Origin of the sequence: Pseudomonas sp. NFACC42-2, assembly GCF_900116055.1 — a bacterium.
Taxonomy (GTDB): Bacteria; Pseudomonadota; Gammaproteobacteria; order Pseudomonadales; family Pseudomonadaceae; genus Aquipseudomonas; species Aquipseudomonas marginalis.
Genome location: NZ_FOZO01000002.1, coordinates 686546 through 742963 on the forward strand (window position 1 = coordinate 686546; position 56418 = coordinate 742963).

The following is a 56418-nucleotide window of genomic DNA, read 5'->3' on the forward strand; positions in this document are numbered from 1 at the left end:
ACATGATCATCAGGAGCCAGGGCCTGCACCTGGACCACGCCGAGTTCCTGGGGGTACTGGCGATCCTGGCGGCCGCGATCATGCACGCCTTGTGCTACGTCATCACCAAGCAAAAAGGCAGCGCCATCAGCGTGATCACCTACAACACCCTGCCCATCGGGATTGCCGGGCTGATGCTGTTCGTGGCCGGGCTGTGGTTTGAAACGCCGACCTTCGAAGCCATCACCCTGCGCTCCTGGAGCGCGCTGTTCTACCTGGGGCTGGTGGCCTCGGTAGGTGGGTTCATCGTGTATTTCATGCTGCTCAAGCGCTTGAGCCCGATCATCCTGTCGTTCGTGTTCATAATCTTCCCGGTGTTCGCGGTGATCATCGGTGCCTGGTACGAAGGCGTGGCGATTTCCCGCGACCTGATGCTGTATTCGGCCATCCTGCTGGCCGGCTTTGCGATCACCAAGTTGCCGATTGAAAAACTCCTGGCCAAGAAAAATTGACCTTCCATCAACGCGAGAGAAACATGGACGTCCTCCGCCCAAAAGCCCTGGAACAGATCTACGCCCACGCCAGCCGCAGCTACCCCGAGGAATGCTGCGGCTTCGTCTTCGCCGACGGCAGCGTGTACCTGGGCAGCAACATCCAGAACGAACTGCACCGCAAAAACCCCGAGATGTACCCGCGCAGCGCGGCCAATGGCTACACCTTCTCGGTGGCCGACACCCTGCTGATGAACAAGGCGTTTCGCAGCGACAACCCGGTGGTGGTGATCTACCACTCCCACCCGGATGTCGGCGCCTATTTCAGCGATGAAGACCAGGACAAGGCCCTGTTCATGGGCGAGCCGATCTACCCCGTCAGTTACCTGGTGGTCGACGTTCGCCAGGGCCAGGCCCTGGGTTCAAAACTGTTTGCCTGGGATGGCGAGCATTTCACCCTTAACCCCTTCAACGACCTGCACACGGAGTTGTCCATGAACGCTGTCTCTTTCCCCGACATTCTGGTTCGCGTGGCCAAGCTGCCGGAATCGACCCTCGAGGGCGCCGGATCGACATTGCGCGAAGTCATTGAAAACCTCTGCAGCAGCCACCCACAGTTGCGCGCCCATCTGTTTCACGAAAGGAACAACCAGCTCAAGGAACACTTCCTGTTCACCGCCGAGGAAGAGCTGATCGGCGCCGATGACCGGCTGCCGGAAAAAGCCCGCATCGAAGTGCTGCTCGCCACCTCCGGCGGCATTGACGTCGACAGCCTCAGCAATGAGGAAGTGCAACGTTATGTGCGCCATATCACCCTGCCTGGCGTCGGTCGCGAAGGCCAGTTGAACCTCAAGAAAGCCAAGGTCCTGATCATCGGCACCGGTGGCCTGGGGTCGCCCATCAGCCTGTACCTGGCAGCGGCCGGTGTCGGTACCCTGGGGCTGGTGGATTTCGACGTGGTGGAAAGCAGCAACCTGCAACGCCAGATCGTCCACGGCAACAGCACCCTGGGCATGCCCAAGGTCGAGTCGGCCAAGCAACGCTTGCAGGACCTCAACCGCCATATCCAGATCAACGCCCACGACACCGCCCTGAACGCCGACAACGCCCTGGAACTGGTGGGCGCCTATGACCTGGTCATCGACGGCACCGACAATTTCGACACCCGCTACCTGGTCAACGACGCCTGCGTGCAACTGGGCAAACCCCTGGTGTACGGCGCCATCTACCGCTTCGACGGGCAGATCAGCGTGCTCAACTACCAAGGCGGGCCGTGCTACCGCTGCCTGTTCCCCAGCGCACCGCCCGCGGAACTGGCGCCCAATTGCAGCGCCGGAGGGGTGATCGGCGTGCTTCCCGGGGTGGTCGGGATGATCCAGGCCACCGAGGCGATCAAACTGTTGATCGGCATTGGCGAGCCCCTGTCCGGCCGCCTGATGCGCTTCGATGCACTGGCGATGAAGTTCAGCGAAATCCGCTTCAAGCGCCGTGCCGACTGTCCGTGCTGCTCCGACCTGCGCCACAGCGAAACCCTGGCGCCAGCCGTCTGTGCGGACGCCGTACCCAGCCAACCGTCCCTGGCCGAAGAGCGCTACATCAAGCCGCGCGGACTCAAGCAGGTACTCGAACACCCCAGCAGCGCCGACGTGCTGCTGGATGTGCGCGACGCCAGCGAACTGGAGGTGTGCAAATTACCGGGGGTGGTGCATATCCCCCTGGCCGAGCTGGATGGCCAACTCGGGCGCCTCAGCCGCGACAACACCCATTACCTGATCTGCTACGCCGGCACCCGCGCCGAGCAAGCGGCCAGCACCCTGTTGGCGGCGGGTTTCGCCAACACCAAAGTCCTGCAAGGTGGCATGAAACACTGGGTTCGCGACGTCGAACCCGACATGCCGTTGTACTGATCCGGGGGCTGACCGATGCTGCATAACTCTATCCTCGACGCCATCGGCCATACGCCGATCGTCCGCCTGGCGCAGTTTTCCGAAGACCTCGGCATCGAGGTCTACGCCAAGCTCGAATCCCTCAACCCGGGGGGTAGCCACAAGGCGCGCATCGCCCTGGGCATGATCCTCGACGCCGAGCGGCGCGGCGTGCTGATCCGTGACTCCGGGCAAACCATCATCGAACCCAGCGGTGGCAATACCGGCATCGGCCTGGTGATGGCCGGCAACGTGCTGGGCTACAAGGTGGTGCTGGTGATCCCGGACAACTACAGCCCCGAAAAACAAAAGCTGCTGCGCCTGTACGGCGCCAAGGTGGTGCTCTCGGACAGCCGCCTCGGCAATAATTCCCACGGTGAAAAATGCATGGAGTTGCAGCTGGAAAACCCCAGCTACGTGATGCTCAATCAGCAACGCAACGGCGCCAACCCGCAAACTCACCGTGACACCACCGCGCCGGAAATCCTTCGAGCCTTCGGTGATCGCCGCGTGGATTATTTTGTCAGCGGCATCGGCACCGGCGGCCATATCACCGGTATCGGCGAAACCCTCAAGGCCGCCTGGCCAGCCCTGCGCGTGTTGGGCGTGGAGCCCGAAGAATGCGACCTGCTGAAGAACCAGCACGCGCCGCACCATATCCAGGGCCTGTCGATCGGCCTGATCCCGAGCATCCTCAACCTGGAGGTGATCGACGGCATGCTCAAGGTCTCGCGCCAGGACTGCATCGACATGATCAAACGCATCATGCGCACCGATGCCATCAGCCTGGGCCTGTCCTCCGCCGCCAACATGGTGGCCATCGCCAGGCTCGCCCCCGAATTACCGCCCGAAACGGTGGTGTTGACCATGGTCTACGACAATGCCGACAGCTACCTGCCCAGTTTCGAATAACCGGTTTTCCAACCATCCAGAATGCGGGGATGCCTCCATGGGCGGCTTTATCGACATGCAACAGTTGCACGATGAGTTGCTCACCCAGCTCATCAAGACCCTCACCCCCATGCAGATGAAACAGCTGGAGCCGCACCTCGCGCCGCTGATCCAGAATGCCGCCCAGGCGGTGGCCGAAGACCTGATCGCCTATGCCTATCGCGATCCGGCATCCCGTGGCCGCGGCGAACTGATCCTGGAGTCCTACGCCTCGTTCAAGGCGGTGCTCTATTACCGGCTTGCACATCAGGTGTGGAATTTCCCCGACCAGACCAACGGCGTGTTTTCACGCATCGCCCTCAAGCTGAGCAACCAGGGCAAGGTCCTGTCCGGGGCCGAAATCCACCCGGCGGCGCGTATCGGCCGGCGCTTTGTGCTCGACCACGGCTACGGCACGGTAATCGGCGAGACCTGCGAGATCGGCAACGACTGCTACATCCTCTGCGGCGTAACCCTGGGTGCCCGCGGCATCGCCAACAACCCCGATGGCAAGCGTCATCCGCGCCTGGGCAACAACGTCGAGGTCGGTTCCGGCGCCCGCGTGCTGGGCTATGTGCTGATCGGCGACAACGTGTTTATCAGCCCCTCCTGTGTGATCACCCAGGACGTACCCGCCGGCACCAAGGTGAAGGTGGTGAACCAGATCCAACTGCAAAAAAACGATGAATCGGACCACAGCAACTACCTCGGGGCCTTCGCCCTGGATGAGCGCCTGCACGTGGTCGGCGAGGTCAATGCCAGCCACAAGGTCACGGTGCTGGACGCCGACTTTCATCCGTTGCAAGGCCTGATGCTGGAGCCAACGGTGAAGGAACGTCACCACCTGCAATTCAGGCTGCACCGCCTCGAATCCGGCAACTACCTGCCACGCCTGCCGCTGAACCTGAAAGTCTGCGGGCCGGAATTCGAAATCACCCTGCTCTCCCCCCCTGGCTTGAGCGCGATGGTGCGCCACCTGCTGCAAGCCAGCCCACTGATAGTCGGAGGTTGAACATGTCCGTGCACACCATGGAAACCCTGGCGCTGTTTGACAGCGCGCCCTACCAGAACGCATTCAGCGCCCGGGTGATTGCCGTCAGCGAACACGGCATCGCCCTGGAGCACACCCTGTTCTACCCCACCGGCGGCGGCCAACCCGGCGATACCGGCCACCTGACCCTGGCGGACGGTACCCGGGTCGACGTGACCGGCACGGTGCGCGACCCGGTGCTGCGTTCGATCATCTGGCACCAGGTGGAACACTGCCCGGAGCAGTTGATCGCCGGCGTGCTGGTGGACGCCGGCCTGGATTGGGAGCGGCGCTACCAGCACATGAAAATGCACACCTGCCTGCACCTGCTGTGCTCGCTCATCGACGCACCGGTGACCGGTTGCAGCATCAGTGCCGACAAAGGCCGCCTGGATTTCGACCTGCCGGAAATGACCCTCGACAAGGACAGCATCACCCGTGACCTCAATGCGCTGATCGAACAGGCCCACGAGGTGAAGACCCTGTCGATGCCGGCTTCGGAGTACGCCACCCTGCTGCAGATCACCCGCACCCAGGCGGTTGCGCCGCCGGTGATCCAGGGTTCGGTACGGGTGATTGAAATCGGCGGGATCGATATCCAGCCGTGCGGCGGTACCCATGTGCTCAACACCGAGGAAATCGGCCGGGTGTTCTGCGAGAAGATCGAGAAGAAGAGCAAGCACAACCGCCGGGTGATCCTGCGGTTTGAGTGAACACGATTCAACGTGTGGGAGGGGGCTTGCCCTAATGCCAGTCAGTTAAGAAGTAGAAAGGGTAAAAAAGTAACCTGTGGCGAGGGAGCTTGCTCCCGTTGGACTGCGCAGCAGTCCCGTTTTTTTAAACCAAGAGCTGGGGCCGCTTCGCGGCCCAACGGGAGCAAGCTCCCTCGCCACAGGTACGGTGTTCGCCCTTAACTGACTGGCATTAGGGCTCGCCCCCCCCCCCACATTTTTAGTTTTGCGTCGCCTGCTAGATGACGAACAGGTCCACGAAACGATTGACCGGCGTGGCCTCGAGCTTCGTCTGGTCCGTGCACAACGCAAAGATCTCGGCACTGCGCTGGGCGGTAAAGCGCGTGGCCAGGTTGGCCTTGAACTTGTCTTCCAGCAACGCAATGCCCTCCACTCGACGACGGCGATGGCCGATCGGGTATTCCACCGCCACTTGCTCGGTGCTGGAGCCATCCTTGAAGAACACCTGCACCGCATTGGCGATGGAACGCTTGTCGGCTTCCAGGTATTCACGGCTGTAGCGCGGGTCTTCGACGATGACCATCTTGTCGCGCAACTGATCAATGATCGGGTGAGCGGCGTGGAATGCATCCTCGTAGTGCTCGGCCACCAGGTTGCCGAATGCCAGGGGCACGGCGGTCATGTATTGCAGGCAATGGTCGCGGTCGGCGGCGTTGGCCAGTGGCCCGGCCTTGGAGATGATGCGAATCGCCGACTCATGGGTGGTGATCACGATACGCTCGATGTCGTGCAGGCGATCCTTGACCAACGGATGCAAGGTCACCGCGGCTTCACAGGCGGTCTGCGCGTGGAACTCGGCGGGGAAGCTGATCTTGAACAACACGTTTTCCATCACGTAGGTGCCATACGGCTGGGACAAGCTGAACGCACGCGTGTCCTCAGGCTTGAGCGCCAGGTCTTTGTTGGTGTGGCTGAACAGCACGTCGTAGAAGCCCCATTGCGGCGCGCTCAGCACACCGGGGATGCCCATTTCGCCGCGCAGGGCGATGTCCGCCAGGCGCACGCCGCGACTCGACGCATCCCCCGCCGCCCAGGATTTGCGCGAGCCGGCATTCGGCGCATGGCGATAAGTGCGCAAGGCCTGGCCATCGACGAAGGCGTGAGACAGCGCCGACAGCAATTGCTCGCGGTTGGCGCCCATCAGCTTGGCGGTAACCGCCGTGGAGGCGACTTTCACCAATAGCACATGGTCGAGGCCGACGCGGTTGAACGAGTTTTCCAGGGCAATCACACCCTGGATTTCGTGGGCCATGATCATCGCATCCAGCACCGCGCGCACGGTCAGCGGCGCGTCGCCATTGGCCACGCGCTGTTGCGACAGGTGATCCGCCACGGCAAGGATGCCGCCGAGGTTATCCGAGGGATGCCCCCATTCGGCGGCGAGCCAGGTGTCGTTGTAGTCGAGCCAGCGCACGATGCAGCCAATGTCCCAGGCCGCCTTGACCGGGTCCAGGCGAAACGAGGTGCCCGGCACCCGCGCGCCAAACGGCACCACCGTGCCTTCAACCATCGGCCCCAGGTGCTTGGTGCACTCGGGAAAACGCAGGGCCAGCAGGCCGCAACCGAGGGTGTCCATCAGGCAGTTACGGGCGGTGTCCAAGGCGGCCTGGGACTCGATCCGGTAGTTGAGGACATAGTCGGCAATGTCCTGCAAAACCGGGTCGTAGTCGGGGCGATTGTTCTGGTCGACGTTGGTGCTCATGGCAGATCTCCAAAGTGAGTTAGGGTTGTTGCATCCTCAGGGTCAGGGTTGATCGTTTCGCAGGTCTGAATGCCTGTTTATGACTGTGGGAGGGGCTTGCCCCTCCCACAGGGGATTGGTGTTGGACTTTAGAAAGAGTCGCCGGGTACGCGGACGAAACCTTCCATCAATACCCGCGCACTGCGGCTCATGATGGCTTTCTTCACCACCCACTCACCGTCCACCTGGGTGGCTTCAGCCCCCACCCGCAACGTGCCGGACGGATGCCCGAAGCGCACGGCATTACGCTCCACGCCGCCTGCAGCGAGGTTGACCAAGGTGCCGGAAATCGCCGCCGCCGTGCCGATCGCCACCGCCGCCGTGCCCATCATCGCGTGGTGCAGCTTGCCCATGGACAGGGCGCGCACCAGCAAATCCACATCGCTGGCCTTGATCGCCTTGCCGCTGGACGCTACGTAGTCGGCAGGCTTGGCCACGAACGCCACCTTCGGCGTGTGCTGGCGCTGGGCCGCTTCGTCGAGGTGTTTGATCAGCCCCATGCGCAACGCGCCATAGGCCCGTACGGTCTCGAACATCGCCAGGGCCTTGGGGTCACTGTTGATCGCGCCTTGCAGTTCGGTGCCGGTGTAGCCGAGGTCTTCGGCGTTGATGAAAATCGTCGGGATGCCGGCGTTGATCAGCGTGGCCTTGAAGGTGCCGACACCCGGCACTTCCAGGTCGTCGACCAGGTTGCCGGTGGGGAACATCGAGCCGCCGCCGCCCTCTTCTTCCGCCGCCGGGTCCATGAATTCCAGCTGCACTTCGGCCGCCGGGAAGGTCACGCCGTCCAGCTCGAAGTCGCCGGTTTCCTGCACCGCCCCATTGGTGATCGGCACGTGGGCGATGATGGTCTTGCCGATATTGGCCTGCCACACCCGCACCACGGCCACGCCGTTATGGGGCACGCGGGCCACGTCGACCAGCCCGGCGCTGATGGCGAACGAACCCACCGCCGCCGACAGGTTGCCGCAGTTGCCACTCCAATCGACAAAGGGCTTGTCGATGGAGACCTGGCCAAACAGATAGTCCACGTCATGATCGGCGCGGGTGCTTTTGGCGAGGATCACGGTTTTGCTGGTGCTCGATGTGGCCCCACCCATGCCGTCGATTTGCTTGTCGTAGGGATCGGGGCTGCCGATCACCCGTAGCAGCAAGGCATCCCGCGCCGCTCCCGGCACCTGTGCCGACTCGGGCAGGTCCTGGAGGCGGAAAAATACGCCCTTGCTGGTGCCGCCACGCATATAGGTGGCGGGGATCTTGATTTGCGCTGCGTGTGCCATGGTCGTCCTCTTCAGGCGGTGGTCGCCGATTCCAGGAAATCCTGGGCAAAACGTTGCAACACGCCGCCCGCCTCGTAGATCGACACTTCTTCAGCGGTGTCCAGGCGGCACGTCACCGGCACCTCGACACGTTCGCCATCCTTGCGATTGATCACCAGCGTCAGCTGCGCACGCGGGGTACGTTGGCCGATCACGTCGTAGGTTTCGCTGCCATCAATCTGCAAGGTGTGACGGTCGGTGCCCGGCAGGAACTCCAGGGGCAACACGCCCATGCCCACCAGGTTAGTGCGGTGGATGCGCTCGAAACCTTCGGCGGCAATCGCTTCCACTCCCGCCAGGCGCACGCCCTTGGCCGCCCAGTCGCGGGACGAGCCCTGGCCGTAGTCGGCGCCGGCAATGATGATCAGCGGCTGCTTGCGCTCCATGTAGGTTTCGATGGCCTCCCACATCCGCGTGACCTGGCCTTCCGGCTCGATCCGCGCCAGGGAGCCCTGCTTGACCTTGCCGTTCTCCCGCACCATTTCGTTGAACAGTTTCGGGTTGGCGAACGTCGCGCGCTGGGCGGTCAGGTGGTCGCCACGGTGGGTGGCGTAGGAGTTGAAGTCGACTTCCGGCAGGCCCATTTTCGCCAGGTATTCGCCGGCGGCGCTGTCGAGCATGATGGCGTTGGACGGCGACAGGTGATCGGTGGTGATGTTGTCCGGCAACACCGCCAGCGGGCGCATGCCCTTGAGCGGCCGCGCACCGGCCAGCGCACCTTCCCAGTACGGTGGGCGGCGGATATAGGTGCTCTGCGGGCGCCAGTCGTACAGCGGCGCGACTTTCGGGCCGGTGTCTTCGTGGATCGCGAACATCGGGATATACACCGCGCGGAACTGCTCCGGCTTGACCGAGGCCTTGACCACCGCGTCGATCTCTTCGTCGCTCGGCCAGATGTCCTGCAGGCGGATTTCCTTGCCGTCGGCGTCCAGGCCGAGCACGTCCTTCTCGATGTCGAAACGGATGGTGCCGGCAATCGCATAGGCCACCACCAGCGGCGGCGAAGCCAGGAACGCCTGCTTGGCGTACGGGTGGATACGCCCGTCGAAGTTGCGGTTGCCCGAGAGCACGGCGGTGGCGTACAGGTCGCGGTCGATGATCTCTTGCTGGATCGCCGGGTCGAGTGCACCGGACATACCGTTACAGGTGGTGCAGGCAAACGCCACCACGCCAAAGCCGAGCTTTTCCAGCTCATGGCCCAGGCCGGCGTCTTCCAGGTACATGGCCACGGTTTTCGAACCCGGCGCCAGGGACGACTTGACCCACGGCTTGCGCGTCAGCCCAAGCCTGTTGGCGTTGCGCGCCAGCAGCCCGGCGGCGATCACGTTGCGCGGGTTACTGGTGTTGGTGCAACTGGTGATGGCGGCGATGATCACCGCGCCGTCGGGCATTTGCCCCGGCACTTCATCCCACTGGCCGGAGATGCCCTTGGCGGCCAAGTCGCGGGTGGCGACGCGAGCGTGCGGGTTGCTCGGGCCAGCCATGTTGCGCACCACGCTGGACAGGTCGAAGGTGAGGCCACGCTCGTATTGCGCACCTTTGAGGTCATCCGCCCACAGGCCGGTATGACGGGCGTACTGCTCGACCAGGGCGACTTGCTCGTCTTCGCGGCCGGTGAGTTTCAGGTAGGCGATGGTCTGCTGGTCGATATAAAACATGGCCGCCGTGGCGCCGTATTCCGGGGCCATGTTGGAGATGGTCGCGCGGTCGCCGAGGGTCAGTTTGGACGCGCCTTCACCGAAGAATTCGAGCCAGGCGCCGACCACTTTCTGTTGGCGCAGAAACTCGGTCAGGGCCAGCACCATATCGGTGGCGGTGATGCCCGGCAGCAGCTGGCCGGTCAATTCGACACCGACGCTTTCCGGCAGGCGCATCCACGACGCGCGGCCAAGCATGACGCTTTCGGCTTCCAGGCCACCGACGCCAATGGCGATCACGCCCAACGCATCGACGTGAGGGGTGTGGCTGTCGGTGCCGACGCAGGTATCCGGGAAGGCCACACCGTCACGCACCTGGATCACCGGGGACATTTTCTCCAGGTTGATCTGGTGCATGATGCCGTTGCCCGGCGGGATCACGTCGACATTCTTGAAGGCCTTTTTGGTCCACTCGATAAAGTGGAAGCGGTCTTCGTTGCGACGGTCTTCGATGGCGCGGTTTTTCTCGAACGCGTCCGGGTCGAAACCACCGGCTTCGACGGCCAGGGAGTGGTCGACGATCAATTGGGTGGGGACCACCGGATTGACCTGGGCCGGGTCGCCGCCTTGCAGGGCGATGGCATCACGCAGGCCGGCGAGGTCGACCAGGGCGGTCTGGCCGAGAATGTCGTGGCACACCACGCGGGCCGGGAACCAGGGGAAGTCGAGGTCGCGCTTGCGTTCGATCAACTGGCTCAAGGATGCGTTGAGGGTGGCCGGGTCGCAGCGGCGCACCAGGTTCTCGGCGAGCACACGAGAGGTGTAGGGCAACGTGGCATAGGCGCCGGGGCTGATTGCATCGACAGCCGCGCGGGCGTCGAAGTAATCCAGGCGGCTGCCGGGGAGCGGTTTGCGAAATTCAGTGTTCATCGTCAGGACTCGGTCACGGTGATTGCAAAAGGAAGACCTGGGCCGATCCGGAATTGAAATGCGATCCAAATGTGGGAGGGGCGGTGCGACGTTTCGACTTGCCCCCGATGGCGGTGTATCAGTTGCTATAGGTTTGAATGACACACCGCTATCGGGGGCAAACCCCCTCCCACACTTTGACCTCATTCCAGTCCAGGGATCGTCGGTCTTCAGCGACGTTCGATTGGCACGAACTTGCGCTGTTCGACGCCGGTGTACTCGGCGCTTGGACGGATGATGCGGTTGTTGGCGCGCTGTTCGAACACATGCGCGGCCCAGCCGGTAAGTCGCGAGCAGACGAAGATCGGCGTGAACAGCTTGGTCGGGATGCCCATGAAGTGGTACGCCGAGGCATGGTAGAAATCGGCGTTGGGGAACAGTTTTTTCTGTTCCCACATGGTCTTGTCGATGGCTTCGGAGACCGGGAACAGCACGGTGTCGCCCACTTCGTCGGCGAGCTTTTTCGACCAACCCTTGATCACTTCATTACGCGGGTCGTTGTCTTTGTAGATCGCGTGGCCGAAGCCCATGATCTTGTCCTTGCGGGCCAGCATGCCGAGGGTGCCTTCGACGGCTTCCTCTGCCGAACCGAAACGCTCGATCATTTCCATCGCCGCTTCGTTGGCACCGCCGTGCAGCGGGCCGCGCAGGGAGCCGATGGCGGCGGTGACGCAGGAGTACAGGTCGGACAGGGTCGAGGCACACACCCGCGCGGTGAACGTCGAGGCGTTGAACTCGTGCTCGGCGTAGAGGATCAACGACACGTTCATGACTTTTTCATGCAGTTCGCTCGGCTTCTTGCCGTGCAGCAGGTGCAGGAAGTGGCCGCCGATGCTCGGCTCGTCGGTCACACAGTCGATGCGCTTGCCGTCGTGGCTGAAGCGGTACCAGTAGCACATGATCGCCGGGAACGCGGCGAGCAGGCGGTCGGTCACGTCGCGTTGCACGCTGAAGTCTTTTTCCGGCTCGATATTGCCGAGGAACGAGCAACCGGTGCGCATCACGTCCATCGGGTGGGCGTCGGCAGGGATGCGCTCGAGCACCTCTTTCAGCGCTTGCGGCAGGTCACGCAGCGTGCTCAGCCTGGCGCTGTAGGCGGCCAGTTCGGCCTGGGTCGGCAGTTCGCCGTACAGCAGCAGATAAGCGACCTCTTCAAACTGCGCATCGGCCGCCAGTTCGCGCACATCGTAGCCACGGTAGGTCAAGCCGGCACCGGCCTGGCCCACGGTGGACAGTGCGGTCTGCCCGGCGACCTGGCCACGCAGGCCGGCACCACTCAGTACTTTTGCTTCAGCCATGGTTTTTCTCCAATTTTGTCGTTATTCAGGGAGGCGTGTTCGTCACTTTTTCGCGGCGAACAGCGCGTCAAGCTTCTGCTCGAAGGTGTGGTAGTCGATGCGATCGTAAAGCTCCATGCGGGTTTGCATGGTGTCGATCACGTTCTGTTGCGTGCCGTCGCGACGGATCGCGGTGTAGACGTTCTCGGCGGCCTTGTTCATGGCACGGAAGGCCGACAGCGGGTACAGCACGATGGAAACATCGGCAGATTTCAACTGTTCGGTGGTGTACAGCGGCGTCGCGCCGAACTCGGTGATGTTGGCCAGGATCGGCGCCTTCACACGGGCGGCGAACAGTTTGTACATTTCCAGTTCAGTAATGGCTTCCGGGAACACCATGTCGGCGCCGGCCTCGATGCAGGCGGCGGCACGCTCCAGGGCGGACTCCAGGCCTTCCACGGCCAGCGCGTCGGTGCGCGCCATGATCACGAAGCTGTCATCGGTGCGCGCGTCCACGGCGGCCTTGATGCGGTCGACCATTTCCTGCTGGGACACGATCTCTTTGTTAGGACGATGGCCGCAGCGCTTGGCGCCGACCTGGTCCTCGATATGAATCGCGGCCGCGCCGAACTTGATCATCGATTTGACCGTGCGCGCGACGTTGAACGCCGAGGAGCCGAAGCCGGTGTCCACGTCCACCAGCAGCGGCAGGTCGCAGACGTCGGTGATACGGCGCACGTCGGTGAGTACGTCATCCAGGCCGGTGATGCCCAGGTCCGGCACGCCGAGGGAACCGGCCGCCACGCCGCCGCCCGACAGGTAGATCGCCTTGAAGCCGGCGCGCTTGGCCAGCAGCGCATGGTTGGCGTTGATCGCACCGACCACCTGCAAGGGGTGCTCGCTGGCGACCGCGTCACGGAAACGCTGGCCGGGTGTGCTTTTATTGTTCGAACTCATGACTCACCTCTATCAGGGGCGCCGCCTGGAAAATGACGGGCAATATTGCGTTTGGAAGCACCGATATGCCGGCGCATCAACAACTCGGCCAGTTCACCGTCGCGATCGGCAATCGCATCAAGAATGCGGTGATGCTCGGCAAAGGCCTGGCGTGGACGATTGGGGGTGGCGGAGAACTGGATGCGGTACATGCGCACCAGTTGGTACAGCTCGCCGCAGAGCATCTGGGTGAGCGTGCGGTTGCCCGCACCTTGAATGATCCGGTAATGAAAATCGAAGTCGCCTTCCTGCTGGTAATAGCCGACACCCGCCTGGAAGGCGGCGTCGCGCTCATGGGTGTGCAACACCTGGCGCAGCTCTTCGATTTCCGCGTCGGTCATGCGCTCGGCGGCCAGGCGACAGGCCATGCCTTCCAGGGATTCGCGGATTTCATACAGTTCAACCAGCTCGGCGTGGCTCAAGGACACGACCCGGGCGCCCACATGGGGCACGCGCACCAGCAGGCGCTGGCCTTCCAGGCGGTGGATCGCCTCGCGCAGCGGGCCACGGCTGATGCCGTAGGTGCGGGCCAGTTCCGGCTCGGAAATCTTGCTGCCGGGAGCGATCTCACCCTTGACGATGGCGGCCTGGATGCGTCGGAAGACGTTCTCGGACATCGTTTGGGATTCGTCCGACGCCATTATCGGAGCTTCTGATTGACCGAGCATATTGTCGACACCTTAGAAAGCAATGTGGCAAAAACTAGCCAATAAACCGCGACCAGTCAAAGAATAAATCGATATTGTCGACAATCGTCTAATAATCCCAGCTGTCCCCCCTTAGGACATGGCCGGCTGCCAGCGCTGGCGCCAAAAAAGCATCATGTTAGAATGCCCGCCGCATTTGCCTGACATCACTTGATGAAACGGCGCACGAAGGGAGCTTGCGCAGCAATGCCAGTCGCCTTGAATTGAACATCGCACTGCACCGCCTCAGGATCTATGAGACTCAAGCCCTTCCCCCTGTTGTTTTGCCTATTGTCCATGCCGAGCCTTGGCGCTGCCGCCGAGAAGACCGTGTATGGCCTCAATGAATACGCGCAATTGGCCGGCATCGACCTGGAAGTAGCCGCCAAGCTCGACACCGGCGCCAAGACCGCCTCCCTCAGCGCCCGTGATATCAAGCGTTTCAAGCGCAACGGCGAATCCTGGGTGCGCTTCTACCTGGCCATCGACACCGCCCATTCCCATCCCATCGAACGCCCCCTGGCCCGCGTCAGCAAGATCAAGCGGCGCGCCGGCGACTACGACCCCGATGAGGACAAGAACTACACCGCCCGTCCTGTGATTGCCCTGGATATCTGCATGGGCACCGCTTTACGCAGCATCGAAGTGAACTTGACTGACCGCAGCGCTTTCCAATACCCGCTGCTGATCGGCTCCGAAGCGCTCAAGCGCTTTGATGCGCTGGTCGACCCCAGTCTTAAATACGCAGCAGGCAAACCTGCCTGCGCCGCCGACGCTCATACCGCCGAGTAAACCGAATGCGCGCTCTAACCCTGCACCTGAGAATCCTGATCGCCATCCTGGTGGTGTTGGGTATTTCGGTCACCGCCTACCAGATCTTCGTGCTGGGCATTCCCGTCACCGAGGACGCCACCGACGACCTGTGGAACATCGACGCCAAGGTCGAGTTCGTCGCCAACCCCAAGGACCCGGTGAAGATCCAGATGTTCGTGCCGCCCTTGAGCCGCGACTTCGTCAGCCTCAATGAGAGCTTTATCTCGAATAACTACGGGGTGAGCGTCAACCGCATCGACGGCAACCGCAAGGTCACCTGGTCGGCACGCCGCGCCAAGGGCAACCAGACCCTGTATTACCGCCTGGTGCTGACCAAGCGCTACAGCGGCGAAAAAACCAAGATCAAGGGCCCGACCTTCCGCGACAGCATTGCCGTGGAAGGCCCGGAGAAAATCGCCGCCGAAGCCCTGCTGGCGCCGATCCGCCAGCATTCGGCCGACGTCGAGACCTTTATCACCGAAGCCATCAAGCGCACTAACAATCTCAACGACGACAACGTGAAGCTGTTGCTGGCCGGCGACCCGTCGACGCCGCACAAGGCCAAGATCGTCGAGCTGCTGCTGTCCATCGCCCACGTGCCGGTGGAAAAGGTCCACACCATCCGCCTGGTGGCCGACCAGCCGCAAACCCCGGAGCTGTGGCTGCGCAGCTTCAATGGCAACGACTGGCTGTACTTCAACCCGGAAACCGGCGAACCGGGCCTGCCCGCCGACCGCCTGCTGTGGTGGACCGGCGATGAAAACCTGATCACCGTCGATGGCGGCAAGAAAGCCATGGTCACCTTCAGCCTCAATAACAGCGAAATGAACGCGATTCGCCTGGCCAAGCTGACCGACGAGAACACCGACGCCAACTTCCTCGAATACTCGCTGTACGGCCTGCCGCTGCAAACCCAGCAGACCTTCATGATCATGGTGATGATCCCGATTGGGGTGCTGGTGATCCTGATCCTGCGCAACCTGATCGGCCTGCAGACCCTCGGCACCTTTACCCCGGTGCTGATTGCCCTGGCGTTCCGCGAGACGCAGCTGGGCTTCGGGATTGTGCTGTTCACGATTATCACGGCACTCGGCCTGTCCCTCAGGTCGTACCTGGAACACCTGAAGCTGCAGATGCTGCCGAGGTTGTCGGTGGTGCTGACCTTCGTGGTGGTATTGATCGCCGCCATCAGCCTGTTCAGCCACAAGCTGGGGCTGGAGCGCGGGCTGTCGGTGGCGCTGTTCCCGATGGTGATCCTGACCATGACCATCGAACGCCTGTCGATCACCTGGGAAGAGCGCGGCGCCAGCCATGCCATGAAAGTCGCAATTGGTACGCTGTTCGCCGCGTCCCTGGCGCACATCATCATGAGCGTGCCGGAGCTGATCTACTTCGTCTTCACCTTCCCGGCGATCCTGCTGATCCTGGTGGGCTTCATGCTGGCGATGGGGCGCTATCGTGGCTACCGCCTGACCGAGCTGGTGCGATTCAAGGCCTTCCTCAAGGCTGATTCGTAATGTTCGGCTTCTGGAAGACCTGGAAGGCCCTGGAAGCGCGGGGGATCATGGGCATCAACCGGCGCAATGCCGACTACGTGCTCAAGTACAACAAGCGCAGCCTGTACCCGATCGTGGATGACAAGATCATCACCAAGGAGCGGGCGATCGCCGCCGGCATCCATGTGCCGGAAATGTACGGGGTGATCTCCACCGAGAAGGAAATCGACAAGCTCGACGAGATCATTGGCGGGCGCAGCGACTTCGTGATCAAGCCGGCCCAGGGCGCCGGCGGCGACGGCATCCTGGTGGTGGCGGACCGTTTCGAGGGACGCTACCGCACAGTGTCGGGCAAGATCATCAGCCATGAAGAGATCGAGCACCAGATTTCCAGCATCCTCACCGGCCTGTACTCCCTCGGTGGCCACCGCGACCGTGCGCTGATCGAGTACCGCGTGGTGCCTGACCAGATCTTCAAGAGCATCAGCTACGAAGGCGTACCGGATATCCGCATCATCGTGCTGATGGGCTACCCGGTGATGGCGATGCTGCGCTTGCCGACCCGCCAGTCGGGCGGCAAGGCCAACCTGCACCAGGGCGCGATCGGCGTGGGCGTCGACCTCGCCACCGGCCTGACCCTGCGCGGTACCTGGCTGAACAACATCATCACCAAGCACCCCGACACCACCAACGCGGTGGATGGTGTGCAACTGCCCAACTGGGACGGGTTCATGAAGCTCGCGGCCGGCTGCTACGAGCTGTGCGGGCTGGGGTATATCGGCGTGGACATGGTGCTCGACCAGGAAAAGGGCCCGCTGATCCTGGAGCTGAATGCGCGGCCGGGGCTGAATATCCAGATCGCCAACGACTGCGGCCTGACCTTGCGCACCCATGCGGTGGAGGCGCGACTGGAAGAACTGAAAGCCGCCGGCGTGACGGAAACCCCGGAAGAGCGGGTGAAGTTCGTGCAGGAGATGTTCGGGCATATTCCGCCCGTGGAAGGCTGATCCGGTCTTCGAACTGTCTATCCCCGACATCCCCCCTAGGAGCAAATCCTACGGGGGACTACAATCCCTCTCCCCCCGCGCCATTGGCTGATCCAACCCCGCATGTCGACCTGCTCCGTACACCCATTGCCCTACCGGGCCAACCCCGCCGAGTATTTTGCGGCGATTCGCCACGCTCCCGGCGCGGTACTGCTCGACAGCGGCCGCCCGGCGGCCGAGCGTGGGCGTTACGATCTGCTCAGCGCCTGGCCTGAAGCGACGTTGACGGTAGCGCCTGACGAAAGCGGCGCTGCTTTCCTGCAACGCCTGCGAGAAAACCTGACGCGATTGGGTGAAGCCGCAATCCCCGCCGGTTTGCAGTTGCCGTTCGCCGGTGGCTTGATCGGCTACCTGAGCTACGACTTCGGTCGGCACCTGGAGCCCATGCCGCACCTGGCGGTGGATGACCTGCACCTGCCGGACGCGCGCTTCGGGCTGTACGCCTGGGCGCTGATCAGTGACCACCAGGCCCGGAGCAGCCAGTTGGTGTTTCATCCCTCGCTGGCAGATAGCGAACGGCAACGGCTGATCGCGTTGTTCAGCCATGGGGCGGTCGACACCTCTGCGACGTTCAAACTCCAGGGCGCGATGGCCCCCGACCTCAGCGCCGAGGCCTACCGCCTGGCCATCGTGCGGATCCAGGATTACATCCAGGCGGGCGACTGCTACCAGGTCAACTTCGCCCAGCGTTTCCGCGCGTCGTGCCTGGGTGATCCCTGGGCCGCCTACTGCGCGTTGCGCGAAGCCTGCCCGACGCCGTTTTCCGGGTTCCAGCGCCTGCCGGACGACGGCGCGGTGCTGAGCCTGTCGCCGGAGCGTTTCGTGCGCATCAGCGAGCGCCACGTCGAGACCCGCCCGATCAAAGGCACCCGCCCCCGCGGCCTTACGCCGGAAGAAGACGCGGCGAATGCCGCCGAACTGCTGGCCAGCCCCAAGGACCGCGCCGAGAACCTGATGATCGTCGACCTGCTGCGCAACGACCTCGGCCGCACGTGCCGCACCGGCTCGGTCAATGTGCCGGAATTGTTCAGCCTGGAAAGCTACCCCAATGTGCACCACCTGGTCAGCAGCGTGACCGGCCAGTTGGCCGACGATAAAGACGCCCTCGACCTGATCGCCGGCAGCTTCCCTGGTGGCTCGATCACCGGCGCGCCGAAGATCCGCGCGATGCAGATCATCGACGAACTGGAGCCCACACGCCGTGGGTTGTACTGCGGTTCGCTGGTGTACCTGGATGTGCGCGGCGAGATGGACAGCTCCATCGCCATCCGCAGTTTGCTGGTCAAGGATGGCCAGGTGTGCTGCTGGGGCGGCGGCGGGATTGTCGCGGATTCGCAGTGGGAGGCGGAGTACCAGGAATCGCTGACGAAGGTGCGGGTGTTGTTACAAACGCTGGAAAGCCTGTAGCGCACAGTGCCTTCCTGGCTCTCAGACGCAGCGCCGGGCAGTAGAAAAAACCTGAATCAGAACCGCAGTAGACGTAGTTGAACGTCGGAAGATAGCGTCCGGCTTCAACCGTCCACCCGCCGTCTGTGAAGGATCACATGAAGCGACTGCCTACCCGTCAGGAAATATTTCCGAGATTGCGCCCCCTCTCAACCGCGCCTATCATCTCCCAAATTGGGAGGTTGCAGCGATGCGGATAATCGCCCTATCGACCTTACGAATATTCTGGGAAAGCCAACCCGCCTATATCGATGCAAAGGCACCGCTTATTGAACTGTATCGCCATATGGAAAAGGCCATTTACCCGACGCCACAAGCACTCAAGGCAGCGCTCAGGACCGCGAGCATTCTCAAAGGTGGCAGGGTTGTATTCAACGTGGGCGGCGACAAATATCGAGTGATCATGGCGATCGATTACCAGCGACAGCTTGGGTTCATACGGTTCGTAGGGACTCATGCGCAGTACGACCAGATCAACGCGGAGACCGTGTAATGAACATCAAACCCATACACTCCCAGGAAGACCTCACTGCTGCACTCGCGCGGGTACAGCAGCTCTGGGGAGCGGACATCGGCTCGACTGAAGGCGATGAGCTGGAAATTCTTGCAGTACTCATTGAGAAGTACGAAGCCGAACATTACCCAATGCCACCCTCTGATCCGGTGGAAGCCATTAAATTTCGCATGGAGCAACTGGGCATGACTGCCCGCGACCTGGAGCCATTTATTGGCACCAGCGGACGGGTGTCAGAGGTGTTGAACCACAAGCGCAAGCTGAGCCTGTCGATGATCAAGCGGCTGCATGAAGGCTTGAGTATTCCTTATGAGCGGTTGCTTGCAGGGAGCTGACAGAAACATGGGTAGTGGTGCTCCCGATAGGGCCATCAGCCGGACCGAAAGAAATTACAGGCTCAACTGCCGATTCGACGCCCTGATGAACTCTTTCTTCAAATCCTCAAACGTATGCACCGCCGGAAATTGCGGGAACTCGCGGATCACATTGTCCGGCGCATGGAACAGAATCCCGCGGTCGGCCTCGCCCAACATGGTGGTGTCGTTGTAGGAATCGCCCGCGGCGATCACACGGTAGTAAAGGGTCTTGAACGCCAATACCGACTGGCGCTTGGGGTCTTTCTGGCGCAGTTGGTAGCTGACCACGCGGTCGTTTTCGTCGGTGATGAGACGGTGGCACAACAAGGTCGGGAAGCCCAACTGACGCATCAGCGGCTGGGAAAACTCGTAGAAGGTGTCGGACAGGATCACCACCTGGAAGCGCTCGCGCAGCCAGTTGACGAACTCGATGGCGCCGTCCAGCGGTTTGAGGGTGGCGATCACTTCCTGGATGTCGGCGAGCTTGAGCCCGTGTTCGTCGAGGATGCGCAGGCGCTGCTTCATCAGCACGTCGTAGTCGGGAATGTCCCGGGTGGTGGCCCGCAGGGATTCAATACCGGTTTTTTCGGCAAAGGCGATCCAGATTTCCGGCACCAGCACCCCTTCCAGATCGAGACAGGCAATTTCCACAAGACACTCCCATTGGATGTTGTTAGTTGAGCGAGCAAAAGGACTGCCGAACTCTAGCGATTCAAGCCCGCCACCGCAACGCAGGGCGGATTTTGATACCATCGCTCCCCTATAGAGCGCTCAGCGCCATTGACCTGTAGGAACCGTCCTGATGAACCAAACCTTCGACGTCGTTGAACTCGCCACGACTTATGCCAACAAGTCTGCCCAGGACATTCTCAAGCTGGCGTTCAGCCAGTTCGGTGACGACCTGTGGATTTCCTTCAGCGGCGCCGAGGATGTGGTGCTGGTGGACATGGCCTGGAAGCTGAACAAGAACGTCAAGGTGTTCAGCCTCGACACCGGCCGCCTGCACCCGGAGACCTACCGGTTTATCGAGCAGGTGCGCGAGTTCTACAAGATCGATATCGAACTGATCTCGCCGGACCAGAGCAAGCTGGAACCCTTCGTCAAGGAGAAAGGCCTGTTCAGCTTCTACAAGGACGGCCATGGCGAATGCTGCGGCGTGCGCAAGATCGAACCGCTGCGCCGCAAGCTTTCCGGCGTCAGCGCCTGGGCCACCGGCCAACGCCGCGACCAGAGCCCCGGCACCCGCAGCCAGGTGGCGGCGCTGGAAATCGACACGGCCTTCTCCACCCCGGAACGCACCCTGTACAAGTTCAACCCACTGGCGCAGATGACCAGCGAGGAGATCTGGGGTTACATCCGCATGCTGGAGCTGCCGTACAACAGCCTGCATGAGCGCGGCTTTATCAGCATCGGCTGTGAGCCGTGCACCCGGCCTGTGCTGCCGAACCAGCACGAGCGCGAAGGTCGCTGGTGGTGGGAAGAAGCCACGCAGAAGGAATGCGGGCTGCATGCCGGGAATATCATCAGCAAGGCTTGAAGTTGATGCTGTAAAAAATGTGGGAGGGGGCTTGCCCCCGATAGCGGTGGGTCAGCCAGTTCAATAGTTGCTGACACACCGCATCGGGGGCAAGCCCCCTCCCACATTTGTCTTGTGTTGAATGTTAGAGATGTACACATAGATGTAACCATCGGTGCCATTTATGTGTGCAATTTTTCTTCATTCGCACCATAACGTAACACCTCTCCTCTCCCCTCGGTTGGCCTGGTGAATCACAGGCTGACAACGCAAAAATAAATAGCTGTTCAATCGGTCAATTTATATCTCTTCAAATTCAGCCAGTTATTTAACCAACCGAAAAAAACGAAATTACCCAGGACTTTCATAGATCCAAAACTGGCACGCATGTGGCTTAAGGTGAAATACGCTTTGTATACAATAAATACAAAACATACATACACTTTGCCATCTGCAGCGCCCCGGCAGATGTGCTGGAGCCTGCCGGAATGCGTACAAGCCTCTCGAATAACATCGCACTGGATCTACCCTCCTCCGCCCTGAACCCGGACGCCGCGAGCCCCGGCCCCCTGGTGCTCAGCCCGCGCCTGCACAACAAGGACCTGGCGCCCACCAAGGTCGAAGGCCGCCGTTGGGGGCGCTACAGCATCTTCGCGCTATGGACCAATGACGTGCACAACATCGCCAACTATTCGTTCGCCATCGGCCTCTATGCGCTGGGCCTGGGCGGCTGGCAGATCCTGTTGTCCCTGGGCATCGGTGCGGCGCTGGTGTACTTCTTCATGAACCTGTCGGGGTATATGGGCCAGAAGACCGGCGTGCCGTTTCCGGTGATCAGCCGCATCAGCTTCGGCATTCACGGCGCGCAGATCCCGGCGTTGATCCGCGCCGTAATCGCGATTGCCTGGTTCGGTATCCAGACGTACCTGGCGTCGGTGGTTTTCCGCGTACTGCTGACGGCGATTCATCCGGGCTTTGCCGACTATGACCACAACTCGATCCTGGGATTATCGACCCTGGGTTGGGCCTGTTTCGTGGCGATCTGGTTCGTGCAACTGGTGATCCTGGCCTATGGCATGGAGATGGTGCGCCGCTATGAAGGCTTCGCCGGACCGGTGATTTTGCTGACGGTGGCGGCGCTGGCCGGCTGGATGTACTTCCAGGCCGGCGGCAACATTGCCTGGTCGATCCGCGAACCGCTGAGCGGCGGCGAGATGTGGCGCAATATCTTTGCCGGTGGTGCGTTGTGGCTGGCGATCTATGGCACGCTGATCCTCAACTTCTGCGACTTCGCGCGCTCTTCGCCGTGCCGCAAGACCATCCTCGTCGGCAACTTCTGGGGCCTGCCGGTGAATATCCTGGTGTTTGCCGCCATCACCGTGCTGCTGTGCGGCGGTCAATTCCAACTCAATGGCCGGGTGATCGAAAGCCCGACTGAAATCATCGCCGCCATCCCCAATACCTTCTTTCTCGTGCTGGGCTGCCTGGCGTTCCTGATCGTGACCGTGGCGGTGAACATCATGGCCAACTTCGTCGCGCCGGCCTTTGTGCTGAGCAACCTGGCGCCCAAGTACCTGAACTTCCGCCGCGCCGGCTTGATCAGCGCCACCGTGGCCGTACTGATCCTGCCATGGAACCTCTACAACAGCCCGTTGGTGATCGTGTATTTCCTCTCCGGCCTGGGCGCGCTGCTGGGGCCGCTGTACGGGGTGATCATGGTCGATTACTGGCTGATTCGTAAAAGCCAGGTAGACGTGCCGCAGCTGTATAGCGAAAACCCGAATGGCGTTTATTACTACAGCCGTGGGGTGAATATGCGTGCCGTGGCGGCGTTTATTCCTGCAGCCGTGATCGCCATCCTGCTGGCGCTGTTGCCCGGATTTTCCAGCGTCTCACCGTTTTCCTGGTTGTTTGGCGCCGGTATTGCAGGGTTGCTGTACCTGCTGATCGCCAAGCGCCAGCCGTTCTACGCCGATGTCAGCGGCGAAAGCATTGCCGTCGATAACGTCAGTCACTGAGTAAGGACCTTCCATGCGTATCCTCGTGGTCAACGTCAACACCACCGAATCCATCACTGAAACCATCGCTCAACAGGCGCGGTCCGTGGCCTCGCCGGGCACCGAGATTGTCGGGCTCACGCCCTACTTCGGCGCGGAATCGGTGGAGGGCAACTTTGAAAGCTACCTGGCCGCCATCGCCGTGATGGACCGGGTGATGGCCTACGACCAACCGTTCGATGCGGTGATCCAGGCCGGCTACGGCGAGCACGGCCGGGAAGGCTTGCAGGAGTTGCTGAATGTGCCGGTGGTGGACATCACCGAAGCGGCGGCCAGCATCGCAATGTTCCTGGGCCACGCCTACTCCGTGGTCACCACCCTGGACCGCACCGTGCCGCTGATCGAAGACCGCCTGAAACTCGCCGGCCTGTACCAGCGCTGCGCCTCGGTGCGCGCCAGCGGCATGGCGGTGCTGGAACTGGAAGAAGACCCGCTCGCCGCCATGGAAGCCATCGTGCGCCAGGCGGAACTGGCCATCCGCGAGGACAAGGCCGAGGTGATCTGCCTGGGTTGCGGCGGCATGGCCGGGCTGGATGAGCAGATTCGCCAGCGCACCGGCGTGCCGGTGGTGGATGGGGTGACGGCGGCGGTGACCATTGCCGAATCCCTGGTGCGGCTGGGGTTGTCGACGTCGAAGATCCGCACTTACGCGACGCCACGGCCGAAGCAGGTGATTGGCTGGCCGACTCGGTTCGGCCGCTGATCTGTACCTGCTTTCAGATTGCGCTGAACCTCTGGCCCAGCTTCTTCTCGGCAAACTGCTCGATGATGAAATCCACAAATGCCCGGGTCTTGCCGGGCAGCAGTTTGTGCTCCGCGTAGTAGATGGAAATATTGCCGTCGTCGACACACCAACCGGGCAACACGCGCACCACCGCACCACTGTCGAGGAACGGCACGGCCATGGGCATGCTCACCAGCGCAATCCCCAGGCCCTGGGCGCTGGCACAGCAGGCGGCTTCGGAGTCGCTCATGGTCATGCCGGGCTTGAGCACCAGCGGGCGGTGTTCGCGCGCGACACTGGTCAACTGCCAGGAACGGATACGCCCGGTTTGCGGTGAGCGGATCAGAATGCCCTTGCAGCGCGACAAGTCTTCGGGCTCGCGCACCGGCGGGCGTTGCGCCAGGTAACCCGGCGAGGCCACCAACACCCGATGCGCCGGCGCCAGCTTGCGCGCCACCACCCCTTGGGGCAGCTCAAAACCGCCACCGATGGCGGCATCGAAGCCCTGGCCGATCAGGTCCACCTGGCGGTTATCGAAATGCCAGTCCGGGCTGATATCCGGAAAGCGCGCCATGAACGCCCCCAGCAACGGCACCACGTAGCGATTGCCAAACACGGTGCCCATGCTGACCTTGAGCGTGCCCACCGGTCGCCCTTCGGCGCTGGCCAGGTTAGCCACGGCATTCTGGATGGTGGTGAGGCTGCCGCTGACTTCGGCCAGGAACAGCTTGCCGGCTTCGGTCAGGGCCAGGCGCCGGGTGCTGCGCTGGAACAGCCGCACGCCGAGGCGCGCTTCGAGCTTGGCGACGCTTTTGCCGACCGCCGCCGGGGTCAGGCTCAGGTGCCGGGCCGCCTCGGCAAAGCTGCCACCTTCGGCACTGCGCACAAAGCATTCGATACTGCCAAAGCTTTCCATAACGCCACACTCTAAACTTTTGGTTTACACAGACTATAGCAATCACGGTCTACCGGCAGCGGCGAGCGAGGTCGATACTCGGCTCCAACAACAGGGCATTGCGCCTTGAATGACCAGGAGATCGACATGACCACACACAACCTCAGCGGCAAAGTCGCCTTGATCCAAGGCGGTTCCCGCGGCATCGGCGCCGCCATCGTCAAGCGCCTGGCAGCACAGGGTGCAGCCGTTGCCTTTACCTACGTCAGCTCGGCCGCCAAGGCTGAAGCCCTCCAGCACAGCGTGATCAGCGAAGGCGGCAAAGCCCTGGCGATCCACGCCGACAGCGCCGATGCCACTGCGATCCGCAACGCGGTCAACGCCACCGTGGAAGCCTTTGGCCGCCTGGACATCCTGGTGAATAACGCCGGCGTGCTGGCCATTGCACCGCTGGAAGACTTCAAGCTGGAAGACTTCGACCAGACCCTGGCGATCAACGTGCGCAGCGTGTTTATCGCCACCCAGGAAGCCGCCAGGCATATGGGTGAAGGTGGCCGGGTGATCAACATCGGCAGCACCAATGCCGAACGCATGCCGTTTGGCGGTGGTGGCCCGTACGCAATGAGCAAGGCGGCGCTGGTCGGTTTGACCAAGGGTTTGGCGCGGGATCTTGGACCGCGAGGCATCACGATCAATAACGTGCAGCCTGGACCGGTGGACACGGACATGAACCCGGCCAACAGCGATTTTGCCGAGAGCCTGATCGGGTTGATGGCGGTGGGGCGTTACGGGCATGTGGAAGAGATTGCCAGTTTCGTGGCGTATCTGGCCGGGCCGGAAGCGGGGTATATCACCGGTGCCAGCCTGACTATCGATGGTGGGTTCAGCGCTTAAGCCAATGTGGGAGCGGCTTGCCCCCTCCCACAGGTTGACCTTGTTGGTTCAGGAGATGGGCGGCAGGCCATAGGCCGCCAGGTCGAAGTCCGCAAGCTTGCGGATGATCTGGTCGGCATGCTGGTACTTGCTGTCGGCCATGGCCTCATCGGGCACGGCGATGGCGGTCATACGGGCGGCCTTCGCCGCCGTCACACCAAACGGCGAATCCTCGAACACCAGGCAATCCTCAGGGGCAACGCCCAGGCGGCGCGCAGCGGTGAGGAAGATGTCCGGCGCAGGCTTGGCGGCGCCGACTTCCGGGTCGTCAGCGGTGACGATGGTGTCGAACAAACCAAACCACTCGCGGTGCAAGGTGGTCTTGTGGCCAAACGAATTGCGCGACGAACTGGTGCCCACCGCAATGGGAATGTTGTGCGCCTTCAAGTGCCGCACCAGCGCCTCCGCGCCGGGCATGCCCAAGGCCTTGGGAAAGCGCTCGCTCATCAGCGGTTCGCGAATTTCGAGGAATTCAGCCGGGGTAATCGGCAGGTCCAGCGCCTTGACCACATAGTCGGCCAAATCCTGCGCGCCGCGCCCGATGATGTGCTGCTTGATGCCCCAATCGTAGGTTCGGCCGTAGCGTTCGGCGATGATCTGCGTGACTTCGGTGTAGATGCCTTCCGTATCCAGCAACAACCCGTCCATATCGAAAATCACGGCCTTGATCGGACCGACTGCGGTACGCGGTGCATTCATCACTACACAACCCTGGAGGAAGGACTAAAAGGATTCAGCACAATAACGGCCTGGGTTGCCTGCAAGCAACCTTCGCGGCCGGGTATTGAGTCGGCACAGGACTGCAGTCTGTGTGCGATCAGTGATTCATATCGCGCAACAGTTTTACCCGCCCGCGTGCGATGCGGCCGCCTAGGGTTTGTGAGAACAGAGCGTCCGCTCGATAGCTCACCGCTGAAAAATACCCCTTGAAAACCTTATAAAAGACTTATTAACCTCTGATGAACTCAATCTACTGGACCCGAAAAGCCGTCAAGCAATTGCTTCGATTGCATTCGTATCATCAGCAACAAGTACGCGATGCCGTCTTCGCGCTTGAACGCATGCCCGAGGCAGTCAATGTCAAGGCGTTGGTCAACCACCCCACGGTTACCGATTAAGGGTGGGTCATTACCGAGTCCTTTTCGACTGGGACGGCAATATCCAGGTAGTCAGCATTCAAGAGGTCAAGAAACGTGACGAGCGAACCTACTGCCATACAGATCATCCACAATACGGAGGGCAAGCCAGCTTTCGTGGTGATCCCTTATGAACACTATCTGGCCCGGCAGAACGATCCAAACCTCATCCCCCACGCGGTCGTCAGCCGCCTGGTAGATGGAGCCACTCCGATCCGAGCCTGGCGCGAGCACCTGAACCTGACCCAGGAAGAAGTCGCCCAACGCCTGGGCATTTCCCAATCCGCATTTGCCCAGCAAGAGGCGGTGAACAAACCTCGCCGGACGACGCGGGAAAAGATTGCCAAGGCATTTGGCATCAACGCCGTTCAACTGGAGCTATAGCCTCAAACGGGACAGTCCGCGCCTTCAGTCACCTAAAAGCGAAACCAAACATGCTCTATCGTCTAGCCGCAGACAGCCTCGTGCTGTTCCACCTGTGTTTCATCCTGTTCGTACTGTTTGGTGGGCTGCTGGCCCTGAAATGGCGCCCGGTTATCTGGCTGCACCTGCCCGCCGCTGCGTGGGGCGTGGCGGTCGAAGTGTTCCACCTGCCCTGCCCGCTGACCCGCTGGGAAAACCTGTTCCGCCACCTCGCCGGGCAGGACGGTTATGGCGGTGGGTTTATCGAGCATTACATCCTTACGCTGATCTACCCGGCCGGGCTGACGCCACAGATCCAACTGGGCCTGGGCGCATTGGTGCTGGCTATCAATATTGCGGTGTATGTGCGCTTGATCCGGCGTTACGTACAGGCTTGAGACAGCTTCACTGGTGAAGAATCAGACTCCCTCAGTCCCTTCACCGGCGCCACCATGTCCGAAGCCTTCGAAGTCCCCAGCCCCCACGAAAAACACCTCGAACACACCACCGAACATGCCCACGCCCGTGGCGACAGTTTCGCCAGCCGCATCGCCGTCATGACCGCGCTGATGGCCACCCTTGGCGCCATGCTCAGCTACCAGGCCGGCTCCACCGAGAGCGAAGCGGCGATGGACAAGAACAACGCGGCCATCATCAAGACCGACGCCGCCAACCAGTGGAATTACTACCAGGCCAAGTCCAGCCGACAGAACCTGGCGGAACTCGCGACCCATATTCCCGGTGTGGATGCCGCCCATTACAAGGATGAGATCGAGCGCTACAAAAGCCAGAAGGAAGAGGTACGCAAGCAGGCGGAAAAACTGGAAGCGACCTCAAAGGAATGGGATGAAAAATCCGAGCAAGCCCTGCACCAGCATCATCGTTGGGCCCAGGCGATGACCGCGATTCAGATCGCGATTTCGCTGGCGGCGATTACGTTGTTGACGAGAAGGGAGTGGTTGAAGCGCATGTCCTATGCGGCGGCGGGTGTGGCGGTGGTGCTAGGTAGCCTGGCGTGGTTGCATATCTGACGGAAGAAGATTGATTTCAATCCCTTGCCGGGGCGATTAAAGTGCAGCCCCCGAGAATTGAATCTCGGGCTTTAGTCCATGGAGTTTTCCAGTGAAGTACGTCAGTAAAGTGGTTGCAGCAGCCGTTCTCGGTTTCACCCTCGCAGGCTGCACCGGCACCGCCATCAAATCCCCGCAATACGACAGCAGCCAATACACCGTGCTGGGCCACAGTGAAGCCAGCGCCACCGGCATCATGCTGTTCGGCGTGATCCCGATCGGCCAGAACAGCCGTTTCGTGCGCGCCCAGGACGCCGCCATCAAGGCAAAAGGCGGCGATGCGCTGATCAACACCCAAGTGCAGGAAAACTGGTTCTGGGCCTGGGTGCTGAGCGGTTACACCACCAAGATTTCCGGCGATGTGATCAAACTGAAAACCGTGCAGTAAAATCGCTCGGGCTTTCAACTGAGCCTGCGACGTATCATGGGCCGACCTTTCGAGGATGGCCCATGAACCTCAGTATCCTCTACGCACTCGCCGCCGCCGCCCTGTTCGGCGCCAGCACCCCACTCGCCAAACACCTCGGCCTGGGCCTCTCGCCCGTGCTGCTCGCCGGCCTGCTCTACCTCGGCAGCGGCGTCGGCCTCGCCGGCGTGCGCCTGATCCGTGATCGTGGCTGGAAACCCAGCGGACTGACCCCATCGGAATGGCCCTGGCTGCTCGGCGCCATCGCATTCGGCGGCATCCTCGGGCCCGTCGCGTTGATGTTCGGCCTGACCCGCACCGCTGGCGCCACCGCCTCCCTGATGCTCAACCTGGAATCGGTGCTGACCGCCGTTATCGCCTGGGTCGTATTCAGGGAAAACGCCGACCGTCGCATCGTCCTGGGGATGATCGCCATCGTGCTGGGCGGCGTGCTGTTGTCGTGGGTCGACGGCGGTGGCACCAGCCATGGCTGGACGGGGCCGCTGGCGGTTGCCGTGGCGTGCCTGTGCTGGGCGATTGATAACAATCTGACACGCAAGGTGTCTGCGTCGGACGCGCTGTTTATCGCCGGGGCCAAGGGGTTGATCGCGGGGCTGGTGAATGGCGGGTTGGCGCTTTATCTCGGGGCGCAGATCCCGGGCATGGCGCAGCTGGCGCCTATCTTGCTGGTGGGGTTTCTGGGCTATGGCATCAGCCTGGTGATGTTCGTGCTGGCGCTGCGCGGACTGGGCAGTGCACGCACGGGGGCGTATTTTTCGACCGCGCCGTTCCTGGGGGCCGCGATCGCAGTGCTGTTGTTGGGTGAGTCAGTGACGCTGGCGTTCTGGATTGCCTCAGCGCTGATGGCCGTGGGCGTTTGGCTGCACCTGACGGAACGGCATGCCCATGATCATCAGCATGACGCGACGGAACACGGGCATCGGCATGTGCATGATGAACACCATCAGCATGAGCACGGGTTTGAGTGGGATCCGGCGGAACCCCATAGCCATGTGCATGTGCACAGTCCGCTGAGGCACAGCCATGCGCATTTTCCGGATGTGCATCATCGGCATAGGCATTGAGGGGGGTGATCTATTGCGCAGCAACAATAGATTTGAGCAACTTCCTACAAGTCACTCAGAAGCGCCACTCTCCCACTTCAAAACCACCCAGCCTATAGTCCCTCGGTCGCTGACATGGCGATCGGGTTTGGCGACTCGAGGATAAATCGACAGATGCCTCCCGGCGATTTGCGGGATGCTTCTGCGCGCAATAAGCTGCTCGATGGTAGCTGTGCGTGGGAGACCTTCGGGTCTGCCGGTTTTTCCGATTGTCCCGGTTCGCCAACCTGCGTACAGCTGCCACCCTTTTGTTTGGCGACAAATGTGTGGTTGCTACCCTTCGACAACCGGAGCTCCACATATGAACCAATACATGGCCCTAACCAGCAATGACAGTGCCACACCTGCGCTTTTTGTCGATACAACCGCACCACTGGAAATCCTCCTCGACGCCGCGACCTATCGACTGCGTGCCGTGACACAGGTCCTAGAGAACCTTGCGCTGCGCGGTGAAATAAATAGCGATGCGGTCGTACTCAGCGATTTTGCCTTACTGTGCTCAATCCCGTTACGCGATGGGTGTGACTTGCTGGACGTCATAGGGCGAAGGATGGATACACCAAGCGAATGATTTGAATCAGGTTAGTGTTTCAAACCCCAGAAATCACAAAACCCCTGGGTTCTCTCGAAACCAGGGGTTTTGTTTACATCGAATTTGGCGGTGAAGGAGAGATTCGAACTCTCGATACAATTTCTTGTATACACACTTTCCAGGCGTGCTCCTTAAGCCACTCGGACACTTCACCGTATCTCGTCAAACCAGTTCAGTCTGTCGAGGCGCGCTAATGTAGTCGAAAGCCTTTCTGATGGCAAAGGTTTTTTTCAGAATTTTCATGCGGTTAGACGGCTATGCCGGGATGCGCCCGGCAAGGGGTGGTGATTCTGCCATTCTTGGGCATGGGCGGCCTGTGTCTGGGGTCGGTGTTGCGCCCTGCCCCAGGCCTTCCGGCGCTCTCCCTGCGGGGAAAGTCTGACTGGGCAGTCAGTCACGGCGCTTTACCGGGGCGGGCGTGGTGGGTAACGTCTGCGCATGCGCCTTTATAAACAGCCTCTCTATAACAAATCCTACAAGGAACCGCGTCATGAGTGAGTTGATTGCTTACCACCTCGAAGACGGTATCGCGACCCTGACCCTGAGTAACGGCAAGGTGAATGCCATTTCTCCGGATGTGGTCAGTGCGTTTAATACAGCGCTGGACCAGGCCGAGAAAGATCGGGCGGTGGTGATCATCACCGGCACGCCGGGGATCCTGTCGGGTGGGTATGATTTGAAGGTGATGACAGCCGGCCCCAAAGAAGCCATCGGCCTGGTGACGTCGGGCTCGACGTTGGCGCGTCGCCTGTTGTCCCACCCGTTCCCGGTGATTGTGGCGTGCCCTGGGCATGCGGTGGCCAAGGGGGCTTTCCTGTTGTTGTCGGCAGATTATCGGATCGGGGTGGAAGGCCCGTTCAGTATTGGCCTGAATGAGGTGGCGATCGGCATGACCATGCACCACGCCGGTATCGAGCTGGCGCGGGACCGTCTGCGTAAATCGGCGTTTCATCGCTCGGTGATCAATGCCGAGATGTTTGACCCGCAAGGCGCGTTGCAGGCCGGTTTCCTCGACAAGGTGGTGGCACCTGAAGAGCTGCAGGCGGCGGCGCTGGAAGCGGCACGCCAGTTGAAGAAGCTGAATATGAATGCCCATAAGCACACCAAGCTGAAGGTGCGTAAGGCGTTGCTGGAGGCGTTGGATGAGGCAATCATCCAGGATCAGGGGCATATCCTGAGTTAAGCCCTGCAACCGAAACATCGAAGCCCGACCTTGCGTCGGGCTTTTTCGTACAAATGAATCCGAAACATCTTTAGCCGCTCTAGCCTGCCTATATCGGCACATGATGAAACATGTGCTTAAACATCGCCCATCTCCTACCTCTTTACGGGTAATTGCCGAATTCAGTGCACATCCGTACACTGCGCCACCTTTTATCCCGATGGGCCGTGTCGATGCTTTTTCTGTTACGCATGTTATTGATGGGCCTGCACTTTATGGTGGCCGGTGTACTGGGCGTGCTGCTCGGGGCCTGCCGGCCGTTCAACCCGGACAACAGTCGCTTGTGCGCGCGTCTCTATGCGCTGCCAGCCATGTGGATCCTGCGGCTGAAGGTGAAGACCGATGTCGACTCCCTGCGCAACAAGCCTGGTACGTGCGTGATCATCGCCAACCACCAGTCCAACTATGACCTGTTTGTGCTGGGCACCGTGGTGCCCCATCGCACCGTGTGTATCGCCAAAAAGAGCCTGAAATGGGTGCCGCTGTTCGGCCAGTTGTTCTGGCTGGCGGGCAATGTGCTGATCGACCGCGGCAATGCGCACAAGGCACGTCGCGCGATGCTCACCACCACTCATACGTTGCAGCATCAGGACACGTCGATCTGGGTGTTTCCGGAAGGCACGCGCAACCTGGGCAAAAGCCTGTTGCCGTTCAAGAAAGGCGCGTTTCATATGGCCATCGCCGCTGGCGTGCCCATCGTGCCGGTGTGTGTCAGCAATTACGTCACCCATATGAAGCTCAATCGCTGGAACAGCGGTGATGTGCTCATACGTTCGTTGCCGCCGATTCCTACTGTGGGCCTGACTTCGGATGACATCCCGCAGTTGATGCAGACCTGTCAGGCGCAGATGGATGAGTGCATTGCAGCGATGGATCGCGAAGTGCAATCTGCCTGAACACCTTCCGGGGGGCCTGGCCCCCCCACGTAAACAAGCTTGCTCGTCACAAAAAGCGAGCACCTGCAAACGCCGCAACGGAACGTCATTCAAGCTAAGCTGCCCAACACCTGTCCTCCTAATAAGAAGTGATCAGCACCATGGGTAGAGTTGTTGCGGCCGCCGTGTACAGCGCCGGAAAGAAAGTCACTGATATCACCCTCGACGAAGGCGCGGCCTGGGCTGCCAAACCCGGGCACTTTGTGTGGATCGGCCTGGAAGAGCCCAACGCCCAGGAGTTGGCCAACCTGCAACGCCAGTTCAACCTGCATGAACTGGCCATCGAAGATGCCCTGGAAAAACACAGCCGCCCCAAGCTGGAAACCTTCGGCGACGCACTGTTTATCGTCACCTATTCACCGGTACGCGAGAACGGCAAGCTGGAGTTTATCGAGACCCATATCTTCGCTGGCAACGGCTACATCATCACTGCGCGCAATGGCCATTCGGCGTCCTACGGCTTTGTTCGGCAACGCTGTGAGGCGCGGCCGTTATTGCTGGAGCATGGGGAAGATTTCGTACTCTATGCCCTGCTGGATTTTGTCACCGAGAACTACCAGCCGGTCAGCGAGGCGATCCACGCCGAGATCGATGAACTGGAGCACAACGTGCTGTGCAGCTCGCTGAGCGAGCGCGATATCCAGAAGATCCATGGCCTGCGCCGCGACGTGCTGCGACTCAAGCGCTATGTGGCGCCGATGGTGGAGATCAGCCAGGAGCTGCAGAAGCTGAGCTTCCCGTTTATCGACAAGAACATGCGCCCGTATTTCCGGGACGTGCAGATCCACGTCACGCGGCAGATGGAAGACCTCACCACCCTGCGCGATATCGCCAGCCAGACCATCGAGATCGGTGTATTGCTTGAGGCCTCGCGCCAGAGCGTGGTGCAGCGCAAGTTTGCCGCGTGGGCGGCGATCCTGGCGTTCCCCACCGCGGTGGCGGGGATTTATGGGATGAACTTCCAGAACATGCCCGAGCTGCAATGGCACTACGGCTATTTTGCAGTGCTCGGGTTTATTGCGTTCGGTTGCACGGGCTTGTGGGCCAGTTTCAAGCGCTCGGGCTGGCTTTAAACCCGGGCCTCAGGCTTGTGCGCCACGAAGCGCATCATCCATTCCGCCACGGTGACGCCGTGGTGGTCGCGCGCCAGGCTGGCCACGCCGTTTGTGTAGACTTTTTCACCCAGGGTCGTCTGAAGAATCTCCAGCAACTCGCGGGAATAATCATGGATAAATTCCGGGTGCCCCTGGAAGCACAGCACCTGGTCGCCGATGTGATAGGCGGCGAACGGGCAAAACTCGCTGGAGGCGATGACCGTGGCATTGTCCGGCAAGGTGGTGACCTGGTCCTGGTGGCTGATCAATAGCGTCAGCTCTGGCACTTCGGGGCTCATCCACGGCGCCTTGGTATCCAGTTTGTAATCGTGAATGCCCATGCCCCAGCCCTGGCCGGCACGCTCGGCCTTGCCGCCCAGCAGCAGCGCGAGCAATTGATGGCCGAAGCAGATGCCCAGCAACTTGTCGCCGCGCTCATAGCGTTCGAGCAGGTAGGTCTTGAGGGTCTGGATCCAGGGGTCGGTGCCGAAGGAATCGGCCTTGCTGCCGGTCACCAGGTAGGCGTCGAACACTTCGTCGTCCAACGGGTATTCGCCCTGCACCACGTTGTACACAACGAATTCGGCGGCAATCGGCTGCTTGGAAAACAGGCGCTTGAACATCTGCCCGTAGCCTTGGTATTGATCGATCAAGCCTGGACGCAGGATATCGGTTTCCAGGATACAGACGCGTAGCGACATAAAAAATACCTGACACGGTGATGGGAATAATGCACACCCCAGAGCCTGCCTTGAAATACCCTGACAAGGCAAGCCCTGTACATGCCCAAAACCGTCAGAAGGTCGTGTTCTGCGCAGCTTTGTCGAGCAACAACGCCGGCGGCGAGAACCGCTCCCCGTACTGTTCCGCCAGGTAGCGGGCGCGGGCGATAAAGTCGTTGAGACCGTACTGGTTGATAAACTGCAACGCGCCACCACTCCAGGCGGCAAAACCAATCCCGAAGATCGATCCCACGTTGGCGTCCGCGGTGGACATCAACACGCCCTCCTCTACGCAGCGCACGGTCTCGATGGCCTGGATAAACAGCAAACGGTCGCGCACATCCTGCGCTGAAATGCGCTGGTCGGCTCGCTCAAAGCGCGCTTTCAATTCAGGCCACAAATGCTTCTGCCCGCCCGCCGGGTACTCGTAGAAACCTCCCCCCGCCGCCTTGCCCGCGCGTTTGTACTCGTTCACCAACAGATCAATTACCACCGTCGCCGGATGGCTTGGCACCGTTTTACCTTCAACCTGCAGATCCTTGGCAGCCTGCTGTCGGATATGGCTCATCAGGCTGAGGGACACTTCATCGGACACCGCCAGCGGCCCCACCGGCATACCCGCCTTGCGCGCCTCGGTCTCGATCATTGGCGCAGCCACGCCTTCGCCGAGCATGGCGATGCCTTCATGGGTGAAGGTGCCGAACACCCGCGAGGTGAAGAACCCGCGACTGTCGTTGACCACGATCGGAGTTTTCTTGATTTGCAGGACGAAATCGAACCCTCGGGCCAGGGTTTCGTCCGAAGTGCGGGCGCCCTTGATGATTTCCACCAGGGGCATCTTGTCCACCGGGCTGAAGAAATGCAGGCCGATGAACTTGCCTTGATCCGGCACCGCCGTGGCCAGGCCGCTGATGGGCAAGGTAGACGTGTTGGAGGCGATCACCGCGTCGGCGCCGACCACATTGTGTGCGGCAGCCGAGACCTTGGCCTTGAGTTCACGGTCTTCGAACACGGCTTCGATGATCAGGTCACAGCCGGCCAGATCAGCATCCGAAGCCGTAGGATGAATCCGCGCTAGGGTGGTTTCGCGCTGCTCGGCGGTCAATTGCCCACGGCTGACCTTCTTGTCCAACAGCGCCGTCGAATGCGCCTTGCCCTTCTCGGCGGCCGCCTGGTTGATGTCCTTGAGCACCACATCGATACCGGCGCAGGCGCTGACATAGGCGATGCCTGCGCCCATCATCCCGGCGCCGAGCACCCCGACCTTACGCGTCACGTAAGGCGCAAAGCCCTGAGGCCGCGAGCTGCCGGCGTTGATTTCATTGAGTTGGAACCAGAAGGTGCCCATCATGTTTTTCGCCACCTGCCCGGTGACCAATTCGGTGAAGTAGCGGGTTTCAATCACATGTGCGGTATCGAAATCCACCTGCGCGCCTTCCACGGCGGCGCAGAGAATTTTCTCCGGGGCCGGGAAGCAGCCGTTGGTTTTGCTGCGCAAAATCGACGGTGCGATGGCGAGCATTTGCGCCACTTTCGGGTGAGACGGCGTACCACCGGGAATCTGATAGGCCTTGTTGTCCCACGGCTGACTGGCCTGCGGATTGGCGAGAATCCATGCGCGGGATTTGGCCAGCAGCTCAGTGCGATCCGCCGCCAGCTCATCGACCAACCCGGCTTGCAGCGCTTGCTGGGGCCGGACTTTCTTGCCTTCGAGCAAATACGGCAAGGCCTTCTCCAGCCCCAGCATGCGCACCATCCTCACCACGCCACCGCCGCCTGGCAGCAGGCCAAGGGTGACCTCCGGCAAACCGAGCTGCACCGACTTGTCATCCAGCACGACGCGGTAGTGACACGCCAGGCAGATCTCCCAACCACCGCCGAGGGCTGCGCCATTGATGGCGGCCACCACCGGCCTGCCGAGAGTTTCCAGGCTGCGCAGTTGCGCCTTCAACACCAGGACGCTGTCGTAGAAATCCTGGGCGTGGGCCTTGTCAACCTTGATCAGTTCATTGAGGTCGCCGCCGGCGAAAAAAGTCTTCTTCGCCGAGGTGATAACCACGCCGGCAATGTCGTCCTTTTCCGCTTGCAGGCGTGCGACGGTGGCCGCCATTGCCTCACGGTACGCGGCGTTCATGGTGTTGGCGCTCTGGCCGGGCATGTCGAGGGTCAGCACCACGATCTGGTCCTGGCCTTTTTCGTAACGAATGGCATCGGTCATGACAAATTCCTTGGGCTCAGAAGCGTTCGATAATGGTGGCGATGCCCATGCCGCCGCCGACACACAGGGTGGCCAGGCCGTAGCGCTGTTGGCGCACCTCCAGTTCGTCGAGCAGGGTGCCAAGGATCGCGCAGCCCGTGGCCCCCAGCGGGTGGCCCATGGCGATGGAGCCACCGTTGACGTTGACGCGCGCGGCGTCGATGCCCATGTCCTTGATGAACTTGAGCACCACCGAGGCAAAGGCCTCGTTGACCTCGAACAGGTCGATGTCTTCCACATGCAAACCCGCCTTCGCCAGGGTCTTGCGCGTGGCCGGCGCCGGCCCGGTCAGCATGATGGTCGGGTCGGTACCGGTGACCGCCGTGGCGACGATGCGTGCCCGCGGTTGCAGGCCCAGCTCGCGGCCCTTCGCTTCGGAGCCGATCAACATCAATGCCGCACCGTCGACAATGCCGGAGCTGTTGCCTGGTGTGTGGACGTGGTGGATGCGTTCCACATGGCTGTAGACCCGCAACGCGGTAGCATCGAAGCCCATCTGCCCCATCATTTCGAAGCTGGGCTTGAGCTTGCCCAGGCCTTCGAGGGTGGAATCGGCGCGAATGAATTCATCATGGTCCAGCAGCACAATGCCGTTCTGGTCCTGCACCGCGATCAACGACTTGTTGAAGGAACCGTCTGCACGCGCCCTGGCGGCTTTCTGCTGGGACTGTAGGGCAAAGGTATCGACATCCTCGCGGGTGAAACCTTCCAGGGTGGCAATCAGGTCGGCGCCAATGCCCTGGGGCGTGAAGTGACTGTGCATGTTGGTCTGCGGGTCGAGCACCCAGGCCCCGCCATCGCTGCCCATGGGCACGCGGGACATGGACTCCACGCCGCCGACCACCACCAGGTCCTCAAAGCCGGAACGCACTTTCATCGCGCCGAGGTTAACCGCCTCCAGGCCCGAGGCGCAGAAGCGGTTGATCTGTACACCGGCGACGCTGACGGCCCAGTCCGCCACCAAGGCGGCGGTCTTGGCGATGTCGGCGCCCTGGTCGCCCACCGGGGTGACGCAGCCGAGCACGATGTCATCCACCTGTTGGGTGTCGAGGTCGTTACGTTGCCCCAGCGCGGTGAGCAGGCCGGCCACCAGGTTTACCGGCTTGACGCTGTGCAGGGCGCCGTCGGCCTTGCCTTTACCGCGGGGGGTACGTATCGCATCAAAGATCAAAGCTTGGGTCATGACGTCCTCGAACCATTGCGCAGTAGTGCCCTTACCTTAGGCCCGATTGACACGGTTTCAATGACGGATGCGCTCATTGCTTTTGACCGCCACGCTCGGACGAACGGTAGGCACCTAAGGTAATTGCTGGATTAATCGTTTTAGCTGTCTAGCCAAGGCATTGGCGCCAAGATGGCGTTATGCCTCATGCCTTTTTAAGCTGAAATTCTTATTAAGTGATATGAAATGAGTCTAAGTCGCGCAGGACGAGGGCTCTAAGGTTCAATCAGTAAGAAGTTGCTGCCGGGTTTTGCTGGAGCAGCTGTAAGAAAAGCGACACGTCACCTTGCGATACTCATATTCAACGGCACGCATTTGACGCTCAGGAATAACAACAAAAGGCAGTCAGCCATGTTCAAACATTCGAAAGTACGTCAGGCGGGACTTATTCTGTTCGCCACCACATTGATTCTGATCTTGCCCAACTTGACCAAGGTCATTGGGTGACCTCTTCTTGAGCCTGTTCTTACCTCAGGATTACCGCTTTTGGCAGCACCTGCCGGGACTTCGTGCATAGCGATCCTGTTGCAGGGGCTGCCTTTTTACCTGCACTTTTCCGCTATCGTGGGCCCTATCGCCACTTAACACGGGGCCGCCGTCTTGAAACCGTTCTTCGCATTCCTTGCCTTGTTGCTCGCCCTGCCCGCTTCGGCGGCGCAATTGACCGTCGAGTTGGATCACAGCCGCAAGATCTGGCAGACCGCCGACCTGCTCAAGCATCCGGGTGCGCAGACAGTGCAGGTCGTCGATGACGTTTCCTACAAGCGCAACATGACCTATCGCGCAGTACCGCTGGCAGTGCTTCTGCCGGGTCTCCAGCCCGATAACCATCTGCAAGCCGTTGCCCTGGATGGCTTCGCCGCCGAACTGACGGCTGCACCGTTGCTGCAAAAAAACGGCGCCCGCGCCTGGCTGGCCGTGGAAGACCCGGCCCACCCATGGCCCCCATTGGCAGACGGCAAGCCGAGTGCCGGGCCGTTCTACCTGGTGTGGACCGATCCGCAGGCCGGGCATATCAGCCCGGAGCAGTGGCCGTTCCAGATCTCCGCGATCAAGCAGTTGAAGACGGTGGCCGAACGTTTTCCGGCGTTGTTACCCGACCCGATGTTGGCGGCGGATGATCCGGTCAACCAGGGCTTTGCGCTGTTCCAGAAGAACTGCCTGGCCTGTCACCGCCTCAATGGCGCCGGCGATGCACAGGTGGGGCCGGACCTGAATGTTCCCTACAACCCTACGGAATATTTCAGCGGCGACTTCCTCAAGCGCTATATCCGCGACCCGCAGAGCCTGAGGCACTGGCCGCAGGCGAAGATGCCAGCGTTCGCCGCCAGCGTGTTGCCTGACAACGAGTTGGCGTTGCTGGTGGGGTACTTGAAGCATATGGCGGGGCGTAAACAACACCCCTGAACCCAGCCTGATCTCGGTGGCGAGCGGGTTATTGCTGCTGGACCAGGACCACCGGCGTCGGTGCCACGAACACCTTGGCATGCATCTGCTCATGCCCACCGCCACGGCGCATGCCGCGTACCGGGCAAGCGTCGAGGTAGTCCAGGCCCACGGCCAGTTTCAAATGCCGCTCCGGCCGGGCCAGTTGGTTGGTCACGTCAAAGCTGTACCAAGCGTCATCCAGCCAGGCTTCGGCCCAGGCGTGGCTGGCCAGGTGAGTGCTGTCTTCCGTGTACAAATACCCCGACACATACCGCGCAGGAATGCCCAGGCTGCGCGCGCAGGCCAGGAACGCATGGGTATGGTCCTGGCACACCCCCGCCCGCCCTGCGAAGGCCTGGGCGGCACAGGTGTCGACTTCGGTGGCACCCGGCGTGTAGATCATCGACTGGTTGAGGGCGTGCATCAGGTCGATCAACGCGGTGCGATCACGACGCTGGTGGCAATGCTGTTGCGCAAAGGCGCGCAGGGCTTCGTCGGGCTCGGTCAGGCGGGTGCAGCGCAGGAACGGAAAGGCTGACTGGCTCTCGTGTTCAGCCTCACGCAGCTCATCGATATCCACCTGGCCACGGGCGCCAATGATGATGGCGTCGTGGGGTTCGTCCAGGGTCAGCACGTGCAGGATATTGCCGAACGGGTCGATCTGCGCGCGCACCGGGCGCGGCAGGTCCAGTTGCCAACTGAGCACGTGCTGACGCTCGCTGTCGTGGGGCGTGAGGCGCAGGTACTGGATGCTGGCGCGTACCTGGTCGTCGTAGTGGTAGGTGGTTTCGTGGCTGATGGAGAGTCTCATGCGGCCTCCAGGTAGGAACTGTAGATGGCGTCGCCCAACTGGCGGACCAAGGGGATAAAGTCGGTCAGCCAGGCGTGCAGGCCTTCCTCGAGGATTTCATCGATCGCGGTAAACCGCAGGCGCGCGTCCATCTCGGCCGCCAGGCGCTGGGCCGGACGGCCGTTGATGCCGGGCAGGCTGGCGAGGATCTGGTCGATCTCTTCGCTGCAGGCCCGCAGGGAGCGCGGTACATCGGCGCGCAACAGCAACAGCTCCGCGACTTGCCGAGCACCTGGGGCGTCGCGGTAGATCTCGGTGTAGGCCTCGAACGACGATAACGCGCGCAGCAAGGCACTCCATTGATAGTAGGCGTGGGCAGTGCCATCGGTGACCGCTTCGGCCTGGTCGCCGGCCATTTCATAGCGCGCATCCAGCAGGCGCAGGGTGTTGTCGGCGCGCTCGATAAACGTACCCAGCCGAATAAAACGGAAGGCGTCATTGCGCATGATGGTGCCGTAGGTCGCCCCCCGGAACAGATGGGAACGCTCCTTGACCCACTCGCAGAACCGGCTCATGCCGTAGCGGCTGAGGCCCTGCTGTGAGATTTCGCGAATCTCCAGCCAGGTTGCGTTGATGTTTTCCCACATGTCGGCAGTGATTCGCCCACGCACAGCATGGGCACTGGCCCGCGCGGCACCGAGACAACTGTAGATGCTGGCCGGGTTGGCCGCATCCAGTGCGAAGAAATGCAGTAGGCGTTCGGCATGCAATTCACCATGGCGCTCGCGGTAATCATCCAGCGTGCCGGTGATCAACAGCGGCATGGCCAGTTCATGCAGGCCATCACCGCGCCCATCCTGGGGCATGAGCGACAGCGAATAACTGACATCGAGCATGCGCGCGAGGTTTTCCGCGCGTTCCAGGTAGCGCGACATCCAGTACAAATCCGAGGCAGTTCTACTCAACATGGCATCAGTCCTCGACCACCCAGGTGTCTTTGGTGCCGCCGCCCTGGGACGAATTGACCACCAGCGACCCTTCACGCAGCGCGACACGGGTCAAACCGCCGGGTACCACCCGGGTCTCCTTGCCGGATAACACGAACGGGCGCAGGTCGATATGGCGCGGCGCAATGCCGTTTTCGACAAAGGTCGGGCAGGTGGATAAACACAGGGTTGGCTGTGCGATATAGGCGTGGGGCTTGGCCTTGATACGCGCGCGGAAGGCTTCGATTTCCGCGGCAGTGGACGCTGGCCCCACCAGCATGCCGTAGCCGCCGGAGCCCTGGGTTTCCTTCACCACCAGGTCCGGCAGGTTGGCCAGCACGTGGGACAATTCGTCGGGCTTACGGCACTGGAAGGTGGGAACGTTCTGCAGGATCGGTTCTTCGTCCAGGTAAAAACGGATCATCTCGGTGACAAAGGGGTACACCGACTTGTCATCCGCCACCCCGGTGCCGATGGCATTGGCCAGCACCACATTGCCCGAGCGGTACGCCGCCAGCAGGCCGGGCACGCCGAGCATGGAATCGGGGTTGAAAGCCAGTGGGTCTAAGAATGCGTCGTCGAGGCGACGGTAGATCACGTCCACGGCTTTGGGGCCGTCGGTGGTGCGCATGAACACACGGTCATCGCGCACGAACAGGTCCGCGCCTTCCACCAACTCCACACCCATTTCCCGGGCTAAAAATGCATGCTCGAAAAACGCGCTGTTGAAGCGCCCAGGGGTCAGTACCACTACGCTGGGATTATCCAGGGGGCTGGCGCTTTTCAGGGTATCGAGCAGCAGGTTGGGGTAATGATCGATCGGCGCGATGCGCTGGGCCGCGAACAGCTCGGGGAACAGGCGCATCATCATCTTGCGGTCTTCGAGCATGTAGCTCACGCCGCTGGGTGTACGCAGATTGTCTTCCAGCACGTAGTAGGTGCCGTCGCCGTCGCGTACGAGGTCGACTCCGGAGATGTGGGAATATAGGTCGCGGTGCAGGTTCAGCCCCTGCATTGCCAACTGGTATTGCTCGTTGGCCAGTACCTGTTCGGCGGGAATGATCCCGGCCTTGATGATGCGTTGTTCGTGATAGAGGTCGGCGAGAAACATGTTCAGCGCCTTGACCCGCTGGATGCAGCCACGCTCGACCATCCGCCATTCGCTGGCGGGAATGCTGCGGGGGATGGTGTCGAACGGAATCAGGCGCTCGGTGCCCTGCTCGTCGCCGTAAAGCGTGAAGGTGATCCCGGCACGGTGAAACAGCAAGTCGGCTTCGCGCCGGCGCTGGGCCAGCAGTTCAGCGGGGGTATCGGCCAACCAGCGGGCGAACTCGCGGTAGTGAGGGCGAACCTGCCCAGCCCCATCGTACATTTCGTCGTAATAAGTGCGGATCATGCCGTACTCCTTGTCACCCGGACGCAAGAACCATCGCAAGGCCCGTGCCAGCGGCATAAACACTTAAAAATCAGTGAGTTGAATATAAGCAAAGACCTGATCGCACCGTCCTGGTGCGCGGAATCCCCACTGCACTGCCGCACGCTTCATGGCAATGCAGGCTTTGGCTATCAACAGCATAGTCAGAGTTGATTTCACTGCCCGTGCAAGCCTGCGGATAATTCTCCCCATCCGCTGAACAGGACACGTCCTACAGCCTTACCCATCCCGCACTCGGTACCTTGAAGCTCGTGTACTGACCGGCTCCTTCGGTCTTCCCTTTCAGCCACCCTTTTCGGGTGGCTTTTTTTTGTGCGGGAAAGGGCAACGGTAGTTCCGGAAATTTTCACACAGCACATACAAAATCGGCCGACCCCAGGGTCAGCCGATACGCTGTGTTGCTCATACAATGGCGCTACATGGGTAACCCACGCACCTCCTGCTTGACGCCCCAACCTTCGATGATTCCGCCCAGCGGCTCGACCACCGCTTCAAAGTCTTGCTCGAAGTCTCCTATGCCATCGTAGGTTGCAAACATGATCTTGCTCAGTTCCAGGTACCAGGCGCCATCGTCGCGCGCACTGACCTGGGCATTCAGGGACTCACCACGAAATTCACCCGCAGCCCTTCGCGCCCGTTCCTCATCCGGGAAAATGGCGTAGAACTCAATGGGGTGGAACCGTGAAAAGTCGAAGCCGCCTTCTTTCATGCGGCGCAGAACGTTGGTGCTGATGTCTTCTTGATAGGCTGTGCTCATGAAACGTCCTCCTCAAACCGATGGATAGACTTTCCGTGCTTCCCAAAGCCCGCGCGCTGACGGCGCGGGTACCACGGCAACAACATCACCACGGGAAAACAAGCATGTAGCTGACAAGACCAGACCTTAGCGATTCATTCGCTGATCTCACTTGCAGAGTAGCGCGAAGCTATCACCTCCACCAGAGGTGCTTGAATGGCATACAGGAAATGTTCAGGCGGCGGGAGAGATATCGAGGATCTGAATACTGTTCTGGTCTTTGAGGATCTTGACCGTTGGCTCGGGCTTGCGGCCCTCAAGGTCGTTGAGGTCCAGTTCGGCGGCCACGGGCACCAGCTTGTTGCGGATCATGTGTGCCGCATCTTCGAGGCTGGGCTTGTGCTCGCAGGTGAACTGCTCCACGGACTGTACGCCGTGATCATCAACGAAGGTAATCTGCCACTTTTGCATCGGTGCCTCCTCGATAAAACCCATGTGTGGGCTTACATCTATCTGGACCTTGAGGGCTCGGCAAACGTTCCACTCAAGTCAGGAAGCACCGGATCAAGCACAGTTATTTTTCAGCGTGTTCCTTCAAGGCTTTCAAGGTGTTGAACGGCGCTTCCACCACGAACTTGTTGGCCAGCCACGACGGCACGCTGCCGCCTGGCTCGGTGTGTACCTGGTACGTGACTTCGGTCTCATTGGCGCCTTTAGGGACCAGTTTCCAGAAGCCCTCGACCTGAGCGACACGCACGTAGCCTTTTTCTTCGGGCTTGTAGGTCGGCACGCCCTGCAGCTTGCGGGTTACGCTGCCGTCGGCGTCCTTGGTGGTGGTGACATGGATATATGAATCACGATCGGTCACCGGGAACGGCGCCTTGAACTGGGTGTAGGTCCAGGCCTCATCGCCTTTCTTGTCCACCAGCTTCTGGGATTTGCACTCATGAATCCACGAGCAGGCACCGGCCACATCTTCCTGCAGGGCCTGGATCCTGGCGACAGGCGCCTTGATCACGGTCACACCGCGATAGGCCTTGTATTTGGAACCGGCGACTTCGCTCAGGGACACCTTGATACCGTCTTCATCCTTGGCAACCTGCCAATCCTCAGCCTGGGCAGTGGCAGCAAATACCAGGGTAAAACCGCACAGCACAGCCATTCGTTTCAGCGAACCCATTGTTGTATTCCTTATTGTTGAAGTTCCGATAGTAAAGCCCCTCAAGCCGCCGTCATCTGCTCCCACCAGCCGATCAACCGGATCGCATCGGCCTGGTCGGTGCCGCAGACATCGATATCCGCCTTGAAATCACTGCACACCGCCGGGCGCTCCGGTCGGCCGAACAGTTGGCACAGCTGTTCGACCGACAGGTGCAGGCAGCGTTCGCCCGCCGGTTTGCCATTGGGCATCCCGGGTAAGGGCGAACTGATGGAGGGGGCGATGCAGCAGGCGCCACAGCCTTCACGGCAATTCATGACCAGCAGGTCCTCGACGACTCAATAGGGACGGCCGGGCTAGGGTACGCCCTTAAACAGCCGTTTTAAAATGGGTTAACAGGGGTTTTTCGCACAAAATAAAAGTGACCGACCAGTCTGCGACAGATGGTCGATGGCCTGCGTCACTTTGTAGGAAAAAGTTTACTGCTTGAACTCGAATTCCAACGCCGCACCTTCCACTTCACGGCGCTCTTCGTTGCGCAATTGCAGCTTCATCTCATTGCTGAGCAAACGGCCGTTGATCTGGAACGCACTGTTGTCGGTGGGCTTTTCACCGAACATCGGCGGCAACAACGGCACGCTCTTGGGCTTGGGCACGGTACCCAGGGGCTGCAGATGCCTGACCATGTCCGAAGGCAGGGACAAATCCAACTGTGCCGGTGGCAGTTTGGTCTGTGCCACTTCCTGGGCTGACTTGGATTTTTTCGCCGTCGACGCACGTTTTTTCGCCGTGGCGGTTGGCTTCTTCGCGACGGGGGCTTGCTTGGCGGGGGAAGGTTTTTTTGCCGGGGCATCCTGCCGGGTATTCGCAGCGGGCTTGTTTTCAGCCACGGGGGCCGCCGCCAGCGCTGTGCCGACGTTACACAGGCTTAACAGGCCAATCACCAAAGCAGCGCGAACAATCGAGGTCATATTGCCTACAGCATTAACGGCAGAGGGCCATATGCTCGCTTGTTGTGCGCGGCATGACAAGCGCGGTGATCATCCAGCTATCGGCGTTGTCCCTTTTTAACGCCTCAAAAGCTGGCTGCGGTTTCCTGGCATAACTGGCTGGCCAGCATCCCCAGGGTCATCAGCGCTCGCTCTGCTTCGCGGTTCCACGGTGTGCCGCAGTTAAGACGAATACAGTGGTTGAACTGCTCGGTATTGCTGAAGATCAACCCCGGCGCAATGCTGATGCCCTGTTGCAAGGCGCGCACGTGCAGTTCCTGGGTATTGACTCGCCCTGGCAAACTGACCCACAAGATAAAGCCGCCCGTCGGACGGGTCATCTGGGTACCTTCCGGGAAATACTGCTGCACCGCCAGTTGGAAGGCGCTGAGATTCTTGCGGTATTCCTGGCGGATGTAACGCAGGTGCCGGTCGTAGCCGCCGTTCTCCAGATACGCTGCCACGCCCATCTGGGTGACGCTGCAGGCCGAGTGGGTGCTGAACATTTGCAGGCGCTGGATTTCCTGCTGGTATTTGCCGGCGATCATCCAGCCGATGCGCACACCCGGCGACAAGGTCTTGGAAAAGCTCGAGCAATAGATGACCCGGTCCAGGCGGTCATAGGCCTTGAGGGCCTTGGTACGGCCGAGTTCGAACATCAGTTCGCCGTAGATATCGTCTTCGACAATCTGGATATCGAAATCCGAGGCCAGGCGCAGCAACTGTTTCTGCCGTTCCTCGGGCATGGTGCCGCCCAGGGGGTTGCTCAGGCGCGTGGTCAACACCAGGGCCTTGATCGACCATTGGTTGGCGGCCAGTTGCAGGGCTTCCAGGCTCATGCCGGTGGACGGGTCGCTGGGGATCTCGATGACCTTGAGGCCCAACAGGTCGGCCAGTTGCAGCAAGCCGTAATAGGTGGGCGATTCAGCCGCGATCAAGTCGCCGGGACGTGTCAGCACCCGCAGGGACATCTGCAAGGCGTCAACACAGCCGTGGGTGATCACCACTTCAGAGGGGTCCACCACCACGCCGGCGTCACGCATGCGAATCGCCACCTGGCGGCGCAGCGGCTCGAAACCGGGGCTGAACATGTAGCTGAAGGCGCGTGGGCTCTGGAAGCGCGTGACCTTGGCCAATTGCTGGTGCAGCGCCCGTACCGGCAGATAGTCGACGCTCGGCACGGCGGCGCCCAGGGGAAATACACCTTCGCGACGCGACTCGCCCAATACCTGCTGGATAATGCTGCTGCGGGTGACCAACCCCGGGCGCTCGACCCGCGCGATGTCCGGCGTGGGCGCCGTGAGTGCTGGCGTCTGGTGCACGTAGTAACCGGACTGCGGTCGTGCCCGGATCAACCCCTGGTCTTCCAGGTTGGCGTAGGCCTGCAATACCGTGGCGTGGCTGACATTGAGCTGGGAGCTCATCTTGCGCACCGAGGGCACGCGCTCGCCAGGTTGATAGACACCGCGACGGATGTCCTCAGCCAGTTGCTGGGCGATACGTTGGTAAAGCAACAGATTGGTCATGACGCAGCACTCGATTTCACGGGTATTTTATTTTTGTGTGAAACATACCGGCACAGTTTAGAAGTGTACGGGGACAGTTGCCACAATAGTCGAGCGCGGCTGGCAGTGATAGCAAAAACTGTAAGGGTGGCGGATAGAATTTTCAGGGGTGTGCAGAAAAATGTGGGAGGGGGCTTGCCCCCGATGACGGAGTGTCAGTCACCCAAAATAGTGACTGAACCACCGCTATCGGGGGCAAGCCCCCTCCCACACTTTCGATTTGCGCAAGGCTTCAGCGCGCGGCGCCCAGTTGGCCTTTCTCGTCGGAGAACACTATTTCCACGCGACGGTTCTGCGCGCGGCCACGCTCGGAGGCGTTGGCTTCCACCGGGTACTGGTCGCCGTAGCCTTCAACCTGGATGCGCTTCTCATCGATCCCCAGGTCCACCAGCACATCGGCCACCGATTGCGCACGATCACGGGACAGTTTGAGGTTTTCCTGCTGACCACCGGTATTGTCGGCGTACCCCTCGATGCGCACCACACGCTTGGGGTTCAGTTGCAGGAACTGCACGATTTTCAATACCGTGCGGTTGGCCGAATTTTTCAACTCCGCTTCACCGGTATCGAACAGCACGTCGCCCAGGGTCATCACCAGGCCGCGATCGGTCTGGGTGGTGGTCAGGCTGGCGATCTGTTCTTCGAGCCATTTACCCTGCTGCTGCACGCTGATCAGCTTGCTTTCGCGCAGGGCCAATTGCAGGCGCTGGCGTTCCAGTTCGAGCTTGGCGGCACGCTCTTCGTTAAGTGTCTGCTCGGTGTGTTCGCGGGCGATGGCACTGTAGCGCTGGCTCAGGTAGGCGTAATGCACCACGTCGGCACCGCTGCCCCAGTAGCTGGACAAGCGGTCGGCCCGCGCCAGGGATTCACCGGCGCGGATCACGTCCTTGGGTGCGATACGCAGCACGTTGGCATCTTCCTTGACCTTCTGGAAGTCGCTGCCCGCCTGTTGCAAGGCCTGTTCGCCATTGGGGTGGCTGGCACAACCGCCGAGTGCCGCACCGCCCAGCAGCACGGCACAGCCCAGACCACGGATCATCGGGTTCATTGGGCTTCTCCCAGCTGCAATTGCTTGCGCAGGCGCGTGATGCGGGTGTTGAGCACGTTCAGTTGTTCCTGGCTCTTGCGGGTCAGCACCTGGGCTTCGGCCAGGCGCGCATCCAGCTCGGCCTGTTCGGCCTGCATGCGCGCGTCCTTGTAGGATTGCTCGGCCATGTCGGCCTTGGCCTGGGCGAATTTGTCCTCGGCCAGTTTCAGTTCGGGTGATTCATCGGCGCTGGCGCCCACGGCGTTGGCTTGTTCCAGGGCTTGCTGGGTGAGGCGAATTTGTTCATTCGGCGCAGGATCGGCTGCACATCCCGCCAGAGCGACAACGGCGAGGGCCGCGAAAAAAGGTCGAAGAGTCACTGAAAATCCCTACTTTGTTGGGGTGCCGACGGGTTGTTGCAATTGCGCTTTCCAACGCTCCAGATTGCGCTGCAGCGCGGCTTCCGTCACACCAGACCCGGGCAATTCTGTCATCTTTTTGGCCAGCTGTCCGCGCAGCCACGGATCATTGCAGGCCGAGTTGTGGGAAATCGCCAGGTACAGGCCGGGCTGATCGACGGGCACGTCGCGGGCGACCAGGTCATTGCTCATCCCTAACGTCTGGGCCATGGCCATGCCGGAGTAACGCCCGGCCAGCACGTAGTCCACTTCCCCCAGCAGCAGTTTCTGGAAGGCCGGGGTCAACGTGGGCAGGCGTTGCAGGGTCAGTTGCTGGCCGGCGAAGGTTTCAAAGTCGCGGCTCAAGCGTGCTCGCTCCGACACTGCACCCTTGTGGCCATGCAGGTCGGCCGCCGTGGTATAGGCCAGCGCCGAATCCTTGCGGGTCCAGACCAGATAATCGAGCTGTACCAGCGCCGGGTGGATGTAGTCGAGGGTTTCCAGCTCGCCAAGGTTCAGCGGTGCATCGGCGAGGATGTCCATGCGCCCGCTGCGCACTTCGTCCAGGGCCAGGGAACGCTTGCCGCCGTAGAGCAGGTCGATTTTCAACCCAAGCTCCTTGGCTACCTGTTGCAAGACATCGGCGGTGGCGCCGATCAAATGCGTCGGGTCTTGGGGATCGCGCCACAGCAGTGGCGGTGCGTCCGGGCTGCCGGTGATCACCAGGCGATCACATTTGCCGGCTGCCTGGGTCAGGCTCGGCAGCAGCGTAAGTCCCAGCAGTACGGCCCAGGGGCGCAGTTCCATGGCGGTTTCTCCGGTGTTCAAAAAAGCCCGGGCCAAAAAAAGCCCGGTCACTAGACCGGGCTCTTTATAAGTGAAGCGGCTGGATTAGACCAGCTTCTCCAACTCAGGTACGGCTTCGAACAAGTCCGCCACCAGGCCGTAATCGGCCACCTGGAAGATCGGTGCTTCTTCGTCCTTGTTGATCGCGACGATCACCTTGGAGTCTTTCATGCCGGCCAAGTGCTGGATCGCGCCGGAGATACCGACAGCGATGTACAGCTGTGGCGCAACGATCTTACCGGTCTGGCCGACCTGCATGTCGTTGGGTACGAAGCCTGCGTCGACGGCCGCGCGGGAGGCGCCGACCGCAGCGCCGAGCTTATCGGCCAGGGCGTACAGGTGCTTGAAGTTGTCACCGTTCTGCATGCCGCGGCCGCCGGAAACGACAATCTTGGCAGCGGTCAGCTCTGGACGGTCCGACTTGGCCAGCTCTTCGCCGACAAAGCTGGACGTGCCAGCGTCGTGGGCCGCGGAGACAGCTTCAACGGCAGCCGAGCCACCTTCAGCGGCAACCGGATCGAAACCGGTGGCACGCACGGTGATGACTTTGACGGCAGCGGTCGATTGCACGGTGGCAATCGCGTTACCGGCATAGATCGGGCGCTTGAAGGTGTCGGCGCTTTCTACCGAAACGATCTCGGAGATCTGGTCAACGTCCAGCTGTGCGGCAACGCGCGGCAGGATGTTTTTGCCGTTGGAGGTGGCGGCAGCCAGGATGTGGCTGTAGCCAGCGCCCAGCTCTGCTACCAGAGGGGCAACGTTTTCCGGCAGTTGGTGAGCGTAAGCGGCGTTATCGGCCAGCAGTACTTTGCTCACGCCAGCCACTTTCGCTGCGGCTTCAGCCACGGCGCCAGCGCCTTGACCGGCGACCAGTACGTGAATATCGCCACCGATTTTAGCGGCAGCAGCAACAGTGTTCAGGGTGGCCGGGGCCAGCACCTTGTTGTCGTGTTCAGCGATTACCAAGATAGTCATGATTAGATTACCTTCGCTTCGTTTTTCAGTTTCTCGACCAGTTCAGCCACCGACTTGACCTTGATGCCCGCGCTGCGTGCAGCCGGCGCTTCGACTTTTACGGTCTTGTTGGTGGAGGCGGTGGAAACGCCCAAAGCATCCGGAGTCAGCACTTCGAGAGGCTTCTTCTTGGCTTTCATGATGTTTGGCAGGGACGCGTAGCGCGGCTCGTTCAAACGCAGGTCGGTGGTGACGATGGCCGGCAGTTTCAGGGAAACGGTCTGCGCGCCGCCGTCGATTTCACGGGTCACGGCAACGTTGTCGCCGCTCACTTCGACTTTCGAAGCGAAGGTGCCCTGGCCGTAACCGGTCAGTGCAGCCAGCATCTGGCCAGTCTGGTTGTTGTCGCTGTCGATCGCCTGTTTGCCGAGGATCACCAGCTGAGGCTGTTCCTTGTCGACAACGGCCTTGAGCAACTTGGCCACGGCCAGGGAGGTCAGCTCTTCAGCGGACTCGACCAGGATAGCGCGGTCGGCACCCAGTGCCAGGGCGGTACGCAGCTGCTCTTGAGCAGTGGTCGGGCCGATGGAAACCACAACGATTTCAGTCGCCACGCCTTTCTCTTTCAGGCGTACGGCTTCTTCCACGGCGATTTCACAGAAAGGGTTCATCGACATCTTGACGTTAGCAAGGTCGACGCCGGAATTGTCCGCCTTGACGCGAACTTTCACGTTGTAATCGACAACGCGTTTGACAGCTACAAGAACCTTCATGGATTCCTCGTTACTCTCCGGTGAAAAGAAAGTCGCCTAGGCGAACCTGGCGGTTGATGCTCATCGGCACACAAGGGCACCTCCAAAAACGGCGGCGAAGGACCTTGCTCACGGGAAGTGATGACCGTTCGTCAGTGGTGACTGGGAGGTCATTCTTTATCGCGGCGTGTAAACTGCGCGCCATCAATTAAACGCGCGTCACCTGTTTTACCGTTGCCGTGCTTTTGGACGTGCTCTTGAAACCTACAGTCTGCCTACGGTCTGTGCAAAACCGACCGTATATTGACCGGAACGCCTATTCTGGTCAATACGGCAAAATGGTCAGTCATAAGCCGCGTTGCTTTGATTTACCTAGCCTGCGGGCAATTCAAACAAACGTTTGTATTGGACGCTGACAGTGGTCTATATATAATGCGCCACCTAGAGAGACAGGTGGGTCATCCCCTGCCGTTGCGCACGGCGATGACGGACACGACACCGAACCTCCACCCATTAGAAAAAAAGCCTGTTGAGCCTTGAGTAGGAGATAGCCTGTGGAACGCGAATACATGGAATTCGACGTGGTCATCGTCGGCGCTGGCCCGGCGGGCCTGTCTGCCGCCTGCCGACTGAAGCAGAAGGCCGCCGAAGCCGGTAAGGAAATCAGCGTCTGCGTGGTCGAGAAAGGCTCCGAAGTGGGCGCCCACATCCTTTCCGGTGCCGTGTTCGAACCCCGCGCCCTGAACGAACTGTTCCCGGACTGGAAGGAACTTGGCGCCCCGCTCAACACCCCCGTGGTGCGCGATGACATCTATGTACTGCGCAGCGCCGACACCTCCACCAAGGTGCCTGACTTCTTCGTGCCCAAGACCATGCACAACGAAGGCAACTACATCATCTCCCTCGGCAACCTGTGCCGCTGGCTGGCCCAGCAGGCCGAGAACCTGGGCGTGGAAGTCTACCCAGGCTTCGCCGCCCAGGAAGCACTGTTCGATGAAAACGGCGTGGTGCGCGGGATCATCACCGGCGACCTCGGCGTCGACCGTGAAGGCCAGCCCAAAGAAGGCGTCTACACCCCCGGCATGGAACTGCGGGGCAAGTACACGTTGTTCGCCGAAGGCTGCCGTGGGCATATCGGCAAGCAGTTGATCCAGCGTTTCAACCTGGACAGCGACGCCGACGCCCAGCACTACGGCATCGGCCTCAAGGAAATCTGGGAAATCGACCCGGCCAGGCATCAGCCAGGCCTGGTGGTGCACACCGCCGGTTGGCCGCTGGACATCATGAGCAACGAGAACACCGGTGGCTCGTTCCTCTATCACCTGGAAAACAACCAGGTGGTGGTTGGCCTGATCGTCGACCTGTCCTACAGCAACACCTTCCTGTCGCCCTTCGATGAGTTCCAGCGTCTCAAGCACCACCCGGTGCTGGCCCAGTACCTGGAAGGCGGCAAGCGCATCAGCTACGGCGCACGCGCCATCTGCAAAGGCGGCTTGAATTCGCTGCCGAAGATGGTCTTCAAGGGCGGCGCGCTGATCGGCTGCGACCTGGGCACCCTCAACTTCGCCAAGATCAAGGGCAGCCACACCGCCATGAAGTCCGGCATGCTCGCCGCCGACGCCGTGGCCGACCGCCTGTTTGCCGAGTCCGAAGGGGGTGATGAGCTGACCGCTTACGTTGACAGCTTCAAATCCAGCTGGCTCTACGAAGAACTGTTCGCCAGCCGCAACTTCGGCCCGGCCATGCACAAGTTCGGCCCGATCATCGGCGCCGGCTTCAACTGGTTGGACCAGAACATCCTCGGCGGCAAGATGCCGTTCACCCTGCACGACACCAAGCCGGACTACGCCTGCCTGAAGCTGGCCAAGGACAGCAAGAAGATCGACTACCCGAAACCCGACGGCAAGTTGAGCTTCGACAAGTTGAGCTCGGTGTTCATCTCCGGTACCAACCACGAAGAAGAGCAGCCGTGCCACTTGAAGTTGAAAGATCCAAGCATCCCGATCGGCACCAACCTGCCGCTCTACGATGAACCGGCGCAGCGTTACTGCCCGGCCGGCGTGTATGAAGTGATCACCCAGGAAGACGGCGAGAAGCGCTTCCAGATCAACGCCCAGAACTGCGTGCACTGCAAGACCTGTGACATCAAGGACCCTTCGCAGAACATCACGTGGGTCACACCGGAAGGTGCGGGCGGGCCGACTTACCCGAATATGTAACGCAAACGAGGCTCCCAAATGGGAGCCTTTTTTATGGCCCATATTTGGATTGTGCTTTTGCCTGAAATGACTATGCAGCCCGCTCTTCGCCAGGGTTGCGCTCGAAGTAGCGCTTGTACTCGCGACTGAACTGCGACGTACTCTGGTACCCCACGCTGTGCGCCGCCTGCGCCACGCCCATGCCCTCCACCAGCAGCAACTGCTGAGCCTTGAGCAAGCGCAAACGCTTCAAGTACTGCACCGGCGACAACAATGTGCAGCGTTTGAAATGCTCGTGAAACGTCGACGCACTCATATGCGCATACCCCGCCAACGTCTCGATATTCAGCGGCTCGGCGTAATGGGCATGCAGGTGATTCAACGAGGTGGCGATTCGAGAGAACTGCCCTTGCTGTTCCACCAACGCGCGCAGCACATCGGCCTGGGGGCCGCGCAAGGCGGTGAACAATAATTCCCGCACCCGCGCCGGGCCCATGATCCGGCTTTCCAGTGGATCGTGCAGGCACTGCAGCAGCCGCTCGACGCAGCCGCGCATGGTGTCATCCAGGACCACCGAACTCATCGACTCCAGGGTTTGCGCGGTCGGCGGCGGCCCGGCCTGCATGCCCATGGCGATCACCAATTCACCCAGCACCACGCGGTCAATGCCCACGGTCACCCCCAGCAGCGGCGCACCGGGCGCCATGGCGAATGTCTCGCACTCGAACGGCACCGGCATCGCCTGGATCAAGTAGTGCCCGGCGCCATACTCCAGCGTACGCGGGCCCAGGTAGGCGACCTTGCTGCCTTGGGCCACGAACATCAGGCTCGGCTCGTAGATCTGCGGGCCGCGCGCTACGTCGCAACTGGCGCGCAGTACTTGCACACCCGGCAGGTGGGTCGGGGAGAAACCGTCGCGGGACGTCAGCCCCTCGATCAGGGCAACCAGCGTGGCGTTGGCATCAACATGGCGGGTCAACAGCATGGCAAAAAACTTCGCGAATAAGGGATGAGAGCATCATCGCAGGTCTGGCCGCCGATGAATCCAAACAGGGGGCACTCCCGGACGAATAGGCATGAGACTCGGAGCAATCGCCATGGCCGCATCAGGGGGTGACGCGGAAAATGGCCCGCCTCATCTGTCCCTGCTTTTGCGAGGTTTTCGCCATGTATACCGCCATCGGTTACGCCGCCCAGTCGGCCACCACTCCCCTCGCCCCCATGTCGTTTGAACGCCGCAGCCCGCGCGCCGATGACGTGGCCATCGAGATTCTCTACTGCGGCGTGTGCCACTCCGACATCCACCAGGCGCGCAACGAATGGGGCATCGCCGTGTACCCGCTGATGCCGGGCCACGAGATCGTCGGCAAGGTCACCGCCGTCGGCGCCAGCGTGACCGCGCATAAAGTCGGCGACCTCGTCGGCGTCGGCTGCATGGTCGATTCTTGCCGCCACTGCGAAGCGTGCAAATCGGACCTCGAGCAATATTGCCTCGAAGGCCCGACCATGACCTACGCCACACCGGACCGCGTCGACGGCAGCAACACCATGGGCGGTTACTCCGACAGCATCGTGGTCAGCGAGCACTTCGTGGTGAAGATCCCGGCCAAGCTCGACCTGGCCAGCGCCGCGCCGATCCTGTGCGCGGGCATCACCACCTATTCGCCGCTCAAGCACTACGGCGTCAAGGCTGGCGACAAAGTCGGGATTCTCGGCATGGGTGGCCTGGGCCACATGGGCATCAAGTTCGCCAAGGCCATGGGCGCGGAAGTGACACTGTTCACCCGCTCGGCGAGCAAGGCTGAAGAAGGCCGCCGCCAGGGTGCCGACCATGTGATCGTGTCCACCGATGCCGAACAGATGCAAGCCGCCGCCGGCAGCTTCGACTTCCTGCTCGACACCATCCCGGTGCAGCACGACCTGAACCCCTACCTCGACGTATTACGCTTTGATGGCGTGCACATCCTGGTTGGCCTGATCGAGCCCGTGGACCCACCGGTCAACGCCGCCAAACTGGTATTGGGGCGTAAAGTGCTGGCCGGTTCGCTGATCGGTGGCATTGCCGAAACCCAGGAAGTCCTGGATTTCTGCGCCGAACATGGCATCACCTGCGACATCGAAATGCTCGACATCCGCCAGATCAACGAGGCCTATACCCGCATGATCGCCGGTGATGTGAAGTACCGCTTTGTCATCGACATGGCAACCTTGAAGGCCTGATCAGGCCTTCGCACCCAACTCCGCCGACAGCCGCGCTGCGACCTGTTTGATCACAGGGATCAGCTCGGCCATTTTCTCCAGCGGCATGTAGGGCACGGTACTGGCGATGCTGATGCCGGCGACGATTCGCCGGCTGGCATCGCGCACCGGTGCCGCTACGCAACGGATCGACGGTTCGTTGTCTTCCAGGTCGAACGCATACCCGCCCACCACATACTCACGCATGCGCTGCTCGAACTGCGCCCAGGACTGTTCTGGATGCTGCGGCCATTGCAGGTTTTTCCCACCCGCCGGCAGGCTGGTCTCGTACAAGCGCTGCCACTCTTGCACCGAGTCATCCAGCAGCATCGCCTTGCCCACGCCCGTGCGCGCCAACGGCATGCGATGGCCGACCCGCGAGCGCATTTCCGGACCGTTGCGGCCAGGGTTCTTGTGCAGGTAAAGCACGTCGTCGTATTCGCGAATGGCCAGGTGGATGGTGTCGCCGGTCAATGCCGACAGCTCATCCAGGTACGGCACCGCCAGGGTCACCAGCGGCAGCTCTTCGCGGGCCTGAAACCCCAGTTCGATCAACTTCGGCCCCAACAGGTAGCCGACTTGCGGCACCACGCGCAGGTAACGCTCTTCCACCAGGCAACTGGCCAGGCGGTGGGTGGTGCTGCGGGTGGTGCCGATGCGCCTGGCGATCTCTTTCAGATCCCGCGCACCGGCCGCCACCGCCTGCACGACGCCCAGGCCACGCAGCAGGGTCTGGGTGCCGGTGGGGGCAGCGTCTTTGACGGGGGTGTGGGCGTTTTCCTGCATATCGGGCCTATAGGTATGAAAGCGGGGGCATTATGGCAAATACCGTCCCTCAATACAGTGGCGATCCAAAGGTGGGAGGTGTTCGATCTAGCGCTGCTTCATGCGGTCGATGATGACCGCCAGCAACAGGATCGAGCCGCGGATCACGTACTGGTAGAAGGTGTCGATATTCTTCAGGTTCATCGCGTTCTCGATGATCGCCAGGATCAGCACACCCGCAATCACATGGCGGATCATGCCGATGCCGCCGCTCAACGACACCCCTCCCAGCACGCAGGCGGAAATCACCGTCAGCTCGAACCCCTGGCCGATCATCGGCTGGCCAGAGGTCATGCGCGAGGCGAGGATCACCCCGGCCAAGGCTCCGATCAGACCGTGTACGGCAAAGATGATGATTTTGGTGCGATCAACGTTCACCCCG

General features: G+C 61.0%; 56 protein-coding genes, 1 tRNA gene and 1 pseudogene (2 of these 58 only partly in view). 28 read left to right on the forward strand and 30 right to left on the reverse strand.

Annotation, left to right across the window (positions count from 1 at the left end; all coding sequences use genetic code 11):
* The 5 genes in view from BM416_RS06990 to BM416_RS07010 are tightly spaced (at most 37 nt apart) and all read left to right on the forward strand, a layout consistent with a single transcriptional unit that may run on beyond the window.
* Window positions 1–491 carry the 3' portion of a DMT family transporter gene (locus tag BM416_RS06990; RefSeq protein WP_161985727.1) on the forward strand. 403 nt of this gene lie to the left of the window's left edge, so 491 of the gene's 894 nt are visible here — the last part of the coding sequence; the start codon falls outside the window, past its left edge; its stop codon occupies window positions 489–491.
* A 23-nt stretch (window positions 492–514) separates the two neighbouring features.
* Entirely contained in the window at window positions 515–2377 is a 1863-nt protein-coding gene (moeB, locus tag BM416_RS06995) for a molybdopterin-synthase adenylyltransferase MoeB (protein WP_092486802.1), read from the forward strand.
* 15 nt (window positions 2378–2392) lie between these two features.
* The gene (locus BM416_RS07000) at window positions 2393–3307 is read left to right on the forward strand and encodes a PLP-dependent cysteine synthase family protein (protein ID WP_092486804.1); all 915 of its coding nucleotides are present in this window, start codon (window positions 2393–2395) and stop codon (window positions 3305–3307) included.
* A gap of 37 nt (window positions 3308–3344) precedes the next feature.
* Window positions 3345–4337 carry a serine O-acetyltransferase gene (locus BM416_RS07005; RefSeq protein ID WP_065940684.1) on the forward strand — a complete coding sequence of 331 codons (993 nt, stop codon included), beginning with the start codon at window positions 3345–3347 and terminating at the stop codon, window positions 4335–4337.
* A 2-nt stretch (window positions 4338–4339) separates the two neighbouring features.
* Window positions 4340–5068 carry an alanyl-tRNA editing protein gene (locus BM416_RS07010; protein ID WP_027603675.1) on the forward strand — a complete coding sequence of 243 codons (729 nt, stop codon included), beginning with the start codon at window positions 4340–4342 and terminating at the stop codon, window positions 5066–5068.
* Between the two features lie 256 nt (window positions 5069–5324).
* On the opposite strand, the gene prpD is transcribed toward BM416_RS07010, so the two are convergent.
* The 6 genes from prpD to BM416_RS07040 all read right to left on the reverse strand — a co-directional run bounded on the left by prpD (window position 5325) and on the right by BM416_RS07040 (window position 13714).
* Window positions 5325–6809, reverse strand: coding sequence for a 2-methylcitrate dehydratase (gene prpD / locus BM416_RS07015; RefSeq protein ID WP_092486807.1), 1485 nt, complete (start codon window positions 6807–6809; stop codon window positions 5325–5327).
* A 128-nt stretch (window positions 6810–6937) separates the two neighbouring features.
* Window positions 6938–8128: a 2-methylaconitate cis-trans isomerase PrpF gene (gene prpF, locus BM416_RS07020; protein WP_092486810.1), complete on the reverse strand. Its 1191-nt coding sequence runs from the start codon at window positions 8126–8128 to the stop codon at window positions 6938–6940.
* Between the two features lie 11 nt (window positions 8129–8139).
* On the reverse strand, window positions 8140–10734 hold the full coding sequence (gene acnD / locus BM416_RS07025) for a Fe/S-dependent 2-methylisocitrate dehydratase AcnD (RefSeq protein ID WP_092486813.1): 2595 nt from the start codon (window positions 10732–10734) through the stop codon (window positions 8140–8142).
* Window positions 10735–10943: 209 nt separating this feature from the next.
* Window positions 10944–12071 (reverse strand): bifunctional 2-methylcitrate synthase/citrate synthase, encoded by a 1128-nt coding sequence (prpC, locus tag BM416_RS07030; RefSeq protein ID WP_065940688.1) that lies wholly within the window; start codon window positions 12069–12071, stop codon window positions 10944–10946.
* A 42-nt stretch (window positions 12072–12113) separates the two neighbouring features.
* Window positions 12114–13007: a methylisocitrate lyase gene (gene prpB / locus BM416_RS07035; protein ID WP_027603670.1), complete on the reverse strand. Its 894-nt coding sequence runs from the start codon at window positions 13005–13007 to the stop codon at window positions 12114–12116.
* Window positions 13004–13714: a GntR family transcriptional regulator gene (locus BM416_RS07040; protein WP_027603669.1), complete on the reverse strand. Its 711-nt coding sequence runs from the start codon at window positions 13712–13714 to the stop codon at window positions 13004–13006. The genes prpB and BM416_RS07040 overlap by 4 nt, the downstream gene beginning before the upstream one ends.
* A 273-nt stretch (window positions 13715–13987) precedes the next feature.
* Here BM416_RS07040 and BM416_RS07045 point away from each other — a divergent pair, with 273 nt between their 5' ends.
* From BM416_RS07045 to BM416_RS07070, 6 genes are all read left to right on the forward strand, one after another.
* Window positions 13988–14524 carry a retropepsin-like aspartic peptidase RloA gene (locus BM416_RS07045; protein WP_065924789.1) on the forward strand — a complete coding sequence of 179 codons (537 nt, stop codon included), beginning with the start codon at window positions 13988–13990 and terminating at the stop codon, window positions 14522–14524.
* 5 nt (window positions 14525–14529) lie between these two features.
* Window positions 14530–16062 (forward strand): osmotic stress tolerance membrane protein RloB, encoded by a 1533-nt coding sequence (locus BM416_RS07050; RefSeq protein ID WP_065924790.1) that lies wholly within the window; start codon window positions 14530–14532, stop codon window positions 16060–16062.
* Window positions 16062–17048: an alpha-L-glutamate ligase-like protein gene (locus BM416_RS07055; protein WP_027603666.1), complete on the forward strand. Its 987-nt coding sequence runs from the start codon at window positions 16062–16064 to the stop codon at window positions 17046–17048. The genes BM416_RS07050 and BM416_RS07055 overlap by 1 nt, the downstream gene beginning before the upstream one ends.
* A gap of 102 nt (window positions 17049–17150) precedes the next feature.
* On the forward strand, window positions 17151–18494 hold the full coding sequence (pabB, locus tag BM416_RS07060; protein ID WP_092486816.1) for an aminodeoxychorismate synthase component I: 1344 nt from the start codon (window positions 17151–17153) through the stop codon (window positions 18492–18494).
* A gap of 229 nt (window positions 18495–18723) precedes the next feature.
* On the forward strand, window positions 18724–19026 hold the full coding sequence (locus tag BM416_RS07065) for a type II toxin-antitoxin system HigB family toxin (protein ID WP_092486818.1): 303 nt from the start codon (window positions 18724–18726) through the stop codon (window positions 19024–19026).
* Entirely contained in the window at window positions 19026–19382 is a 357-nt protein-coding gene (locus BM416_RS07070) for a helix-turn-helix domain-containing protein (RefSeq protein WP_092486821.1), read from the forward strand. Before BM416_RS07065 ends, BM416_RS07070 begins: the two co-directional genes overlap by 1 nt.
* A 54-nt stretch (window positions 19383–19436) precedes the next feature.
* Here the strand turns inward: BM416_RS07070 and thrH are convergent, their stop codons facing one another.
* Window positions 19437–20054, reverse strand: coding sequence for a bifunctional phosphoserine phosphatase/homoserine phosphotransferase ThrH (gene thrH / locus BM416_RS07075; protein ID WP_065940695.1), 618 nt, complete (start codon window positions 20052–20054; stop codon window positions 19437–19439).
* 151 nt (window positions 20055–20205) lie between these two features.
* Here thrH and BM416_RS07080 point away from each other — a divergent pair, with 151 nt between their 5' ends.
* The 3 genes from BM416_RS07080 (at window position 20206) to BM416_RS07090 (ending at window position 23679) form a co-directional block, all read left to right on the forward strand.
* Window positions 20206–20940 carry a phosphoadenylyl-sulfate reductase gene (locus BM416_RS07080; RefSeq protein ID WP_092486824.1) on the forward strand — a complete coding sequence of 245 codons (735 nt, stop codon included), beginning with the start codon at window positions 20206–20208 and terminating at the stop codon, window positions 20938–20940.
* A gap of 467 nt (window positions 20941–21407) precedes the next feature.
* On the forward strand, window positions 21408–22937 hold the full coding sequence (locus tag BM416_RS07085) for an NCS1 family nucleobase:cation symporter-1 (protein ID WP_092486827.1): 1530 nt from the start codon (window positions 21408–21410) through the stop codon (window positions 22935–22937).
* A gap of 13 nt (window positions 22938–22950) precedes the next feature.
* Window positions 22951–23679 (forward strand): aspartate/glutamate racemase family protein, encoded by a 729-nt coding sequence (locus tag BM416_RS07090; RefSeq protein WP_092486830.1) that lies wholly within the window; start codon window positions 22951–22953, stop codon window positions 23677–23679.
* 13 nt (window positions 23680–23692) lie between these two features.
* On the opposite strand, the gene BM416_RS07095 is transcribed toward BM416_RS07090, so the two are convergent.
* A complete protein-coding gene (locus tag BM416_RS07095; RefSeq protein WP_092486833.1) occupies window positions 23693–24616 on the reverse strand; it encodes a LysR family transcriptional regulator in 924 nt (307 codons plus the stop codon).
* A gap of 126 nt (window positions 24617–24742) precedes the next feature.
* Here BM416_RS07095 and BM416_RS07100 point away from each other — a divergent pair, with 126 nt between their 5' ends.
* On the forward strand, window positions 24743–25489 hold the full coding sequence (locus tag BM416_RS07100) for a 3-oxoacyl-ACP reductase family protein (protein ID WP_027603657.1): 747 nt from the start codon (window positions 24743–24745) through the stop codon (window positions 25487–25489).
* Window positions 25490–25537: 48 nt separating this feature from the next.
* Here BM416_RS07100 and BM416_RS07105 read toward each other — a convergent pair whose 3' ends face one another.
* On the reverse strand, window positions 25538–26227 hold the full coding sequence (locus BM416_RS07105; protein WP_092486836.1) for an HAD-IA family hydrolase: 690 nt from the start codon (window positions 26225–26227) through the stop codon (window positions 25538–25540).
* Window positions 26228–26487: 260 nt separating this feature from the next.
* On the opposite strand from BM416_RS07105, the pseudogene BM416_RS30795 reads away from it, so the two are divergent.
* From BM416_RS30795 to BM416_RS07140, 7 genes and pseudogenes are all read left to right on the forward strand, one after another.
* Window positions 26488–26738: pseudogene (locus tag BM416_RS30795) on the forward strand (type II toxin-antitoxin system RelE/ParE family toxin); the annotation flags it as partial.
* Window positions 26722–27048: a helix-turn-helix domain-containing protein gene (locus tag BM416_RS07115; protein ID WP_065946900.1), complete on the forward strand. Its 327-nt coding sequence runs from the start codon at window positions 26722–26724 to the stop codon at window positions 27046–27048. The pseudogene BM416_RS30795 and the gene BM416_RS07115, both read left to right, overlap by 17 nt.
* Window positions 27049–27098: 50 nt before the next feature.
* Window positions 27099–27464 carry a DUF2784 domain-containing protein gene (locus tag BM416_RS07120; RefSeq protein WP_065924798.1) on the forward strand — a complete coding sequence of 122 codons (366 nt, stop codon included), beginning with the start codon at window positions 27099–27101 and terminating at the stop codon, window positions 27462–27464.
* Between the two features lie 54 nt (window positions 27465–27518).
* Window positions 27519–28097: a DUF4337 domain-containing protein gene (locus tag BM416_RS07125; protein ID WP_027603653.1), complete on the forward strand. Its 579-nt coding sequence runs from the start codon at window positions 27519–27521 to the stop codon at window positions 28095–28097.
* Window positions 28098–28188: 91 nt separating this feature from the next.
* Window positions 28189–28524: a hypothetical protein gene (locus tag BM416_RS07130; protein ID WP_092486839.1), complete on the forward strand. Its 336-nt coding sequence runs from the start codon at window positions 28189–28191 to the stop codon at window positions 28522–28524.
* A gap of 62 nt (window positions 28525–28586) precedes the next feature.
* Window positions 28587–29627, forward strand: a complete 1041-nt coding sequence (locus BM416_RS07135) for an EamA family transporter (protein ID WP_092486842.1) — start codon at window positions 28587–28589, stop codon at window positions 29625–29627.
* A 340-nt stretch (window positions 29628–29967) separates the two neighbouring features.
* Window positions 29968–30237, forward strand: a complete 270-nt coding sequence (locus BM416_RS07140) for a short-chain dehydrogenase (protein WP_065924801.1) — start codon at window positions 29968–29970, stop codon at window positions 30235–30237.
* Window positions 30238–30322: 85 nt separating this feature from the next.
* Here the strand turns inward: BM416_RS07140 and BM416_RS07145 are convergent.
* Window positions 30323–30412, reverse strand: a tRNA-Ser gene (locus tag BM416_RS07145).
* Between the two features lie 336 nt (window positions 30413–30748).
* On the opposite strand from BM416_RS07145, the gene BM416_RS07150 reads away from it, so the two are divergent.
* From BM416_RS07150 to BM416_RS07160, 3 genes are all read left to right on the forward strand, one after another.
* Window positions 30749–31441, forward strand: a complete 693-nt coding sequence (locus tag BM416_RS07150; protein ID WP_065924808.1) for a crotonase/enoyl-CoA hydratase family protein — start codon at window positions 30749–30751, stop codon at window positions 31439–31441.
* Window positions 31442–31653: 212 nt separating this feature from the next.
* Complete coding sequence (locus BM416_RS07155; RefSeq protein WP_092486844.1) at window positions 31654–32376, forward strand: lysophospholipid acyltransferase family protein; 723 nt, start codon at window positions 31654–31656, stop codon at window positions 32374–32376.
* Window positions 32377–32516: 140 nt separating this feature from the next.
* On the forward strand, window positions 32517–33488 hold the full coding sequence (locus BM416_RS07160; RefSeq protein ID WP_027603646.1) for a magnesium and cobalt transport protein CorA: 972 nt from the start codon (window positions 32517–32519) through the stop codon (window positions 33486–33488).
* On the opposite strand, the gene BM416_RS07165 is transcribed toward BM416_RS07160, so the two are convergent.
* The 3 genes from BM416_RS07165 to BM416_RS07175 form a co-directional block, all read right to left on the reverse strand.
* Entirely contained in the window at window positions 33485–34210 is a 726-nt protein-coding gene (locus BM416_RS07165) for an amidotransferase (RefSeq protein WP_092486847.1), read from the reverse strand. The two genes, BM416_RS07160 and BM416_RS07165, sit on opposite strands and share 4 nt — an antisense overlap.
* A 94-nt stretch (window positions 34211–34304) precedes the next feature.
* Entirely contained in the window at window positions 34305–36449 is a 2145-nt protein-coding gene (locus BM416_RS07170) for a 3-hydroxyacyl-CoA dehydrogenase NAD-binding domain-containing protein (protein WP_092486850.1), read from the reverse strand.
* A gap of 16 nt (window positions 36450–36465) precedes the next feature.
* The gene (locus BM416_RS07175; protein WP_092486853.1) at window positions 36466–37671 is read right to left on the reverse strand and encodes an acetyl-CoA C-acetyltransferase; all 1206 of its coding nucleotides are present in this window, start codon (window positions 37669–37671) and stop codon (window positions 36466–36468) included.
* A gap of 639 nt (window positions 37672–38310) precedes the next feature.
* Between BM416_RS07175 and BM416_RS07180 the strand changes: the two genes are divergently transcribed.
* Window positions 38311–39117, forward strand: a complete 807-nt coding sequence (locus tag BM416_RS07180; protein WP_092486856.1) for a c-type cytochrome — start codon at window positions 38311–38313, stop codon at window positions 39115–39117.
* A gap of 28 nt (window positions 39118–39145) precedes the next feature.
* On the opposite strand, the gene BM416_RS07185 is transcribed toward BM416_RS07180, so the two are convergent.
* The 14 genes from BM416_RS07185 to BM416_RS07250 form a co-directional block, all read right to left on the reverse strand.
* Window positions 39146–39949, reverse strand: a complete 804-nt coding sequence (locus BM416_RS07185; RefSeq protein WP_092486859.1) for a transglutaminase family protein — start codon at window positions 39947–39949, stop codon at window positions 39146–39148.
* Window positions 39946–40896, reverse strand: a complete 951-nt coding sequence (locus tag BM416_RS07190) for an alpha-E domain-containing protein (protein WP_027603640.1) — start codon at window positions 40894–40896, stop codon at window positions 39946–39948. Before BM416_RS07190 ends, BM416_RS07185 begins: the two co-directional genes overlap by 4 nt.
* Window positions 40897–40900: 4 nt before the next feature.
* Entirely contained in the window at window positions 40901–42310 is a 1410-nt protein-coding gene (locus tag BM416_RS07195; RefSeq protein ID WP_027603639.1) for a circularly permuted type 2 ATP-grasp protein, read from the reverse strand.
* Window positions 42311–42764: 454 nt separating this feature from the next.
* Window positions 42765–43106 carry a ribonuclease E inhibitor RraB gene (locus BM416_RS07200; protein WP_015885395.1) on the reverse strand — a complete coding sequence of 114 codons (342 nt, stop codon included), beginning with the start codon at window positions 43104–43106 and terminating at the stop codon, window positions 42765–42767.
* 213 nt (window positions 43107–43319) lie between these two features.
* Window positions 43320–43556 (reverse strand): hypothetical protein, encoded by a 237-nt coding sequence (locus tag BM416_RS07205; protein ID WP_027603638.1) that lies wholly within the window; start codon window positions 43554–43556, stop codon window positions 43320–43322.
* Between the two features lie 103 nt (window positions 43557–43659).
* The gene (locus BM416_RS07210) at window positions 43660–44265 is read right to left on the reverse strand and encodes an START domain-containing protein (protein ID WP_027603637.1); all 606 of its coding nucleotides are present in this window, start codon (window positions 44263–44265) and stop codon (window positions 43660–43662) included.
* A gap of 41 nt (window positions 44266–44306) precedes the next feature.
* Window positions 44307–44561: a YkgJ family cysteine cluster protein gene (locus BM416_RS07215; RefSeq protein WP_065940713.1), complete on the reverse strand. Its 255-nt coding sequence runs from the start codon at window positions 44559–44561 to the stop codon at window positions 44307–44309.
* 162 nt (window positions 44562–44723) lie between these two features.
* The gene (locus BM416_RS07220; protein WP_027603636.1) at window positions 44724–45215 is read right to left on the reverse strand and encodes a hypothetical protein; all 492 of its coding nucleotides are present in this window, start codon (window positions 45213–45215) and stop codon (window positions 44724–44726) included.
* A 104-nt stretch (window positions 45216–45319) separates the two neighbouring features.
* Window positions 45320–46759: an aminotransferase-like domain-containing protein gene (locus BM416_RS07225; RefSeq protein WP_092486862.1), complete on the reverse strand. Its 1440-nt coding sequence runs from the start codon at window positions 46757–46759 to the stop codon at window positions 45320–45322.
* 271 nt (window positions 46760–47030) lie between these two features.
* The gene (locus tag BM416_RS07230) at window positions 47031–47846 is read right to left on the reverse strand and encodes an OmpA family protein (RefSeq protein ID WP_092486864.1); all 816 of its coding nucleotides are present in this window, start codon (window positions 47844–47846) and stop codon (window positions 47031–47033) included.
* Window positions 47843–48205: a DUF4398 domain-containing protein gene (locus tag BM416_RS07235; protein WP_027603634.1), complete on the reverse strand. Its 363-nt coding sequence runs from the start codon at window positions 48203–48205 to the stop codon at window positions 47843–47845. The genes BM416_RS07230 and BM416_RS07235 overlap by 4 nt, the downstream gene beginning before the upstream one ends.
* Window positions 48206–48214: 9 nt before the next feature.
* Window positions 48215–49030, reverse strand: coding sequence for a substrate-binding periplasmic protein (locus BM416_RS07240; protein WP_027603633.1), 816 nt, complete (start codon window positions 49028–49030; stop codon window positions 48215–48217).
* 84 nt (window positions 49031–49114) lie between these two features.
* On the reverse strand, window positions 49115–50044 hold the full coding sequence (locus tag BM416_RS07245) for an electron transfer flavoprotein subunit alpha/FixB family protein (RefSeq protein ID WP_053139411.1): 930 nt from the start codon (window positions 50042–50044) through the stop codon (window positions 49115–49117).
* A gap of 2 nt (window positions 50045–50046) precedes the next feature.
* Window positions 50047–50796, reverse strand: coding sequence for an electron transfer flavoprotein subunit beta/FixA family protein (locus tag BM416_RS07250; protein WP_065924817.1), 750 nt, complete (start codon window positions 50794–50796; stop codon window positions 50047–50049).
* Window positions 50797–51329: 533 nt separating this feature from the next.
* On the opposite strand from BM416_RS07250, the gene BM416_RS07255 reads away from it, so the two are divergent.
* Window positions 51330–52994, forward strand: a complete 1665-nt coding sequence (locus BM416_RS07255) for an electron transfer flavoprotein-ubiquinone oxidoreductase (RefSeq protein WP_092486867.1) — start codon at window positions 51330–51332, stop codon at window positions 52992–52994.
* 70 nt (window positions 52995–53064) lie between these two features.
* On the opposite strand, the gene BM416_RS07260 is transcribed toward BM416_RS07255, so the two are convergent.
* Window positions 53065–53958: an AraC family transcriptional regulator gene (locus tag BM416_RS07260; protein WP_092486870.1), complete on the reverse strand. Its 894-nt coding sequence runs from the start codon at window positions 53956–53958 to the stop codon at window positions 53065–53067.
* A gap of 182 nt (window positions 53959–54140) precedes the next feature.
* Between BM416_RS07260 and BM416_RS07265 the strand changes: the two genes are divergently transcribed.
* Window positions 54141–55193 carry an NAD(P)-dependent alcohol dehydrogenase gene (locus BM416_RS07265; protein ID WP_092486873.1) on the forward strand — a complete coding sequence of 351 codons (1053 nt, stop codon included), beginning with the start codon at window positions 54141–54143 and terminating at the stop codon, window positions 55191–55193.
* On the opposite strand, the gene BM416_RS07270 is transcribed toward BM416_RS07265, so the two are convergent.
* Both BM416_RS07270 and araH read right to left on the reverse strand, forming a co-directional pair.
* The gene (locus BM416_RS07270) at window positions 55194–55997 is read right to left on the reverse strand and encodes an IclR family transcriptional regulator (RefSeq protein WP_027603627.1); all 804 of its coding nucleotides are present in this window, start codon (window positions 55995–55997) and stop codon (window positions 55194–55196) included.
* Between the two features lie 87 nt (window positions 55998–56084).
* Window positions 56085–56418: the 3' portion of an L-arabinose ABC transporter permease AraH gene (gene araH, locus BM416_RS07275; protein ID WP_092486876.1), read on the reverse strand. It continues 632 nt past the right edge of the window; the window shows 334 of its 966 coding nt (coding positions 633–966); its start codon lies off the right edge, out of view — the gene reads right to left on this strand; the stop codon is at window positions 56085–56087.

Excerpts from the sequence above, each read along its gene's own strand:
- BM416_RS07120 (WP_065924798.1), top strand. The coding sequence starts at position 27,099 with ATGCTCTATCGTCTAGCCGCAGACAGCCTCGTGCTGTTCCACCTGTGT.
- acnD (WP_092486813.1), bottom strand. The coding sequence starts at position 10,734 with ATGAACACTGAATTTCGCAAACCGCTCCCCGGCAGCCGCCTGGATTAC.
- BM416_RS07100 (WP_027603657.1), top strand. The coding sequence starts at position 24,743 with ATGACCACACACAACCTCAGCGGCAAAGTCGCCTTGATCCAAGGCGGT.
- BM416_RS07105 (WP_092486836.1), bottom strand. The coding sequence starts at position 26,227 with ATGAATGCACCGCGTACCGCAGTCGGTCCGATCAAGGCCGTGATTTTC.
- BM416_RS07000 (WP_092486804.1), top strand. The coding sequence starts at position 2,393 with ATGCTGCATAACTCTATCCTCGACGCCATCGGCCATACGCCGATCGTC.
- BM416_RS07240 (WP_027603633.1), bottom strand. The coding sequence starts at position 49,030 with ATGGAACTGCGCCCCTGGGCCGTACTGCTGGGACTTACGCTGCTGCCG.
- BM416_RS07155 (WP_092486844.1), top strand. The coding sequence starts at position 31,654 with ATGCTTTTTCTGTTACGCATGTTATTGATGGGCCTGCACTTTATGGTG.
- BM416_RS07090 (WP_092486830.1), top strand. The coding sequence starts at position 22,951 with ATGCGTATCCTCGTGGTCAACGTCAACACCACCGAATCCATCACTGAA.
- BM416_RS07045 (WP_065924789.1), top strand. The coding sequence starts at position 13,988 with ATGAGACTCAAGCCCTTCCCCCTGTTGTTTTGCCTATTGTCCATGCCG.
- prpF (WP_092486810.1), bottom strand. The coding sequence starts at position 8,128 with ATGGCACACGCAGCGCAAATCAAGATCCCCGCCACCTATATGCGTGGC.
- BM416_RS07085 (WP_092486827.1), top strand. The coding sequence starts at position 21,408 with ATGCGTACAAGCCTCTCGAATAACATCGCACTGGATCTACCCTCCTCC.
- BM416_RS07005 (WP_065940684.1), top strand. The coding sequence starts at position 3,345 with ATGGGCGGCTTTATCGACATGCAACAGTTGCACGATGAGTTGCTCACC.
- moeB (WP_092486802.1), top strand. The coding sequence starts at position 515 with ATGGACGTCCTCCGCCCAAAAGCCCTGGAACAGATCTACGCCCACGCC.
- BM416_RS07070 (WP_092486821.1), top strand. The coding sequence starts at position 19,026 with ATGAACATCAAACCCATACACTCCCAGGAAGACCTCACTGCTGCACTC.
- BM416_RS07215 (WP_065940713.1), bottom strand. The coding sequence starts at position 44,561 with ATGAATTGCCGTGAAGGCTGTGGCGCCTGCTGCATCGCCCCCTCCATC.
- BM416_RS07170 (WP_092486850.1), bottom strand. The coding sequence starts at position 36,449 with ATGACCGATGCCATTCGTTACGAAAAAGGCCAGGACCAGATCGTGGTG.
- BM416_RS07270 (WP_027603627.1), bottom strand. The coding sequence starts at position 55,997 with ATGCAGGAAAACGCCCACACCCCCGTCAAAGACGCTGCCCCCACCGGC.
- BM416_RS07175 (WP_092486853.1), bottom strand. The coding sequence starts at position 37,671 with ATGACCCAAGCTTTGATCTTTGATGCGATACGTACCCCCCGCGGTAAA.
- BM416_RS07050 (WP_065924790.1), top strand. The coding sequence starts at position 14,530 with ATGCGCGCTCTAACCCTGCACCTGAGAATCCTGATCGCCATCCTGGTG.
- prpB (WP_027603670.1), bottom strand. The coding sequence starts at position 13,007 with ATGAGTTCGAACAATAAAAGCACACCCGGCCAGCGTTTCCGTGACGCG.
- BM416_RS07225 (WP_092486862.1), bottom strand. The coding sequence starts at position 46,759 with ATGACCAATCTGTTGCTTTACCAACGTATCGCCCAGCAACTGGCTGAG.
- BM416_RS07140 (WP_065924801.1), top strand. The coding sequence starts at position 29,968 with ATGAACCAATACATGGCCCTAACCAGCAATGACAGTGCCACACCTGCG.
- BM416_RS07080 (WP_092486824.1), top strand. The coding sequence starts at position 20,206 with ATGAACCAAACCTTCGACGTCGTTGAACTCGCCACGACTTATGCCAAC.
- BM416_RS07125 (WP_027603653.1), top strand. The coding sequence starts at position 27,519 with ATGTCCGAAGCCTTCGAAGTCCCCAGCCCCCACGAAAAACACCTCGAA.
- prpC (WP_065940688.1), bottom strand. The coding sequence starts at position 12,071 with ATGGCTGAAGCAAAAGTACTGAGTGGTGCCGGCCTGCGTGGCCAGGTC.
- BM416_RS07210 (WP_027603637.1), bottom strand. The coding sequence starts at position 44,265 with ATGGGTTCGCTGAAACGAATGGCTGTGCTGTGCGGTTTTACCCTGGTA.
- BM416_RS07150 (WP_065924808.1), top strand. The coding sequence starts at position 30,749 with ATGAGTGAGTTGATTGCTTACCACCTCGAAGACGGTATCGCGACCCTG.
- BM416_RS07135 (WP_092486842.1), top strand. The coding sequence starts at position 28,587 with ATGAACCTCAGTATCCTCTACGCACTCGCCGCCGCCGCCCTGTTCGGC.
- BM416_RS07205 (WP_027603638.1), bottom strand. The coding sequence starts at position 43,556 with ATGCAAAAGTGGCAGATTACCTTCGTTGATGATCACGGCGTACAGTCC.
- BM416_RS07265 (WP_092486873.1), top strand. The coding sequence starts at position 54,141 with ATGTATACCGCCATCGGTTACGCCGCCCAGTCGGCCACCACTCCCCTC.
- BM416_RS07065 (WP_092486818.1), top strand. The coding sequence starts at position 18,724 with ATGCGGATAATCGCCCTATCGACCTTACGAATATTCTGGGAAAGCCAA.
- BM416_RS07230 (WP_092486864.1), bottom strand. The coding sequence starts at position 47,846 with ATGAACCCGATGATCCGTGGTCTGGGCTGTGCCGTGCTGCTGGGCGGT.
- BM416_RS07160 (WP_027603646.1), top strand. The coding sequence starts at position 32,517 with ATGGGTAGAGTTGTTGCGGCCGCCGTGTACAGCGCCGGAAAGAAAGTC.
- BM416_RS07245 (WP_053139411.1), bottom strand. The coding sequence starts at position 50,044 with ATGACTATCTTGGTAATCGCTGAACACGACAACAAGGTGCTGGCCCCG.
- BM416_RS07165 (WP_092486847.1), bottom strand. The coding sequence starts at position 34,210 with ATGTCGCTACGCGTCTGTATCCTGGAAACCGATATCCTGCGTCCAGGC.
- BM416_RS07190 (WP_027603640.1), bottom strand. The coding sequence starts at position 40,896 with ATGTTGAGTAGAACTGCCTCGGATTTGTACTGGATGTCGCGCTACCTG.
- BM416_RS07010 (WP_027603675.1), top strand. The coding sequence starts at position 4,340 with ATGTCCGTGCACACCATGGAAACCCTGGCGCTGTTTGACAGCGCGCCC.
- pabB (WP_092486816.1), top strand. The coding sequence starts at position 17,151 with ATGTCGACCTGCTCCGTACACCCATTGCCCTACCGGGCCAACCCCGCC.
- BM416_RS07260 (WP_092486870.1), bottom strand. The coding sequence starts at position 53,958 with ATGCTGTTGACCCGCCATGTTGATGCCAACGCCACGCTGGTTGCCCTG.
- BM416_RS07195 (WP_027603639.1), bottom strand. The coding sequence starts at position 42,310 with ATGATCCGCACTTATTACGACGAAATGTACGATGGGGCTGGGCAGGTT.
- BM416_RS07200 (WP_015885395.1), bottom strand. The coding sequence starts at position 43,106 with ATGAGCACAGCCTATCAAGAAGACATCAGCACCAACGTTCTGCGCCGC.
- BM416_RS07040 (WP_027603669.1), bottom strand. The coding sequence starts at position 13,714 with ATGCTCGGTCAATCAGAAGCTCCGATAATGGCGTCGGACGAATCCCAA.
- BM416_RS07095 (WP_092486833.1), bottom strand. The coding sequence starts at position 24,616 with ATGGAAAGCTTTGGCAGTATCGAATGCTTTGTGCGCAGTGCCGAAGGT.
- BM416_RS07220 (WP_027603636.1), bottom strand. The coding sequence starts at position 45,215 with ATGACCTCGATTGTTCGCGCTGCTTTGGTGATTGGCCTGTTAAGCCTG.
- BM416_RS07250 (WP_065924817.1), bottom strand. The coding sequence starts at position 50,796 with ATGAAGGTTCTTGTAGCTGTCAAACGCGTTGTCGATTACAACGTGAAA.
- BM416_RS07055 (WP_027603666.1), top strand. The coding sequence starts at position 16,062 with ATGTTCGGCTTCTGGAAGACCTGGAAGGCCCTGGAAGCGCGGGGGATC.
- BM416_RS07185 (WP_092486859.1), bottom strand. The coding sequence starts at position 39,949 with ATGAGACTCTCCATCAGCCACGAAACCACCTACCACTACGACGACCAG.
- prpD (WP_092486807.1), bottom strand. The coding sequence starts at position 6,809 with ATGAGCACCAACGTCGACCAGAACAATCGCCCCGACTACGACCCGGTT.